Here is a 43815-nt window from a genome sequence, read left to right on the forward strand (position 1 = left end):
GGATCGCCGTAGTCGTACTCGCCGCGGCTGTTGACCGGATACAGGTACGTGTACGAGCGCAGGCGTTCGTGCACCTTGCCGCCCAGCAACTCGTAGACGGGCTTGTTCGCCGCCTTGCCGATGATGTCCCAGCAGGCCATTTCCAGGCCGCTGACGATGCCCATCATGGTGAGGTCCGGGCGCTGCGTGAAACCGCTGGAATACGCGCGGCGGAAGAAGCGCTCGACGTGGTGCGGATCCTGGTCGAGCAGATAGCGCTCGAACACGTCCTCGATGGCCGGCACCATGGCCCTGGGATGGAAGGTGGCCGAGTAGATCTCGCCGACGCCTTCGATACCGTCATCGGTCTTGAGCACCACGAACAGCCAGTACATGCCGCCGAGGTGCGGCGGCGGCACGGCGACGACGTGCGTCTGCAGGGAGACGATCTTCATACGCGGTTCCTTCTGTCGATGCGCTTCTTCAGCGTCAGCGCCGCCAGGACGCCGAACGAGCCGACGGTGAGCACGTAGCCGAAATAGATCTGGTAGCCCAACATGCCGGGGAAGGTCTGGGTGAGCCATCCATTGATGAGCGGCAGCAGCACGTCAGGCGAGTAACCGACCACCGAGATGATGCCGATGGCCAGGCCCGTGATGCGGGCGGGAATGTGGCACTGGTCGAGAATGGCCCAGTACAGCCCGCGGATGGCGTACGTCACCAGGCCGATCAGCACTGCCAACATGGCGACCTGCAGCGTGACGTGCAGCGCGGGCAGGAAGATCAACCCAAGCATGCCCAGCGCCGCCAGCGCCATCGCCCAGGTCAGCACGCGCAGATTGCCGAAGCGATCGCCCAGCCAGCCGCCACCGATGCCGCCGATGGGACGCATCCACAGCTTGATCGTGGTGATCACGCCGGCCATGGTGGCGGACAGGCCAAGCTCGCCTTCGGTGAGGTAGGCGGAGAAGCTGTAGGTCGCCCAGAAGAAGTGATAGCCGCAGAACACGATGGCCGTGACCAGCCACAGTTCCGGCATGCGCGCGAGCTGCATCAGGTCGCGGCGCAGGTTGCCGGGCGGTGCTTCATCCACCGCTGGCGCGCCATCGTTCTGCGGACGCTGCGGATCGCGCAGCACCGCCATGATCGCGCCCAGCACCAGGCAGGTGATGGCATAGAGCCGGATCACCCACTGGAACGCCTGCGCCTGGTGGTCCGCGCCAAATTCGCCGGTGAGGCGGGCGAACATCCAGATGGCGACCGTCGCGAGCAAGGCCTCCACCAGGCCGCGTCCGCCATCGAGCACGCCGAAGAAGCGGCCCTGCTCGTTCTCTCCCGCCAGCCAGCCCACGCGCTTGAGCAGTGCCGCCCAGAAAGTCAGCCCCGTGGTGACGCCGAAACCCGAGAAGATCAGCAGCAACACCGGAAAGCCGGGAAGCGTGGCGTACCACAGCGCCAGCAAGCCGGTGCCGAGCAGCGAGAGGGTGATCAGCAGTCGCGGCGCGACGCGATCAGCCAGCCAGCCGCTGGGCAGGTAGCTCACCATGAAGGCGACGCCGAGGATCGAGTACAGGTATCCCAGGTGCGTGTCGTCCAGGCCCAGCGCAGCCATCATGCTGCCCTGGTACACCTGTCGCAGATACAGCACGGGATAGATGGCGCCGGCCGCCATGACCAGCAGCGCCAGCTGCATGTACCGGTGAAGATGGCCAGTGGAACCGTTGCGGGTTGCCTTCGCGTTTGCGTGCATGTCCATGGCGATCAGTGCTTCATCACCACGAGACGGGTCTGCGTGAACTCCAGCATGCCGTGCTTGCCGTCGTCCCCGCCCAGACCCGAGCGCTTCCAGCCGGCGTGGAACCCCTGGTACGGATCGGCCGGCGTGCGGTTGACGTACAGCTCGCCCGCTTCGATGCGGTTGGCCACGCGCAAAGCCGAGCGGTAGTTCTCGGTGTAGATCACGGAAGACAGGCCGAACTGATGGTCGTTGGCCATGCGCAGCGCATCGTCCAGCGTGTCGTAGCGCAGCACGGGAAGCACGGGGCCGAAGATTTCCTCGCGCACGATCTCCATGTCCTGCCGGCAACCGCTGAGCAGCGTGACCGGATAGAAGTTGCCCGGCCCTTCCGGCATGAAGCCGCCCAGTTCGAGCGTGGCGCCATCGTTCACCGCACGAAGCACCTTGGCGTGGATCGCCGCACGCGCCGACGCGCTGACCAGCGGCCCCATGCATTGGGCGTCCCGCGCGCGATCTCCGCAACGGACGGCGGCAAGCTTCGCCTTCAGCAGCGCCAGGAAGCGATCATGCACGCGGTCCTGCACGTAGACACGCTCGATGGCGGTGCAGAGCTGTCCCGCATGCGTCGTCTTGGAGGCTGCGATGGCCGTGGCGGCCTGTTCCAGGTCGGCATCGGCCTCGATGATGGCCGGCGTCTTGCCGCCTAGTTCCAGCGAGGGCTTGGCGATATTCGCCTTGCAATATTCCAGCACCGCCCTGCCCGCGCCTACGCTGCCGGTCAGCGTGATCATCGCGACTTCCGGTTGCGTGCACAGCTGTTCCGCCAGATCGTGCTGCATGGAGAGCACGTTGACGATGCCGGCCGGCAGGCCGGCGTCCTGCACGGCGCGCGCGATCTCGTAGGCGCACAGCGGCGTGTGGTTGCTGGGACGCACGACGACCGCGTTGCCCGCGATCAATGCCGGAGCGATCTTGCGCAGCAGCGTGTACACCGGATAGTTGAACGGGATAAGGCAGACCACCACGCCCATCGGCTCGCGCTGCAGCAGGATGGTTTCGTCCACGCTGTCGCTGGGAATGACTTCGCCTTCGATGCGTCGCGCCCATTCCGCGTGATAGCGCGTGATCTGCGCGCCGTAAATCGCTTCCGCAACGGCGTCGGCCACGCTCTTGCCCGATTCCAGCGCCAGCACCCGGCCGATGTCCGGCGCGCGGCGATCGATGGCATCGGCAAGACGCCTCAGGCCTTCGCCGCGTTCGATGGATGGAAGGCGTGCCCAGTGTCGCTGCGCGCGGGCCGCGGCCTGCACCGCCTGCTGCACCTGCGTAGCGCCCGCGGTATCGACGCGACCGATGCATTCGCCCGTGGCGGGATTGATCACGTCGATGCCGTCCGCCGACTCCGCGGCGACGAATTGCCCATCGATGAAGTTCTGTTCGCTGCGCATGCGGCTCCTGGCTCTCCGTCATCGACCGCGGAACGCCTGCGGCCAGATTCGAGATTGATTCAGAGCAACAAGACGTCACAAACGATTAATTCGTCCGCCCATCATTCAAAAAAGGAATGGCACTCGCCCCACACGGCGAAGCCGCCGAGATCCCGCGCGACCTGGGCCACCTCGTGGCGCTCGTGCTGCGCGGAAGGAGGCAAACGCAGCTCGGCCTGCAGCCAGGCACGAAACTGCTCCACCACCGGACTGCCCTGGTGCTCCTGCCGCGTGACGAACCAATACGACTGATGGCCCTCCACCTGCGCATCGAGAAACTGCACCAGACGCCCGTCGGCCAGCTCATTGGCCACCATATGCCGGTCGGCGATGGTGATGCCCAGGCCGTCGATGGCGGCGCGTATGGCCATGTCCAGCAGGTCGAATTCGTAGCCGCGGTCGATGTCGACCTTGCCGATGCCGGCCGCGTCGATCCAATGCGTCCAGGTCATGTAGCGCCTGTCGGGACCGGCCAGCACATGCAGCAGCGGAAGCTCGTGCAGTTGCACTGGCGCGGACGGCCGCCCGCGCAGCAGCGACGGCGCGCACACGGCGATGTGCTGCTCGTGCATGAGCAGCGAACTGTCCACGTCGCCCCATTCGCCGTTGCCGAAGCGGATCGCGCAATCGAGCTGACCCGATTCGTTCAAGGTGTCGCGCAGCGCACTGGTAAGCGAAACCTCCAGGTGTGGATGCATCTTCTTGAACCGGCTCATTCGCGGCAGCAGCCAGCGCAGGGCGAACGTCGGCGGCGCATTCACGCGCAGGCGGTTGAGGTGCTGTTTCTGGCGGATGCTGCGCACCGCCAGCTCGATGCGATCGAACGACTGTTGCAGCGCGGTCAGCAGCGACCGCCCCGCGTCCGTCATGTGCAGCTGGTGATGACTGCGAATCAGCAAGGGCTCGCCGAGTTGGTCCTCCAGCTGCCGGACCTGACGGCTGACGGCGCTCTGCGTCACGTTGAGAACGTCAGCCGCGCGCGTGAAATTGCCGAGCGTGGCCGCGACCTCGAACACCTTCAACGCGTTGAGCGTTGGCATTTTGCGCTTCATGCATGCCTTCCTGGGCGCTCGCTGCCGTGGCAGGACTCACGCGGTGAAAGGCAGGGTCGGGCGGCGGCGAAGGGATTGGACGGCGTGATGCTATCGGCGCGATGTCTTTGGCCCTATCGGACAAGTCGCAAATAGGCATTGAAATCGCCGGTGCGTCCCCGGCTCGTCATTCCGGCGCAGGCCGGAGGGGCTTTTCAACAGCCGAAGGGCTGGTCATCCAGTGGCCTCATGGCGCGGTTTTCGCGCAAGAGCCAACGCCTTGACGTCACGCGACAACCGATCACTTTCGCCACTGGATTCCGGCCTGCGCCGGAATGACGGCGAGGGAGTACAAGCGCTCCCGCAAGATTTTTAATCGACGCTTCGAAGTAATAAACGGGCGCCTAGAAGTAATACCCAATGTTCATATAGAACTGCCCCATCCAATGGTCGGTGCCGCCCGCCGCGAGGCTCTGCGTGTAGCTGCTGCCGCCGAAATAGGGGTCGTTGCGGCCGTTGAGCCATTCCACCGCGATCCACAGCTTCTTCAGCGAGAACGAGGTGCCCAGGATGAAGCGCTGGGTATCGTGGAATGAGCGTTCCGATTTCTGGTAGTAGTTGTAGGTGGCGTAGGTCTTCACGCCGGTGACCCAGCCGCCCAGATAGCTGCCGGAGTAGGCATAGCCAAGGCTGCCGACGTAGAGATTGCCACGGCTGGCGACGTTGAAGGTGCCGTCGTAGCCGCCGTAGCTCACCATGCGATCATCGCCGGGATTCCTTGGCGACATCTGCACGCGCGTGTACTGCAGCTTCGCATTCCACGGGCCGTTGGCGGCCGCGTAATGCAGCCCATAGGCCACGCGATGGCCGTTGTTTCCCGTGTCCTTGTTGTAGAGCTGGGAAGCCAGCGCCGATGCGCCGACCTCACCCTTCCAGTCGCCCAGCGTCACGTTGCGCGCCAGTCGCGCCATGAGCATGTTGCGCTCCACGTTGCAGCTGCCGTTCTCGACGTAACTGTCGGCGGGCGTCACCACGATGGAATACGTGGTGCCATTGCTGCTGCCGTGACCGGGCGGCGCGGGCCGGGCGTAATAGCCTCCCTGGAAGTTCCAGGTGTCGCCGGCCTGCACGTACTTGGCGCCGACTTCCCACAGGTCTTCCAGGCCAAGCACGTTGCCCAGCGTTTCGTAGAAGGTATCGCTGTAAAGCGGCTGCAGGCCGAAGGGCACCTTGTTGAGGCCGAGCTGCACCTGCTGCTCGTGGTTGAACTTGTAGCCGATCCACGCGTATTCGACGAACTGCAGGTTGCCGAACTGCTTCATGTACTGGAACGGATAGTGATTGCCGTAGTAGCGGTAACGCGCTGCGCCTTCCCAGCTGTCCGAATCGTAGGTGGCGCTCAGCATGAGCGTGTCGAAGCCGAACTCGTGGATGTCGCGGCTGCCATCGTCGTCGGCGCGCACGCGGATGGCGCCGCCCAGGTCCAGGTGATCGGTCACCTGGACAGCGCAAGCGCTCCCCTGGTAGCCCAGCAGGGCGAACAGAACCAGCGCGGCTAAGCGGCGGGCACGATGCATGGCGAACTTCCTTGCCTGGAAACCGGAGCGGTCGGCCAGTCACGGACAAGGCCAACGAGGGCCTCTGAAACTATTCATCGCCGTTCATGCGCACAAACGAGAAAAAGTCGGGCAAACCCTGACTTTTGGTGCCTGCGGACCAGAGTCTTCCTTAGTGATAACTAGGGATGCTCTGACCTATCCAGCGCGGGTGGCATGATGTCCCCAACGCCCGCAGGGTGTGGGGCGGGACGCAGCCCAGGCTGGTTGCCTGGGCAAGTCGCGCACCGCGGCCTGCGGGCGTTGGGGACATCACCCGCAGGGCCGGCTCTGTTTGTCCGCCGCTGCGCGCCGCGCTGTCTCGACAGGCCACCAGCCTGCCTTCGCCAGCGCAACACGCAGCAACGGACAAACAGAACCGGTGACACCCACGTTGAATAGATCAGAGCATCCCTAGGTAGCGCCTGCGGACTATGGGACTATAGGGCCTGTCTTCCCCCGCCCGGCCGGCAGCGCCCGGAGGGGCCACCTGCCGGGATCCGCATGTTCAAAGGTGTTCTGCTCGGCTTCGCCTGCTACGCGGCCTACGCGATCAGCGATGCCTTCGTGAAGTCGCTGCACGGCACGCTGCCCGCCTACGAGGCGGTGTTCTTCGGCGCGGTGCTGATGCTGAGCGCCCTGCCCTTCATCCGCAACGCCGGGGACCGCTACGTGGACGTGTTCCGCGCGCGCAAGCCGCACCTGTGGTGGATCCGCGCCATCACCGGGGCCATCTGCAATATTTCCGCCGTGATCGCGTTCACTGCCTTGCCCATGGCGGAGGCGTTCGCGCTGATCTTCCTGCTGCCGATCTTCGTGACGCTGTTGTCGGTGATCTTCCTGAAGGAACACGTGGGCTGGCGGCGCTGGTCGGCGGTAATCGTGGGTTTCATCGGCGTGCTGGTGGTGCTGCGGCCGGGTTTCCGCGCGCTGGGCATCGGCCATCTCGCCGCCATGACCTGCGGGCTGTCCGGTGCGGTCTCGGTGGTGGCGCTGCGCATGGCCGGGCCGCACGAGAAGCGCATCAGCCTCTACGGCGCGGGCGTCATCGGCCCGCTGGCCAGCGGTGGTTTGCTGATGCTGCCGCACTTCGTATGGCCCGACCTGCACCAGTGGTGGCTGCTGGCTGGCTACGGCCTGCTGGCCGGCCTGGCCGGCGTGCTGCTGATGCTCGCCACGCATCACGCGCCCGCCAACCGCATCGCGCCCACGCAATACAGCCAGATGCTGTGGGCCATCTTCTTCGGCTACTGGCTGTTCGGCGATCGGCTGGACTGGCCCATGCTGGTCGGCATCGCGCTCATTCTCGGCTCCGGCCTGTTCACCCTGGTGCGCGAAGAAAAAGTCACCGGCTGGTGGAAGCGCACGCGCATGGTGTGATGGCAGTAGCGCGCCGCCTTCACATGAACATTTTTTAATGAAACGCAGCTGACCGGGCGAGCCACGTCGCAGGACATCACTTGTCCGTGACAGCGCTTGTGCCATGAGTTTTCCCGCCATCCGGCCCCGGCGGACAAGGCGTGCCCGCCTTCCGCCAGGGTCAACCTCAAGGACAACGGATCGTTAGAGATCCGTCGACAACTTCCCGACGGCGCACGTTCGCACACCGATGGCAGCGACGGCGATTCGATCCTGTTTGTCTTGTGAACTTGAGTGGCTGGGAGATGGTGCATGAGTGCCGATACTGAGCGAACGTCCGGGCACCCTCGCAGGAAGCGTGGCTTGCTGATCGCCGCCGTGATCGTCGTGCTCCTGGTGGTGTTGATGGTGGTCCACATCCTCACCGGGCAGAAGGCCAAGACCGGCCAGCCACCGCAGGTGGTGAGCGCCGCCACCGCCACGCTGGGCGACATGCCCGAAGTGCTCACGGCGCTGGGCACGGTGACGCCGGTGGCCACGGTGAACGTGCTGCCGCAACTGAGCGGCTACCTCACCGCCGTGGGCTACCAGGAAGGCCAGGACGTCGCGAAGGGCCAGTTCCTCGCGCAGATCGATCCGCGCCAGTACGAGATCAACAAGCAGCAGGCCGAAGCGCAGCTGGCGAAGGACCAGGCCACGCTGGACCAGGCGCGCGCCGACCTTGCGCGCTACACGCAGCTGCACGAGCAGAAATCCATCGCCGAACAGACCTACACCGACCAGAAGTTCACGGTCGCCCAGGCGGAAGCGGCGGTGAAGGCGGACAAGGCCGCCATCGCGCAGGACGAACTGGATCTCGTCTACTGCCACATCACCGCGCCGGTGGCGGGCCGCGTGGGCCTGCGGCTGGTCGATCCCGGCAACTACGTCACGCAGTCGACGTCGCCCGGCATCGTCACCATCACGCAGATGAAGCCCACGACGGTGCAGTTCACCGTGCCGCAGAATTCGCTGGGCCAGGTACTGCAACGCGTGAACTCGGGCGCCAAGCTGCCGGTGACGGCGTACTCCAGCGACAACAGCAAGCAGATCGCCACCGGCACGCTCTACGCGCTGAGCAACCAGATGGCGACGAGCACCGGCACGGTGACGCTGCGCGCCACCTTCCCCAACGATGACGAGTCGCTGTTCCCCAACGAATTCGTCAACGTGCGCATGCTGGTGGATACCTTGCGCAAGGCGGTGCTGGTGCCCGCGCCCGCCGTGCAGAGCGGTGCGCCCGGCGACTACGTCTACCTGGTGAATGCGGACCAGACCGTGTCGGTGCACAAGGTGACGCCCGGCCCCAGCGACGGCAAGTTCACCGCCATCCTGTCCGGCCTCGATGCCGGCCAGCAGGTGGTGACCGACGGCATGGACCGCTTGAGCGACGGCGCCAGGATCCGCATCGCCGGAGCCGCTCCTGCCAGCGCCAGCAGCACGGGCTCGCCCGCCGCGCATGGCGGCAAGCACGCGCACGGCGCGGCCGCCACGTCTCCGTGAACCGCGGGCGCGCGATGCGATGAATATTTCCCGCCTGTTCGTACTCAGGCCGGTGGCCACCTCGCTGCTGATGATCGCCCTCGTGCTGGTGGGCCTGGTGGCGATGCGTTTCCTGCCGGTGTCGTCGCTGCCCAACGTCGATTACCCGACGATCCAGGTGCAGACCTTCTACCCCGGCGCCAGCCCGTCGGTGATGGCGACCACGGTGACCGCGCCGCTGGAAGTGCAGCTGGGCGAGATTCCCGGCCTGCAGCAGATGACGTCCAACAGTTCCGCCGGTGCGTCCATCATCACGCTGCAGTTCGACCTGTCGCTCAACCTCGACGTGGCCGAGCAGAACGTGCAGGAGGCCATCAACGCGGCCAACAGCCTGCTGCCCTCAGGCCTGCCCGCACCGCCGACCTACGCCAAGGTGAACCCGGCCGACCGTCCCATCCTCACGCTGGCGGTGACTTCCAACTCCATGTCGCTGCCGCAGCTGCAGGACGTGGCCAACAACCGGCTGGGTGCGAAGATCTCGCAGGTGCCGGGCGTGGGCTTGGTCACGCCGGCCGGCGGCAACGTGCCGGCCATCCGCATCGAAGCCGACCCCAAGAAACTCGCCGGCTACGGCCTCAACATCGACGACCTGCGCTCGCTGATCGCCAACGTCAACGTGAGCCAGCCCAAGGGCAATTTCGACGGGCCGGACCTCGACTACACCATCAACGGCAACGACCAGATCCAGAATCCGCAGGATTATCTCGACACGGTCATCTCCTACCAGAACGGCGCGCCGGTATATCTGCGCGACGTGGCACGCGTCACGCAGGCCGCGCAGAACACCGAACAGGGCGCGTGGTTCAACAAGACCCAGGCGATCGTTCTGAACGTGCAGCGCCAGCCCGGCGCCAACGTGATCGCCACCGTCGACCAGATCATGAAGCAGTTGCCGCAGCTGGAATCCACGCTGCCGGCCGGCATGAAGGTGGAGGTGGTGAACGACAGCACCGGCGTGATCCGCTCCTCGGTGCGCGACGCCGCGTTTGAGCTGGTGCTGGCCGTGGTGCTGGTGGTGCTGGTGATCTTCGTGTTCCTGCGCAACCTGCCGGCCACCATCATCCCCAGCATTTCCGTGCCGGTGTCCCTGATCGGCACGCTGGCGCTGATGTACGAGCTCAACTACTCCATCGACAACCTGTCGCTGATGGCGTTGATCATCGCCACCGGTTTCGTGGTGGACGACTCGATCGTGATGATCGAGAACATCGTGCGCTACCTGGAAGAAGGCAGGACGCCGCTGGAAGCCGCGCTGGAAGGCGCCGGGCAGATCGGCTTCACCATCGTGTCGCTGACGGTGTCGCTGATCGCGGTGCTGATCCCGCTGCTGTTCATGGGCGGCGTGATCGGCCGCCTGTTCAGCGAGTTCGCGGTGACCTTGGCCGTGACCATCGTGCTCTCCGCCGTGGTCTCGCTCACCCTGGTGCCAATGCTGTGCGCGCGCATTCTCAAGGCGCAGAAGGACCGCCACCCCAGCCGCTTCGAACGCATCAGCGAAGGGCTGTTCGACAAGACGCTGGCCGCGTACAAGCGTGGCCTGGGCTTCGTCATGGCCCACCAGCTGGCCACGCTGCTGGTGTTCTTCGGCACGCTGGCGCTGACCATCGTGCTCTACGTGGTCATCCCCAAGGGCCTGTTCCCGGTGCAGGACGTGGGCGTGCTGCAGGGCATCAGCGTGGCGGACAACTCGGTGTCCTACGGCGCCATGGTGGATCGCCAGAAGCAATTGGCCGACGCGATCCTGCAGGACGAGGACGTCGCCAGCCTCACCTCCTACGTCGGCATCGACGGCACCAACACCACGCTCAACAACGGCCGCTTCCTGATCAACCTGAAGCCGCGCGACGAGCGCTCGTCCACGGCGGACGAAATCGCGCGCCGCATCCGGCAGGAAGTGGCCAAGGTGCCGGGCATCCACCTGTACATGCAGCCCGAGCAGGACCTGACGCTGGACACCACCATCTCGCCGAACCAGTACCAGTTCGTGCTGCGCGGGCCGAGCGAACAGGCATTCCAGCAAGTGGTGCCCGAGCTGGTCAAGCGGATGAAGGACATCAAGTCCATCACCGACGTCACCAGCGACCTCAACAACGATGGCCTCGCGGTGAACGTGCAGGTGAACCGCCAGCTCGCCGCGCGCTACGGCATTACCGCGGCCACCATCGACAACGCGCTGTACGACGCGCTGGGCCAGCGCATCGTCTCCACCATCTTCGAGCAGGCCAGCCAGTACCGCGTCATCCTGGTGGCGAAACCGGAAAGCATTCCCACGGTGGAATCGCTGGGCGACCTGTACCTGCCCAGCCAGACGGCCAGCAGCGGGCAGGTGCCGCTCAAGGGCATCGCCGACATCCAGATCACCAAGTCGCCGCTGGTGATCAGCCATCTGGCGCAGTTCCCGGCCGTCACGGTGTCGTTCAATCTCACCAAGGGCGCCTCGCTCAGCAAGGCGGTGAAGGAAGTGAGCGACGTGGAGCAGGCGCTGCACCTGCCCTCGTCCATCACATCCACCTTCCAGGGCGCCGCGCAGGCCTTCCAGGATTCATTGTCCAGCGAGGTCTACCTGCTCATCGCCGCGCTGGTGGCCGTCTATATCGTGCTGGGCGTGCTGTACGAGAGCTTCATCCATCCGGTGACGATCCTCTCCACCCTGCCCTCGGCGGGTATCGGCGCCTTGCTGGCCTTGATGATCGCCGGCAGCGATCTGGACGTGATCGGCATCATCGGCATCGTGCTGCTGATCGGCATCGTGAAGAAGAACGCGATCATGATCGTGGACTTCGCTCTGGAGGCCGAGCGCGAGCACGGCAAGCCGGCGGACGAGGCGATCTTCGAGGCCTCCCTGCTGCGCTTCCGCCCCATCCTGATGACCACGCTCGCCGCCATGCTGGGCGCCATGCCGATGCTGCTGGGCACGGGCACGGGTTCGGAACTGCGGCGGCCGCTGGGTTTGGCGATCATCGGCGGCCTGCTGCTCAGCCAGCTGCTCACCCTGTTCACCACGCCGGTGATCTACCTGTATTTCGATCGCCTCGCGCAGCGTTTCGGCAGCAAGCGTCCTGAGGCCGCCGCCGGGGAATCGGCGTGAACATCCCGGGCGTCTTCATCAAGCGCCCCGTGGCGACCACGCTGCTGGCCGTCGCCATCCTGCTGTCGGGTGCGCTGGCATATTTCCGCCTGCCGGTGGCGCCGCTGCCCAACATCACCTTTCCGGTGGTGGTGGTGCAGGCGAGCATGGCGGGCGCCAGCCCCAGCACCATGGCCTCCACCGTGGCCGAGCCGCTGGAACGGCGGCTCGGCACCATCGCCGACGTGACCGAGCTGACTTCCACCAGCACCGTGGGAACGTCGCAGATCGTCATCCAGTTCGGCCTCAACCGCGACATCAACGGCGCCGCGCGCGACGTGCAGGCGGCCATCCAGGCCTCGCGCGCCGACCTGCCGACCACGCTGCGCAACAACCCGACCTATCGCGAATACAACCCGGCCGATTCGCCGATCATGGTGCTCGCGCTCACCTCCAAGACACTCACCCGCGCCCAGCTCTACGACTCGGCCGATTCGGTGATCCAGCAGCAGCTGTCGCAAGTCGACGGCGTGGGGCAGATCACGCTGGGCGGCAGCGCCCTGCCCTCCGTGCGCGTGGAACTGCAGCCCGACCAGCTCAACAGCTACGGCATCGGCCTGGAGGACGTGCGCGCCGCCATCAGCGCCGCCAACGCGGACAGCGTGAAAGGCCACATCGACCAGAATGGCCAGCGCTACGAGGTGCTGTCCAACGACCAGATCAGCAAGGCCGCGCCTTATCGTGATCTCGTCATCGCCTATCGCAACGGCTCGCCCGTGCAGTTGCGCGACGTGGCGCAGGTGCTCGATTCCGCCGAGAACATCCGCAACGCCGGCCTCTACAACGGCAAGGATGCGGTGCTGGTCATCGTCTATCCCTTGCCCGGCAGCAACATCGTCAAGACGGTGGCGCAGATCAAGAAGTCGCTGCCATCCATCGAAGCCACCTTGCCACGCAACGTCCATGTCGGCGTGGCGGTGGATCGCTCGCAGTCGGTGAATGCGGCCGTCGGCGATACCGAGCGCACGATGTTCATCGCCATCCTGCTGGTGATCGGCGTGGTGTACGTGTTCCTGCAGTCGCCGCGCGCCGTGCTGGTGCCCGCGGTGGCGTTGCCCTTGTCCATCGTCGGCACGTTCGGCCCGATGTACCTGCTGGGCTACAGCATCGACAACCTGTCGCTGATGGCGCTGACCATCGGCACCGGCTTCGTGGTGGACGACGCGGTGGTGGTGCTGGAGAACATCGTGCGCCACGTGGAGTCGGGCATGGACGTGCATGAGGCCGCCATGGTGGGCAGCGCCGAGGTCAGCTTCACCGTGATCTCGATGAGCCTGTCGCTGATCGCTGTGTTCCTGCCCATCCTGTTGATGCCCGGCATCGTCGGCCTGCTGTTCCACGAATTCGCCGTGACGCTCTCCATCGCGATCCTGCTGTCGCTGGTGATCTCGCTGACGGTGACGCCGACCATGGCGGCCTACGTGCTCAGCCGCAAGACGCTGCACTCCAGGGCGCGCTGGGCCGTGTGGTACGAGCGCCAGTTCGACCGTTTCCGCGAGGCGTATTCGCGCTCGCTGACCCTGGTGCTCGACCACGCCTTCGCGGTGATCCTGACCCTGATCGGCCTGATCGTGCTCAACGTGGTGCTGATCCGCCTGGTGCCGTCCACCTTCTTCCCCGAGCAGGACAACGGCATCCTGATGGGCCAGATCATCGCGGACCAGAGCATCTCGTTCCAGGCGATGGAGAAAAAACTGGCGCAGCTGCAGGACATCGTGCAGAAGGACCCTGCCGTGGCCTCGGTCGCGGGCTTCACCGGCGGCCGCGCGCTGAACACCGCCAATGTCTTCATAGAATTGAAGCCGCTGGCCGAGCGCAAGATTTCCGCCGCCCAGGTGGTGGATCGCCTGCGCCCGAAGCTCAACGCCGTGTCGGGCGCCAAGCTGTTCCTGCAGGCCGCGCAGGATCTGCATATCGGCGGGCGGCAGTCCGCATCGGAGTACCAGTACACGCTGACGAGCGATGATCCCGAGGCGCTCTACACCTGGGTGCCGAAACTGATCACGGCGCTGGGCAAGTACCACGACCGCATCACCGACGTGAACTCCGACCTGCAACAGAACGGCCTGCAGCTCTACGTTACGTACGACCGCGCGACCGCGGCCCGCTACGGTTTCGCGCCCAACCAACTGGACAGCGTGCTGTATGACGCGTTCGGCCAGCGCACGGTGTCCACCGTGTACAACCAGTTGAACCAATACTACGTGGTGATGGAAGTGTCGCCGCAGTACTGGCAGTACCCGCAGGCCATCGAACGCATCCGCTTCAGCACCGCCGCCGGCAATCCCACCGGCACGCAGCAGACGCAGATGTCCAAATCGCTGGTCAGCGGCACCACCTCGACCGCGTCCACCGCAAGCACGAACACCAATGCGCGCAATGCGGACGCCGAGGCCAACCAGCTCACCAATGCCATTTCCAACGCCAAGGGCGGCAGTTCCAGCGGCAGCGCGGACAGCACAGCGGCGGAAACCATGGTCCCGTTCCCCGCGCTCGCCTCTTACGTGAGCAACCACACGGCGACGCAAGTCAACCATCAGGGTGGCCTGGTCGCCGGCACCATCTCCTTCAACCTGCCGCCGGGCGGTTCGCTGAGCAACGCGCTGGCCGCCATCGGCGAAGCCGGGCAGGCGTTGGGCATGCCGGCCTCCATCCATGGCGCGACGGCCGGCGCGGCACAGGTGTATGCGCAATCGATGAGCACCATGCCGCTGCTGATCCTGGCGGCGCTGGCGGCCGTCTATATCGTGCTGGGCATCCTGTACGAGAACACGGTGCATCCCATCACCATTCTCTCCACCCTGCCCTCGGCCGGCATCGGCGCCACGCTGGCCCTGCTGATCTTCGGCACGCCGTTCTCGGTGATCGCGCTGATCGGCATCATCCTGCTGATCGGCATCGTGAAGAAAAACGCGATCATGATGATCGACGTCGCCATCCACCTGCAGCGCGACGGCGGCCTGGAACCGCGCAAGGCCATCCATGACGCCGCCGTGGTGCGACTGCGCCCGATCATGATGACCACCGCCGCCGCCGTGCTCGGCGCCGTACCGCTGGCCATCGGCATCGGCCAGGGCGCATCGCTGCGCCAGCCGCTGGGCATCACGGTGATGGGCGGCCTGATCCTCAGCCAGGTGTTCACCCTCTACACCACGCCGGTGATCTACCTCTATCTCGACCGCCTGCGTGCACGGCTGGCGCGGTGGTCGGAAAGCCTGCCGTGGAACCGATCGGACGCAAGCGCATGAACAGACACCCCACTCTTTTCCGGAACGCGTTCGCGATCTCGCTGGCCGTGGCGCTCAGCGGCTGCATGGTGGGCCCCGACTACCATCGCCCTGAAGTGAGCACGCCACCGCAATACAAGGAGCTGCCCGGCTGGAGCACTGCAACGCCTGCCGATGACGCACCCAAGGGCGAATGGTGGAAGGCGTTCAACGATCCGCTGCTCGACGAACTGGAACCGCAGGTCGCCACCTCCAACCAGACCGTGGCCAAGAGCTACGCCGACTATCAGGCCGCCATGGCCGACGTGCAGGTGGCCCGCAGCGCGCTGTTCCCCACCATCGGCATCAGCGGCGCAGCCAGCAAGCAACGCTCGGCGGCCGGCAACGCCGGCAGCGGCGTGGAACATTTGCGCCCCGTCAGTACCTCCGGCTCGCTGGAAGGCAACGTGAGTTGGGCCCCCGATTTCTGGGGCAAGGTGCGCCGCACCGTCGAGGAGAACAAGGCGACCGCGCAGGCCAGCCAGGCCACGCTCGCCAATGCTGTCCTCACCGAACAGACCGCACTGGCGACTGCCGTGATCGACCTGCGCGTCACCGACGCCAACATCGACCTGCTGCAGAAAACCGTCGACGCGTACAAGGAATACCTGCGCGTGGTGGAAAACCAGGGCAAGGCCGGTACGATCGCGCCCTCCGACGTGATCACGGCGCGCACGCAGCTGGAGAACGCGCAATCCAAGCTCATCGCGCTCGGCGTGTCGCGCGAGCAGTACGTGCATGCCATCGCCGTGCTGGCCGGCAAGAACCCGGAAGAACTCGACGTGCCGCATAACGCGACGCTGCCGAGCTTGCCGCAGGTGCCCACCGGCGTGCCTTCCACCCTGCTGCAGCGCCGGCCCGATATCGCGGTGGCGGAACGCGAAATGGCCTCCGCCAACGCCGCCATCGGCGTCGCGGTGGCCGCGTACTATCCGTCCATCTCGCTGTCGGCAGCCGATGGCTTCTCGCAATCGCCACTGGCCGGCCTGCTGCACGTCGCCAACCACGTATGGTCGCTGGGCGCCGACGTAAGCGAAACCATTTTCGACGCCGGCGCCCGCCACGGCCAGGTCGCCGCCGCACGCGCCAACTACGAATCCGCCGTCGCCAACTACCGCGGCACCGTGCTCGCCGCCTTCCAGAACGTGGAAGACGACCTCTCAGGCGTGAGAATCCTGGCGCAACAGGCGCAAGTACTCGACGCGGCCGTGAAAGACGCCACGCGCGGCGCCGAGATCGCCTTCAACGAATACAACGCCGGCACCGTCGACTACACCACCGCCGCCACCGCGCAAACCACGCAGCTCAGCACCGAGCAGGATGCGCTGAGCGTGCAGCAGCAGCGCTTGCTGGATGCGGTGTCGTTGATTGGCGATCTAGGGGGCGGTTGGTCGGCGGACGAGTTGGCGCATGCGCCGACGGCACCGGTGACGAAGGTTGCGAAGTGAGTTGTGTTTGGTGTTGTTGCTTGTTGATGTGCGCTGGCGGGCTGATTCTTTTCGCCGTCGTTCGCGCGAAAGCGGGGATGACGGTGAGGGAACCGATGTTGCTTCGGAGATTTTGAAGAGGCTCTAAGGTTTTGAAGGGCCTCCAAGACAGGCGCTCCGCGCCAATCACGACGCGATGTGCCGCGCAGCGGCACGAGCCGTCGGCTTTGAGCTCTGGGCTCTTGATCTTCCGGGTCCCCGTATGAGGCGGCGGGCGGGTGGAGGAATAGCCCGCAGGGTGGCCGGCATGGATGCCGGCCAGTTTGTCGTCAGGGCAGGATGCCCTGTCGACAAACCCCGTAACCCGTCCGCGCACCTATCGGGCTTTGCCCGATAGGCGCCGATTCCGGGGGGCCCTTCTCTTTGGTTACTTTCTCTTGGGCAAGCAAGAGAAAGTGACCCGGCCTCCGGCAGGAGGTCGGAACGCCCGCCGCGTAGGCGGCTAGGTCGCGGCGGCGTTGGTAAAGAGCCGATCAACCTTTACGCGACAACCCAACCAAAAGTCGCTGGATCCCGGCCTACGCCGGGATGACGGCTAAAGAATGGAACGGTAAGGCGAGCACCTGACCGCGGCCCCTACCTCAGCCCCAATAGCAAAGAAACACACTCACCAAGCGCTGGCACACCACCCCTACCCTTGGCAAACTCCCCGCTCCCTCCAACACACCCGCCCATCATGCCCAGCCCACCACCCCTCACCCTCTCCCCCATCGTCGCCGGCCTCTGGCGCATCGTCAGCTGGCAACTCGGCGTGCAGGAGCGCGTGCGCTGGATCGAGCAGGCGCTGGACATGGGCATCACCTCGTTCGACCACGCCGACATCTACGGCGACTACCAGGCGGAAGCACAGTTCGGCGAAGCGTTGAAGGCCGCGCCAGCGCTTCGCGACCGCATGCAGCTGGTCACCAAGTGTGGCATTCGCCTGCGCTCCGCACAGCGTCCCTATCGCATCAACTACTACGACACCTCGGCCGCCTACGTGCGGGCACAGGTGGAGCAATCACTGCGCAACCTGCACACCGATCACCTGGATCTGGTACTGATCCATCGGCCGGACTACCTGATGGATGCCGCCGCGCTGGCCGACACCTTCGCCACCCTCACGCGCGAGGGCAAGGTGGCGCACTGGGGCGTTTCCAACCACACGACCAGCCAGTTCGCGCTGCTGCATCAGCGCCATCCGCTGCTGACCAACCAGGTCGAGCTTTCGCCGCTGCAGATGGGTGCGCTGGACGACGGCACGCTGGACCAAGCCCAGCAGTTGGGCCTGCGTCCGATGATCTGGTCGCCGCTGGGCGGTGGACGCCTGTTCACCGGCGAGGACGAACAGGCCGTGCGCGTGCGCGCCGAGATGGAACGCATCGCCGAGCGTTACGGCATCAACCTCACCACGCTGGCCTTTGCCTGGGCGCTGCGCCACCCCTCGCGCCCGTACGTGATCACCGGCACGGGTCGCATGGATGGCCTGCGCGATGCCGTGGCGGCACTCGATGTTCAGCTCGACGCCGAGGACTGGTACGCCATCTGGACGGCCAGCAAGGGGCACTCGGTGCCCTAGTCGCCACGCTCAGCGATTGGACACGCCATGCGGTACGTGCCCGGTCGCCACATGCTTGCGCGCCGATTCCACGTTGGCCGGTGAGTCGTCGAAGAAGATGTCCGCGCCGAACGCGTCGAGGAACGGGCCCTTGTCGCGCCCGCCCAGGAACAGCGCCTCATCGATGCGCACGCCCCAGCGGCGCAAGGTGAGAATTACGCGCTTGTGCGCCGGCGCCGAACGCGCGGTGACCAACGCGGTGCGGATGGGCGAATCCTCCGCCGGGAAGGCCGCCTGCAGGCGGTGCACGGCGGTGAGAAAGCCACGGAAGGGTCCCACCGACAGCGGCTCGTTGACCAGTTCGCGTTCGCTGCGATGGAAGGCTTCCAGGCCTTCCTCGCGCGACACGCGTTCGCCCTCGTCGCCGAAGATCACGGCGTCGCCGTCGAAGGCGATGCGCAACTGCTCGGTGGCGCGCGGCGGCGCCGTCGAGGGAAGAATGGTGGCCGCCGCGACGCCCGCGGCGAGCGCGCGGCCCACGTCCTCGGCATTGGCGGAAAGGAACAGGTCGGCCTTGAACGGCGCGATGTAATCAGAGGTCGGCGCCCCGCTGGTGAACGCGGCGCGGCTGATCTCCAGCCCGTAATGCTGGATCGCGTTGAAGATGCGCAACCCCGTGTCGCCCGAATTGCGCGACAGCAGGATCACCTCCACCGGCGGCACGTCGCCCGCCAGCTTGTTCAGGCCCAGCAGCTTCTGCACCAGCGGAAACGCCACGCCGGGCTTGAGTATCTCGTTCTCGTGCTCGATCTGGAACGCGCGATACGCATCCAGCCCCTGATGCTCGAACAGCTCGTGGCTGTCGCCCAGGTCGAACAGGGCACGCGAGGAAATGGCCACCACCAGGCGATTGTCGCCGGCGGAGGCGGGATCGTGGACGTCGGTCTTGGGGCGGCTCATGGTGGGGAATCTAGCGCAAAAGGCGAGGAGTGAGTTAAGAGGAGTGAGAAACGAGAGAAAGGCCGGCGGCCCAAGCTCTTCTCTCACTTCTCGCTACTATTTTCTCACTCCTGCCCTTAAGGCGAGGAGTGAGTCAAGAGGAGCGAGGAACGAGAGAAAAGCCGGCTACTTCAAGCCTTCGCTCTTCGCCCTTCTCTCACTTCTCACTACTATTTTCTCGCTCCTGCTCTTCAGTCTTGAGCGAATTGCTCATCCAGAATGCGCTGTTCCAGATTGTGCTCCGGGTCGAACAGCAGGCGCACGCCCTGCCCTTGCGACTGGCGGATCTCGACTTCGCGGATGTCGCGCACCTCGTGATAATCCGCCGTGGCGCTCACCGGGCGCTTGCCGGGATCGAGCACGCGCAGCGTCACCAGGGTGCGGTGCGGCAGGATGGCGCCGCGCCAGCGACGCGGACGGAACGGGCTGATGGGGGTGAGCGCCAGCACGTTGGCGTCCAGCGGCAGGATCGGGCCGTGCGCGGAAAGGTTGTACGCGGTGGAGCCGGCCGGCGTGGAGACCAGGATGCCGTCGCACACGAGGTTCTGCAGCTTCACCGTGTCGTTGAGTTTGACCTCCAGGTGGGCGGCCTGGTTGCTCTGGCGCAGCAGGGAGACTTCGTTGAAGGCGAGCGCATGATGCACTTCGCCGTGCGCGTCAACGGTGCGCATCTCCAGTGGGTACAGCACGGCGGCATGGGCGCGGGAGATGCGTTCCTCCAGTTCGTCCAGCCGGTGCTTGTTCATCAGGAAGCCGACGCGCCCCAGCTTCATGCCATACACCGGCGCCGGCAGGGCGCGATAGGCGTGCAGCGTGCGCAGCATGAAGCCGTCGCCGCCCAGGGCCACGATGACGTCGGCCTCCTCCGGCGGCATGTCGCCATAGCGATCGACAAACTTGCGGCGAGCCTGCTGGGCCACGTTGGTCTCGCTGGCGACAAAAGCAAAGCGCATAGGGCAGAGCCATCACCTGACAGGGGCCCTGAGCATAACAGCTACGGTTTGCGCTCCGGGACAGGGCCCGGCATGGCCGGGCGCCCCGCGAGGGGTAGGCCCGCCGGTCCCCGCCGAAGGAATCATCGGTGCACGCAAAAAAATATCGAAGGGACTAATACCTAGAGGCACCGCGCACATATACCCAGCGCCGATAGGAAAACGTACGCGGCACGGTTGGCCGCGTTCTCAAACATCGCAGGCACTGGACGAATAAACACTCCAGGTAAATCCGCAACAAAGCGCCGGCTCTTAAACAGCGCCATTCGAATCGAGCCGTTTTTCGCGAGGAAAACATCGGCATTCGCTTTGCTCTTTTTCTCCGGACACGGAGCTTATTTTTCACGGTTTCACAAGGAGCGATTTTTAAAATCGCCACCGAATCGCTCCCAGGCCATGGCGTGGCGCACAGCATGATGTGCGCCACTCGTCATCGCGCGTATCCGCAAAAACCTGGGCGATTCGCGGGCAAACCCATCCAAGCATGCAAACCGTTGAGGAGTACGCTTATGCAACGCACTAGCTCATCCGTGAAGCTTCTGGCTGCTCTTGCTTCCGTTTTCCTGGCAGGCATAGCGGCAACGATGCCGGCCAGCGCACAGACATGTTCGCCGGCGCTGGTGGCCGGCAGTTATGCGGCGTCCGACGACGGATCGATCATTCCCGCCCTCGGCGGTGTCATCAACCGGGCGTCGGTGGGACAAATCAATCTGGATGCGGCGGGTAATGTGTCCGGCACCAGCACGGCCAGCCTGGCCGGCACGATCAATACCAACAATTTCACCGGTACCTATGTCGTCAATCCTGATTGCACCGGTACATTGAATCTGCAGCAACCCGGAGCCACGGCGACTTTCGCGGCGGTATGGGACAGCAACGGAAGCCATTTCCGTTTCATATTCACCTCCTTCGGAACGCCGCTGCTTTCCACGCCCACGGTCATCCATGGCGACGCTACCAAGAAATTCCCGTGATTCGATACTTGCAAGCGATGTCCAGGACACCGCTTGATTGACCAAAAAAAGGGGCGGCGCCATGCGCCACCCCTTTGCCGATACCCGCAAACGCAGCGCGTTTACTGGTTCACCGGCACCTGCGCCAGCTGGGCCAGGCGACGGACTGCGACTGAGGCGATCGGGTAGTCCGCGTTCTGGGTCAGGATTTCCGCCAGCATGTTGCGGGTGTACTTCAGCGTGGCGTCGTCGCGCTGCAGCCATGCCTGCACTGGCGAGATGTCCTTCGATGCGCCCGTGAGCGAGAGCACCTGCAGGGCCAGCGCGCGATGCTGGTGGTTGAGCTCGTCCAGCAGCGAACCGCGTGCCTGCGCGTGCCATGCACCCTCGACCGGCAGCGCTTCGATCTGGCTGCGCAGCCATTCCAGGTCCAGCGCCTCGCCCAGTTCGTAGAACACGCTGGCCACCTTGGCGATCGGCTGGCCGCTCTGCTGGGCCACCTCGACGATGTCGAGCATGGCGCGCAGTTCCGGCAGGCGCGCCAGGCGCAGGGCGAGTTCGCCCGGCATGCCGAGGCCCTCCCACTTCTCCTGGCTGGTGGCGAATTCCTGCTTGCCCGTCTCGGTGAGCACGTTGGGCAGGGCCGCACGCAGCTCGGTGACGCCGGCCTGGTAGCGCTCCACGTTGGCGGCGATTTCCAGCGTGCCGCCCGGACGGTTCAGCAGCCAGCGCGTGGTGTGGCGCAGCAGCGACCAGATCTGCAGGATGGCGTCGATCTGGGTGGCTTCCGCCACCTTGCCGTCCAGTGCTTCGATCTGCGCCCACAGTTCGCGTGCGTCGAGGATTTCACGCGCGGCGGTGTACGCCTTGGCGATGGCCGCCGGCCCCTGCCCCGTGTCTTCCTGCATGCGCATCATGAAGGTGGCGCCCATGCGGTTGATGGTGGAGTTGGTCACGGCCGTGGCGATGATTTCGCGCTTCAGGCGGTGGCGCTGCATGTGCTCGGCGTACTTGGCGTGCAGCGGCTCGGGGAAATAGCGCACCAGTTCCTTGGACAGGTACGGGTCTTCCGGCACGTCCGAGTCGAGCAGCTGCTGGAACAGCTTGATCTTGTCGTACGACAGCAGCACGGAAAGCTCCGGACGCGTCATGCCGATCCCGCGCGTCTTGCGCTCGGTCAGCTCCGCTTCGCTGGGCAGGTTTTCCACCTGCCGGTCGAGCAGGCCTTCCGATTCCAGCTGGCGGATGAAGTGCGCCATGGAGCCGATGCGGTGCACCGACTGGTGCTCCATCAGGGTGATGGCCTGGTTCTGGCGGTAGTTGTCCCACAGCACCAGCTGGCCGACTTCGTCGGTCATGCTGGCGAGCAGCGTGTTGCGCTGGTCGAGCGTGAGCTCGTTGCGCTGCACGGCGTCGCCGAGCAGGATCTTGATGTTCACCTCATGGTCGGAGGTGTCCACGCCGGCCGAGTTGTCGATGAAGTCGGTGTTGAGCAGCACGCCATGCTGCGCGGCTTCGATGCGGCCCTTCTGGGTGAAGCCCAGGTTGCCGCCCTCGCCCACCACCTTGCAGCGTAGCTCCGCGCCGTTCACGCGCAGCGCGTTGTTGGCGCGGTCGCCCACGTCGGCATGGGTTTCGGCGCTGGACTTCACGTAGGTGCCGATGCCGCCGTTCCACAGCAGGTCCACCGGCGCCTTCAGGATGGCGCTGAGCAGTTCGTTCGGAGCCAGCTGGGTAACGTCCGGCTTGATGCCGAGCACGGCGCGCACTTCCGGCGAGATCGGGATCGACTTCAAGGTGCGCGGATACACGCCGCCGCCGGCGGAGATCAGCGACTTGTTGTAGTCGTCCCAGCTCGAGCGCGGCAGCTTGAACATGCGCTCGCGCTCCGCGAACGAACGCTCCACGTCCGGCGTCGGGTCGAGGAAGATGTGGCGATGGTCGAACGCGGCGACCAGCTTGATGTGGCGCGACAGCAGCATGCCGTTGCCGAACACGTCGCCGGACATATCGCCGATGCCCACGCAGGTGAAGTCCTGCGACTGGCTGTCGCGGCCCAGCGCGCGGAAGTGGCGCTTGACCGACTCCCACGCACCCTTGGCGGTGATGCCCATGCCCTTGTGGTCGTAGCCGTTGGAACCGCCCGAGGCGAAGGCGTCGCCCAGCCAGAAGCCGTGCTCGACCGAGATGGCGTTGGCGATGTCGGAGAACGTGGCCGTGCCCTTGTCGGCCGCCACCACCAGGTACGGATCGTCGTTGTCATGGCGCACCACGTCGTGCGGCGGCACCACCTTGCCTTCGAGCAGGTTGTCGGTGATGTCGAGCAGGCCGCTAATGAACATGCGGTAGCAGGCGATGCCCTCGGCCAGCTGCGCGTCGCGGTCGCCGTTGACGGGCGGGCGCTTGACGTAGAAACCGCCCTTGGAGCCCACCGGCACGATCACGGTGTTCTTCACCATCTGCGCCTTCACCAGGCCCAGCACTTCCGTGCGGAAGTCCTCGCGGCGGTCGGACCAGCGCAGGCCGCCACGCGCCACCGGGCCGAAGCGCAGGTGGATGCCTTCCACGCGCGGCGCGCACACGAAGATCTCGCGGTACGGCACCGGCTTGGGCAGCTCTGGCACGCGGTGCGAGTCGAACTTGAAGCTGATGTAGCTGCGGTACTGGCCGTTCCACTGCTGGAAGAAGCTGGTGCGCAGCGTGCCGCGGATCAGCGCCACGAAGCTGCGCAAGATGCGGTCGTCGTCCAGGCTGGACACGGTTTCCAGCAGCGTGCCGATGGCCTCCTCGATCACCGTGATCTGCTCGTCGCGCGGCTTGGAGAGCGCGCCCACCAGGCCGTCGATGAGGGCCGGATGCGCATGGCGCAGCGACTCGGGGATCAGCACCTGCATCTCGCCGCGCAGCATGTCGCCGGCGCGCTTGAGCTCGTCGGCCGACAGCGTCTCGCGGCGCGGATCGAACTTGGCCAGGAACATTTCCACCAGCAGGCCGGCGATGGCCGGGTAGCGGTTGAACGCGTCTTCCATGTACGACTGCGAGAAGGCCACGCCGGTCTGCAGCAGGTACTTGCAGTAGCTGCGCAGCATGGCGACCTGGCGCCAGCTCAGCTTGGCGCCCAGCACGAGGCGGTTGAAGCCGTCGTTCTCGGCATTGCCGCGCCAGATCTGCTCGAAGGCGTCCTCGAACAGCGTGCCCACCTGCTCCACGCTGAAAGCGAGGCTGCCGGCGGTCTGCACTTCGAAGTCCTGAATGTAGAGCTGGGCGTCGCCGACGCGGATGTCGTACAGGTGCTCGGTGAGCACGCGCAGGCCCAGGTTCTCCAGCTGCGGCAGCACTTCGGACAGGGCGATGTCGCCGCCGCTGCGGTAGATCTTGAAGCGCAGTTCTTCCGGACGGGAGGCCGGATGGTAGAACGACATGCGCACCGCGTCGTCGCCCTTGAGCAGCGACAGCTGGTGCACGTCCTGCGCGGCCACGACCGGGGACACGTCCTCCATGTAGCCGGCGGGCATGGCCTTGGCATAGCGGTTGGCCAGCACCACGCCGTCATGGTCGCCCAGCGTGCGCACCAGCTCGTCGCGCACGTCGTCGTGCCAGTTGCGCACGATGGCGGCCACGCCCTTCTCAAGCTCCGCGGTGTCGTACTGCACCTGGTCGCCGATCTTCGGGCGCACCACCACGTGCAGGCGCACCAGCGCGGCCTCGCCCATCAGCACGGACGAATCCAGGCTCTCGCCGCGCATCGACTCCTTCAGCATCGCCTCGATGCGCTCGCGCACCGTGGTGTTGAAGCGTTCGCGCGGGACGTACACCAAGCAGGTCACGAAGCGGCCGTAGCGGTCGCGGCGCACGAAGATGCGCGTGCGTGCGCGCTGGCGCAGTTCCAGCGTGCCCATCGCGGTGTTGAACAGTTCCTCGTCGCTGCTCTGGAACAGCTCGTCGCGCGGCAGCGTTTCCAGGATGTGGCGCAGCGCCTTGCCCGAATGCGAGTCGCGCTTGAGGCCGGAGCGCTCCATCACGTACTCGACCTTCTGGCGCACCAGCGGCACGTCCTGCGGGCGCGCCATGTATGCATTGGAGGAGAACAGGCCCAGGAAGCGCTGCTCGGCCACCGGCTTGCCGTTGGCGTCGAACTTGAGCACGCCCACGTAATCCATGTAGCCCGGACGGTGCGCGTGCGAGCGCGCATTGGTCTTGGTGAGGATGATGGCGTCGGTGGAGCCGGACTGCGGCAGGTCGCTGGCCACCAGCGAACGCAGCGAGCGCGGCGCCAGCGAGCGCTCGCTCTTGTGCAGGATGCCGGCGCCGGAGGTTTCGTTGGCGCGCAGCACTTCCTCGCCGTCGGCTTCGGTGACTTCGTATTCGCGGTAGCCGAGGAAGGTGAAGTTGTCGTCGGCGAGCCAGCGCAGGAATTCCGAGGCTTCCTTCACCGAGGCAGCGTCGATCGGCAACTGGCGCGAAGGCAGGTCGGCGGCGATGGCCAGAGCTTGGTCGCGCATCTTCTTCCAGTCGGCCACGGCGACGCGCACGTCTTCCAGCGCGCCTTCGAGGCGGGCCTTGAGCCTGGCCAGCTCCTCGTCGTTCGCCACGCGGTCCACTTCGAAATGCATCACCGATTCGGGCTGGCCGTCGGCGGCGCCGATCTTCAGCAGCTTGCCGGAGGCGTCGCGCGACACCTCCACCACCGGATGGATCACCGCGTGGATCTGCAGGTTCTCGGCCGCGACCATGCTGACGGTGTCGACCAGGAAGGGCATGTCGTCGGTGACGACCTCGATGTAGCTGCGGCCCGCGTGGCCGGTTTCCGGGTTGACCACGCGTACGGCGGCGTGGCCGGGCTTGCGCTGCTGCATGAACTGGAGCAGGTCGGCGATCAGCGCGGCCCACTCGCGGGCGGTGTGCAGCTCGAGGTCGCCGTCGGCGATGCGCGAGAAGAAAGCGCTGATAAAAAATTGCGCCTCATCAAGGCGCACCGTGGGAAATCCGCTTTTCAGTTCTTCGAGAACAACAGTGGGGAAAGAGCTGTTGCTGGCCGCACGAATCGCGTTCATGGCATCTACTGTTTTGGGGAGACGGAATGAGGCTAAAAAAGCCTCAAAAGGATACGCCTCGCGTCATGCCTAATCCACCTTTGTGAACGGCGAACTTCAGCCAGCGGCAGGACATGACGCCTGTGCAGCAAAGGCCATGCGAGGGTGTTTTCGCGACAACGGCGTGACAGCCGGCACGCAGCGGAAACACCCGCCTTCCATCGAAACACTTGCGGCGCTCGTGTGTTGCCTGCGCATCGGCGGACGCGACCTTCATCACCGGCCCATGCAGTACCTGGGCGTATGTCACGACGTTGCCGTCATCAAAACGTTGCGCTGCAGCAGATGAAATCGGTTCATCGCCAAGCACGGGCGACCAATGGAAACACGCGCATACCGGTGACGGGGCGTTGCAAGCAAGCGAGCAGGACGCGCAACCGGACGATCGGCACAGGCCATCGCCGCCGTGGGCTGGCACCATCCCCGCCGCACCACTTCCGGGGCGTCATGAACACCGACACCCTTCCTTCACGGAATTCAGCCAAAATTAGTACCCGGCGATCCACCAAGGGGTACAGCAATCGGATCTCAGCTCATCCCGAGAAACGCGCCAGGGCGGCCCGGAGTGCCCGCCCAGCGTGGCGAGGGTGGCTCTACAAATTGTAAACTGTACGGTATAGTCCAAGCTCGCCTTGCCTGAACGAGCCACGGCTTCCGGGCCCCGCCCGTCCTGATTTCTCCCGGTTTCCCGGGGAATGCGGACCTGCGGGGCCGCTGTGTGTTCGTCGCAAGCCATTGATTTGTCGTTGCCCGGAGAGGCCACGACGTGCTGCATCCCCGACCACATTAAAGAAAAGAATGGAGCCCACATGAAGTCCACGTCATTGCGCACACCCCTGCTGTGCCTTGGCCTGCTCTCACTGGCCGCCTGTGGCAAAGGCAAGGAACAAGGCCCGCCGCAGATGCCGCCGCCGGAAGTCGGCGTGGTGAAGGTCCAGGCCCAGAGCACGCCGCTGACCAAGGACCTGGTGGGCCGCGTGTCGGCCTTCCGCAGCGCGGACGTGCGCGCCCGCGTCTCGGGCGTGCTGCTCAAGCGCGTCTACCAGGAAGGCACGGACGTCAAGCAGGGCCAGGTGCTGTTCGAGATCGACCCGGCCGTGTACCAGGCCGCGGTGAACTCGGCCCAGGCCAACCTGGCCGCCGGCCAGGCCACCTATGTGAACTATCACAACCTGGCCGAGCGCTACCGCAAGCTGCGTCCGCAGAACTTCATCTCGCAGTCCGACTTGGACGCCGCCGAAGCCAACGAGCGCAGCAGCGCCGCCTCGGTGAAGCAGCTGCAGGCCGCGGTGGAAAACGCCAAGATCAACCTGAGCTACACCCGCGTGACCTCGCCCATCGACGGCCGCGCCGGCCAGCAGCAGGTCACCGAGGGTGCCATCGTCGGCAACGGCGCCGCCGACGCGGGCTCCAGCTCCACCCTGCTGACCACGGTGGACCAGCTCGATCCACTCTATGTGAACTTCACCGTCAGCTCCGCCGACCTCGATCGCCTGCGCGCCGCGCAGTCGGCGGGCAATGTGTCGCTGTCGGACCAGAACAAGACCACCGTGCAGGTCACCCTGCCCGACGGCAGCAAGTACGACCAGGCCGGCACGCTTGACTTCTCCGGCGCCACGGTCGACCCGACCACGGGTGCGGTGAACCTGCGCGCCCAGCTGCCCAACCCGCAGCGCCGGCTGCTGCCGGGCGCCTACGTCACCATCACCGCCAACCTGGGCGAGCAGCACAACGTGTTCCTGGTGCCGCAGGCGGCCGTGCTGCGCGACGTGGTGGGCGCGTACGCGCTGGTGGTCGAGTCCAATGGCAACGTGGCGCGCAAGAACGTCAAGGCCGACAACATGGCCAACGGCAACTGGATCGTCACCAGCGGCCTGAGCGCCGGCGACCAGGTGATCGTGTCCGGCCTGCAGGCTGTGCAGCCCGGCAAGCCGGCCAAGGCCACGCCCTACCAGCCCGACCAGAAGAAGGGCGCGCAGGCGGGCCAGGCTGGCGCGGCTGCCGGTAAGCAGTAAGGGAGCCCACCGACATGCCGAGTTTCTTTATTGACCGTCCCATCTTCGCGTGGGTGGTGGCCATCCTGATCACACTGGTGGGCACCATTTCCGTGTTGAACATGGGTATCGAGTCGTACCCGAACATCGCGCCGCCGCAGGTGGTGGTGTCGGCGACCTACCCGGGCGCCAACGCCGATACGATGGAGAAGAACGTCACCCAGGTGATCGAGCAGCAGCTCACGGGCATCGACCATCTGCTGTACTTCAGCTCCTCGTCCAACTCCAACGGCACCTCCACCATCACCCTGAGCTTCGAAACGGGCACCGACCCGGACATCGCCCAGGTGCAGGTGCAGAACAAGGTGCAGCTGGCCCAGCCGCGCTTGCCGACCGCCGTGACCCAGCAGGGCGTGGTGGTGGCCAAGAGCAACCCTGACTTCCTGATGTTCGTGTCCCTGGTGTCCAGCAACCCGGACATCGACGGCAACCGCCTGGCCGACATCATCGCCTCGCAGGTGGCCGACCAGGTGGGCCGCATCCCGGGCGTGGGCAACACCCGCCTGATCGGCGCCGAGTACGGCGTGCGCATCTGGCTGAACCCGGACAAGCTGCAGGGCTACGGCCTGGCCGCCAGCCAGGTCTACTCGGCCGTGGCCGCGCAGAACGTGCAGTTCGCCGCCGGTTCGCTGGGCGCCGACCCGTCGCCGAAGGACCAGGGCTTCACCGCCACGGTGTCGGCCGAGGGCCGTTTCTCCTCGCCCGAGGAGTTCGGCAACATCATCCTGCGCGCCAACAGCGACGGCACGGTGGTCAAGCTGAGCGACGTGGCCCGCATCGACTTCGGCCCGCAGAGCTACGGCCTGGCCGCGACGTGGAACGGCCAGCAGGTGGGCGGTCTCGGCGTGCAGCTGCTGCCGGGCGCCAACGCGCTGGACGTGGCCGACGCGGTGAAGGCCAAGATGGCCGAACTGTCCAGGGACTTCCCCGAAGGCGTCACCTGGTTCGCACCGTACGACACCACCCCGTTCGTGAAGATCTCGATCGAGGAAGTGGTGCACACGCTGGTGGAGGCCATCATCCTGGTCTTCCTGGTGATGCTGATCTTCCTGCAGAACTTCCGTGCCACGGTGATCCCCACCCTGGTGATTCCGGTGGCGCTGCTGGGCACCTTCATCGGCCTGGTGGCCCTGGGCTTCACCGTCAACCAGCTGACCCTGTTCGGCATGGTGCTGGCCATCGGCATCGTGGTGGACGACGCGATCGTGGTGATCGAGAACGTCGAACGCATCATGACCGAGGAGCACCTCTCCCCCAAGGAAGCCACGCGCAAGGCGATGGGCCAGATCACCGGCGCGGTGGTGGCCATCACCGTGGTGCTTGCGGCGGTGTTCGTGCCCTCGGCCCTGCAGCCGGGCGCGTCGGGCGTGATCTACAAGCAGTTCGCGCTGACCATCGCCGTGTCGATGGGCTTCTCGGCGTTCCTCGCGCTGTCGTTCACGCCGGCGCTGTGCGCCACCATCCTCAAGCCGGTGCACGACCACAAGAAGAACATCGTCTACCGCAAGTTCAACGATCTCTTCGATCGCGTCACGCACACCTACAGCGGCCACATCGGCAGTGCGGCGCGCCATGCACCGCGCTGGATGATGGTGTTCGTGGTGGTCGCGGCGCTGGCTGGCTTCCTGTACACCAAGCTGCCCACCAGCTTCGTGCCCAATGAAGACCAGGGCTTCGCCCTCGCCATCGTCAACCTGCCGCCGGGCGCCACCCTGCACCGCACGGAAGAGGTGATGGCCGAAATGCGCGAGCGCGTGAAGCAGAGCCCGCTGCAGGACGACATCGTCGGCATGTACCAGATCAGCGGCTTCAGCTTCATCGGCCAGAGCGAAAGCACCGGCATGGCCTTCATCAAGTTGAAGGACTGGAAGGAGCGCTCGATCACGGCCGACGACTGGATCCTGAAGGCGAACGGCGTGCTGCACGGCATCCGCGACGCGCAGATCTTCGTGGTCAACCTGCCCACCATCCGCGGCCTCAGCCAGTTCGGCGGCATCGACATGTACCTGCAGGCGCGTGCCGGCCAGTCGCATGGCGAGCTGATGCAGGCCATGGGCACCGTGGTCGGCAAGGCCAAGGACAACCACGCGCTGTTCGGCGTTCGCCCCAACTCGCTGCCCGATGCCCCGCAGTGGGACATGAAGGTGGACCGCGTGCAGGCGCAGGCCATGGGCCTGTCGGTGAGCGACGTGTACACCGCCATCCAGATGATGCTGGCGCCGGTGTATGTGAACGACTTCGTCTACGGCGGCCGCGTGAAGCGCGTGTACCTGCAGGCGGACCAGGCCTACCGCATGGGCCCGGAAGCGCTGCAGCACATCTACACGCCCAGCAGCCTGTCGCCGGGTTCGAGCAGTTCGTCCACCTACGCGGCCACGGTCAACCCGTACAACATGATCCCGATCTCCAGCGTGGTGAAGACCAACTGGGACATGGGCTCGCCGGCGCTGACCCGCTACAACGGCTACGCCGCGGTGGAAATCGTGGGTAACGAAGCCCCGGGCTTCTCCACCGGCCAGGCCATGGCCGCGCTGCAGGGCATCGTGGACAACGACCTGCCCAAGGGCTTCGGCGCGGACTGGACGGGTCAGTCGTACCAGGAAATCCTGGCCGGCAACTCGGCCACGCTGCTGATGGTGCTGTCCATCGTCATCGTGTTCCTCTGCCTTGCCGCGCTGTACGAGAGCTGGTCGATCCCGGTCGCCGTGCTGCTGGTGGTGCCGCTGGGCCTGCTGGGTACGGTGGTGTTCTCCATGTTGCGCGGCTTGCCGAACGACATGTACTTCAAGATCGGCCTGATCACGGTGATCGGTCTGGCGGCGAAGAACGCGATCCTGATCGTGGAATTCGCGGTGGAGCAGCAGCAGGCTGGCCAGTCGCTGTTCCAGGCAGTGGTCACGGCTTCGCGCCTGCGACTGCGCCCCATCCTGATGACGTCGATGGCGTTCATCCTGGGTGTGTTCCCGCTGGCCATCTCCACTGGTGCGGGCGCCAACTCGCGTCACTCCATCGGCACGGGCGTGATCGGCGGCATGATGTTCGCCACCTTCCTCGGCCTGCTGCTGATCCCGGTGTTCTACGTCACGGTGCGTCGCCTGCTGGGCGACAAGCTGGACGAGGCATCGCACACGATCCGCCAGGCCCACGGCGGCGCAGCCACCGACGCAAGCGGCGGCGGCACGCAGGGCCCGATGCAGCCGTTCGATTCGGATCCGCGCCGCGGCGCGTGATCCGGGTCCACCGGTCGTTCAACGAAAAGCCCCGGTCGAAAGACCGGGGCTTTTTCTTTGGCTCCGTGCGCCGCAACGGCGCGGCGAAGCGGGCTCACTGTTCGCCGCTCACCGTGGTGTTGCGCCCGCGCAGCTTTGCCGAATACAGCCGCCGGTCCACCAGTTCGAGAAAAGCCTGCCGCTCGTCCAGCGCCATGGGCACCACCGTGCCCGCGCCGATGCTCAGGGTCAGCGCCATGCCGGCCAACGAGCGCTCGTGCGGAATCCACTCGGTGCGGATCAGCTCGTGGCAACGCTCGGCCACCTGCGCGGCGGTGGCGGCATCAGTGTCGGGCAGCACGAGCACGAACTCCTCGCCGCCGAAGCGCGCGAGAAAATCGCGCGGGCCGCGTATCGCCTTCTCCAGCGTCTTGGCCACCACCTTCAGGCAGTAATCGCCCTGCACGTGGCCGTAGTGATCGTTGTACTGCTTGAAGTAGTCGATATCGAGCACGAGCAGCGACAGCGGCCGTCCGCTGCGCCGCGCGCCGTCCCACTCTTCCTGGAACACCGTGTCGAAGCGGCGGCGATTGGCGATGCCGGTGAGGCCATCCTTGAAGGACAACGTCTCCAGCTCGCGTTGCAGCTCCAGCAGCCGTTGCTCCGTGCGCTTGCGCTCGCTGATGTCGAACATGAAGCCGACCAGCGCATCCACGCTGCCATCGGCCTTGCGCACCACGTGGACCACGTCGCGGATCCACACGTAGCCGCCGTCCTTGCACAGCGCGCGGTAGTCGGCCTCGTGGTCCACGCCGGCCTTGGACTGCGCCACGCAGAAATTCACCGCCCAGTCGCGGTCTTCCGGATGGATGCGGTCGGCCCAGTCCTGCACGCTGACCCAGCTGTCGGGCGCCCAGCCCAGCAGTTCTTCGATCTGCGGGCCGATGTAGGAAAACGACAAGGTGTCCCACTGGATGCGCCAGGGAATGGCCTTGGTGGACTCGAGCAGGGTCTTGTAGACCATGCCCTCTTCTTCCAGCTTCTCGATGGTTTCTGACATGGGCGGCTCGCGGCGCGTGGCTTGGTATTCCCAGCCCGAAGCAACCATCGTGCCGTGCTGTGGGGCGGTGTGCGCCAGCGCGGAAGAACGCCTGTTGCCAGCGTTTTGCGGCCTCCGATCTCGTTCCGGGAACGGGCGCGGATGAAGTGGACGTCGCCGTGTTCGGTCAGTTCCCGACGTGGCGGGACGAAGCCGCGCGAGAGTCAGGGGCCGTCCTTGGCCGGAGGGGGTACCGAATCCCTGGTTGATCGCAAGTATTTGCGATTGTTCCGAAAGGCGTCAACCGCCTTCGTCCGCTCCGGCAAGCGGGAACGCAAAGAAAAACCCCCGGCGCGGGCCGGGGGCTGGGTCGGGCTCACTCAGCGCAGGCCGGTTTCGGCGCGCGCGATCACGATGCGCTGGATCTCGCTGGTGCCTTCGTAGATCTCGGTGATCTTGGCATCGCGGAAGTAGCGCTCCAGCGGCATTTCGCGGGAATAACCCATGCCGCCGTGGATCTGCACGGCCTGGTGGGAAATCCACATGGCCGCTTCCGACGCGGTGAGCTTGGCGATGGAAGCCTCGGTGCCGAAGCGGCCGCCGTTCTTCTCCGCCTCCCCCTTGGTCCAGGCGGCGCGCAGCGTCAGCAGCATGGCGGCGTCCAGCTTGCACTTCATGTCGGCAATCTTCGCCTGGGTCATCTGGAAGCTGCCGATGGGCTGGCCGAAGGCCTTGCGGTCGCGCGACCACTGCACCGACGCGTCGTAGGCCGCGCGTGCAATGCCCACCGCCTGCGAAGCGATGCCGATGCGGCCCGCGTCGAGCAGGCTCATGCCCATGGCGAAGCCCTTGCCTTCCTCGCCCAGCAGGTTTTCCTTCGGGCACACGTAATCGGTGAATTCGATTTCGCAGGTGGCCGAGGCGCGGATGCCCAACTTCGGCTCGCTCTTGCCCGCATGGAAACCGGGCAGCTGGGTATCGATGATGAAGGCCGACACGCCCTTGGCGCCGATGCCCGGCGTGGTGATGGCGAACAGGATGATGTAGCGCGCGACCATGCCGGAGGTGATCCAGCTCTTCTTGCCGTTGATCACCCAGTCGCCGTTGGCGTTCCTGGTGGCGCGCGTGTGCATGGCGGAGGCATCCGAACCGGACTGCGGCTCGGTGAGCGCATACGCGCCGATGGCCTCGCCCTGGGCGATGGCGCGCACATACTTCTGCTTCTGCTCCTCCGTGCCGTGCTTGAGGATGCCGGTGCAGAACAGCGAATTGTTCACCGACATGATGGTGGCGGTGGCCGCGTCGGCCGAGGCGATCTCGATCATCGCCAGCACATAGGCAATCGGGTCCATGCCCGCGCCGCCGTACTCCGTGGGCACCTCGATGCCCATCAGGCCCAATTGGCCCATCTCGCGGATGTTGTCCAACGGGAACTCCCCCTTCTCGTCCAGCTCCGCCGCCACCGGCACGATGCGCTTCTGCGCGAAATCGCGGGCAATGGCCTGGATGGACAACTGGTCGTCGGTAAAACGGAAATCCATGAAAGACTCCAAGGGGGATCAGGGAAGCCCTCCATTTTAGCCCGTGCGATGCGGATACCTCTGTGCGGATGCAGCAAGGAGCGAGGAGTGAGTAAAGAGGAGTGAGAAGTGAGAGAGAGCCAACCTCTGTTTTCTCACTCCTCTTCACTCACTCCTAGCTTCTTGACTAGGAACCCAGCCGGTCCTAGCCTTAAGTATCTCTGCATCGCGATACAAGGATACCCATGGACCTGGCTACCGCCTCCAGCGTGCTGCGCCTGCTGGCGGACCCCACCCGGGTGCGCCTGCTCGCCCTGCTCGAACGCGAGGAACTGACCGTGGCGGAGCTGGCCGCGGTGCTGCACCTGGCGCAGCCGCGCGTGTCCACCCATCTGGCCAAGCTGAAGGAAGCGGAGCTGGTACGCGACCGCCGGGCCGGCGTGTCCGCCTATTACCGCGCCAACGCCGAAACCGACGAGCACCTGCAGGTGCTGCTCAAATCCCTGCGCGACAACATCGACGACGCCCTGCTGCGCGAGGACGCCGAACGCCTGCCCGGCGTGCTCGCCCAGCGTGCCAGCGAGGAAGGCTGGGCCGACACCGTCGCCGGCGACATGGAGCGCCATTACTCGCCAGGCCGCACCTGGGAAACCCTCGCCCGCTCGCTGCTGCAGCTGCTGGAAACCGGCGACGTGCTCGACATCGCCTCCGGCGACGGCATCACCGCCGAACTGCTGGCCCCGCACGCCCATTCCATCGTCTGCGTGGACAGCAGCGAGCGCGTGGTGGAAGCGGCGGCGCAGCGCTTGAAACCCTTCGGCAATGTCGAAGTGCTCAAGGGCGACATGCATGCGCTCGAGCTGGGCGAACGCCGTTTCGACCTTGTGCTGATGCTGCACGCCCTTACCTACGCCGAACACCCGGCCAAGGCCGTTGCCGAGGCCGCGCGTGTGCTGCGCAGCGGCGGCCGCCTGCTGACCGTGACGCTGGGCAAGCACGACCACCGCGCCGTGGTGGAGCCGTTCGATCACCGCAACCTCGGCTTCTCCCACGACGAACTGACCGGCTTCGCCAAGAAGGCTGGCCTGGAAGCCCTGAGCTGTACGCGCCTGAGCCGCGAGCGCAAGGCGCCCCATTTCGAAGTGATCAGCCTGCTCGCCCGCAAGAAGTAAGGAGAACGCCATGAGTACCCTGCCCTGGCTCCATCCCGAACGGGTCGCCCTGCTGGAAAAAGGGCTGCGCGAACGCATCCTCGTCATCGACGGCGGCATGGGCACCATGCTGCAGGGCCATCAACTCGACGAAACCGCCTTCCGCGGCGAGCGCTTCGCCGATGGCCACGACAGCACGCATGCGCACGACCATCCCGGCGGCTGTGACCTCAAGGGCAACAACGACCTGCTCACGCTGACCACGCCGGACATCATCCGTGGCGTGCACGAGGCCTACCTCGAAGCCGGCGCGGACCTGATCGAAACCAACACCTTCAACTCCACGCGCATCAGTCAGGCCGATTACCACCTGGAACACCTCGCGTATGAGTTGAACCGCGAAGGCGCCCGCCTCGCCCGCGCCGCCTGCGATGCGTTCGAGGCGAAGACGCCGGACAAGCCGCGCTTCGTCATCGGCGTGCTCGGCCCCACCAGCCGCACCGCCTCGCTGTCGCCGGATGTCAATGATCCGGGCTTCCGCAACGTCACCTTCGAAGAACTGGTGACCAATTACACCGAGTCCGCCGCCGGCCTGATCGATGGCGGCGCCGACCTCCTCATGGTCGAGACCATCTTCGACACGCTCAACGCCAAGGCGGCACTGTTCGCCATCAGCGAGCTGTTCCGCGAGCGCGGTGCGCGCCTGCCGGTGATGATCTCCGGCACCATCACCGACCGCTCCGGCCGCACGCTCTCCGGCCAGACGGCGGAAGCCTTCTACTACTCCGTGCAGCACGCGCGGCCGATCTCCGTGGGCCTCAACTGCGCGCTGGGCGCGGCAGACCTGCGCCCGCACGTGCAGGTGCTGGCCAACACCGCCACCTGCTTCGTCAGCACGCACCCGAACGCCGGCCTGCCCAATGCCTTCGGCGAATACGACGAAACACCCGAACAGATGGCCGCCGTGATCGGCGGCTTCGCCCGCGACGGCCTGCTCAACATGGTCGGCGGCTGCTGCGGCACCACGCCCGCGCATATCAAGGCGATTGCGGAGGCGGTGCGCGATGTCGCGCCGCGCACTTTGCCTGCCCAAGCGAAGGAGGCCGCATGACGCTCCCTCTCCCCTCCGGGGAGAGGGCCGGGGTGAGGGGCCAATCTTGCCTCACCCTCGCACTACTCAGCCTTGCCGCCCGCCCCACGCCCCCACATCAATCCTCTCCCCTCCACGGAGAGGAGGACAACGCATGATGCCCCGCTACACCCGACTCTCCGGCCTTGAACCGCTGGTCATCACGCCGGGCCTGCTGTTCGTCAACGTCGGCGAACGCACCAACGTCACCGGCTCCGCGCAGTTCCGCAAGCTCATCAAGGAAGAGCGCTACGAGGAAGCCGTGGACGTCGCGCGCCAGCAGGTCGCCAGCGGCGCGCAGATCATCGACGTCAACATGGACGAGGGCCTGATCGATTCGGAAGCCGCCATGACGCGCTTCCTCAACCTGATCGCCGCCGAGCCCGACATCGCCCGCGTGCCGGTGATGGTGGATTCCTCCAAATGGAGCGTGATCGAAGCCGGCCTGCGCTGCCTGCAGGGCAAGGGCATCGTCAACTCCATCTCGATGAAGGAAGGCGAAGAACTCTTCCTCGAGCACGCGCGCAAGGTCCAGCAATACGGCGCCGCCGTGGTGGTGATGGCCTTCGACGAACAGGGCCAGGCCGACACCTGCGAGCGCAAGGTGGAAATCTGCGCCCGCGCCTTCGAGCTGCTCACCACCCGGCTCGATTTCCCACCCGAAGACATCATCTTCGACCCCAACATCTTCGCCATCGCCACCGGCATCGAGGAACACAACAACTACGCGGTGGATTTCATCGAAGCCACCCGCGAACTCAAGCGCCGCTTCCCCGACTCGCACGTGTCGGGCGGCGTGTCGAACGTGTCGTTCTCGTTCCGCGGCAACAACGTGGTGCGCGAGGCGATCCACTCCGTGTTCCTCTATCACGCCATCAGGGCGGGCATGGATATGGGCATCGTCAACGCCGGCGCGTTGATGATCTACGACGACCTGCCCGAGGAACTGCGCGAGCGCGTCGAGGACGTGGTGCTCAACCGCCGCGCCGACGCCACCGAGCGCCTGCTGGAAATCGCCGACAACTACAAAGCGAAGAAAGGCGAAGCCGTCGCCGAGAACCTCGCCTGGCGCGACAAGCCGGTGCGCGAACGCCTCAGCCACGCACTGGTGCACGGCATCGACCAGTACGTGGTGGAAGACACCGAAACCGCGCGCCTGGAATCCGCTCGCCCGCTCGACGTCATCGAAGGCCCGCTGATGGACGGCATGAACGTGGTCGGCGACCTGTTCGGCGCCGGCAAGATGTTCCTGCCGCAGGTGGTGAAATCCGCCCGCGTGATGAAAAAGGCCGTGGCGCACCTCATCCCCTTCATCGAGGAGGAAAAGGCGCGCACCGGCGATGCCGGCAAATCTAACGGCAAGATCGTCATGGCCACCGTGAAGGGCGACGTGCACGACATCGGCAAGAACATCGTCGGCGTGGTGCTCCGCTGCAACAACTTCGACGTGATCGATCTGGGCGTGATGGTGCCCACGCAGAAAATCCTGGAGACGGCCATCGCCGAGAACGCCGACATCATCGGCCTCTCCGGCCTCATCACCCCGTCGCTGGAGGAAATGAGCCAGGTCGCGCGCGAAATGCAGCGCCAGAACTTCACCATTCCGCTGATGATCGGCGGCGCCACCACCTCGCGCGCGCACACCGCGCTGAAGATCGAGCCGCACTACAAGTCTCCCACCGTATGGGTGAAGGACGCCTCGCGCGCCGTGGGCGTGGCGCAGTCGCTGGTGAGCAAGGAGCTGGTCGACAACTTCATCGCCAAGGTCAAGGCCGACTACGCCGAAGTGCGCGAACGCCATCGCAATCGCAGCGGCGGCAAGCCGCTGGTTCCGCTGGACAAGGCGCGCGCGCAGCGCTTCACCACCGATTGGGCCGGCTACGAACCGCCGCAGCCCAAGCAGCCCGGCATCACCGTGTTCGACGACTACGATCTCGCCGAACTGCGCGGGTACATCGACTGGTCGCCCTTCTTCAACGCCTGGGAACTGGCCGGCCATTTCCCCGCCATCCTCACCGACGAAATCGTCGGCAAGCAGGCCACCGAGCTGTACAAGGACGCGCAGGCGATGCTGGACCAGCTCATCACCGAAAAATGGCTGACCGCGCGCGGCGTGATCGGTTTCTGGCCGGCTGCGTCCACGGGGGACGATGTCGTCGTGCCGCTGGACGGCGGCAAGACGGTCACGCTCCACCACCTGCGTCAGCAGGTCGACAAACCAACGGACCGCCCCGATTTCTGCCTTAGCGACTTCATCGCCCCAAAACCCGCCAACAAGCAGGACTGGATCGGCGGCTTCGCCGTCACCGCCGGCATCGGCATCGACGAACACGTGGCCCGCTTCGAAGCGGCGCACGACGACTATTCTGCCATCCTGCTGAAGGCCCTGGCCGATCGCCTGGCCGAAGCCTTCGCCGAGCGCATGCACGAACGCGTGCGCCGCGAGTTCTGGGGCTACGCGCCGGACGAATCGCTGGACAACGCATCGCTGATCGACGAGAAATACCGCGGCATCCGCCCTGCCCCGGGCTATCCGGCCTGCCCGGACCACACCGAAAAAGGCACGCTGTTCCAGCTGCTCGACGCCACCCGCCACACCGGCATCGAACTCACCGACAGCTTCGCCATGTTTCCCACCGCCGCCGTGTCCGGCTGGTACTTCTCCCACCCGGACAGCCAGTACTTCGTGGTGGGCCGCCTCACCCGCGAACAGGTGGACGACTACGCCAAGCGCAAGGGCTGGACGCGCGAGGAAGCGGAACGCTGGCTGGCACCCAATCTGGATTACGATCCGGATTGAGGCGCTCAAGCCGCGCTTGCATGGTTACTGCACTATGCCTGCACCCGGTGGTCTGGGACCGCACTCCGGCCCAAACCTCGCGCAAACGCCTGTATCCCTCACCGTCATTCCCGCGAAAGCGGGAATCCAGTGCCTTTTGGCCTTCCCGCACTACGTAAAGACGCTGGATGACTCGCTTCGCTCGCCCCTTCGGGGCCGCCCTACGGGCGTTCTGCGCGCGTTGCGCTTGTCCCGCCTTCGCGGGAATGACGGTAAGGAAGTTGAGCGTCCGCGCGAGATATCGAACAGCCCCTCAAACCTCACTCTCCACCAGCGACCGCCGCTTCATCTCGCGCATATGCACGACCAGGTTGTACACCGAGACAAAGGACGGGAAGAAATTCGACAGGATGCCCACCGAGTCGTTCTTGCCGAAGATGAAGTAGGACAGCAGCAGCGCGCTGCCGATCACCGACAGCCACCAGAACGACAAGGGCATCACCACGCGCTTGAGCTTGCGCGTGTAGTACAGCTGCACGAACCAGCGGCTGGTGAACATCACCGAGCCGAGGAAGCCCACCATCTTCCAGGGCGTCAACTCGAACCGGTGCAGGGACCCGAGGATGTGGTCGAGCTGGTGGGTCAGAAAGTCCATGGACGGAGGGCCGATAGCTGAAAAGCCGAGCATTGTACCGGTTCACCTTTCAATCAACTGCCATCCCTGGGACTTTTTTTGGCCCGGAGGCTTGACCCACCCCCCCCACACCCCGTATATTTGCGCGCTCGGCGGGCGATTAGCTCAGCGGTAGAGCACTGCCTTCACACGGCAGGTGTCGCAAGTTCGATCCTTGCATCGCCCACCATAAGAATTAACGACTTAGGCCACCTACCAAGGTGGCCTATTTCTTTGTACGGATATCGGTACGGAAATTCATCCCGAAACGGTCTCCCCTCGATGGGTGCCGTGTTCCGTCGCCCCTCCCCTATCGGTAGAGTTTCCCTGACCATCCAGGGGAACCACCATGCAGCCCAATCTCCTTGCTGTCGTCGCCGCAGATGTGGGTGCTGTACCCACCGTCTCTGATAGCCGATTCGCTTGGTGGTCATCCGAAGATGCATGCGGTGTGCAGCCATCAACGCTTGCCGACCATGTGGCCCAACTTCTGGCAAATGGCCGCCCCGTTGCGCTAGGCTCTGTGTGCCCCCTGTTTGTACCACTTCGTAAAAACGAACACGCCTTAACCAACGCACGCCCAGAGAATGTCCGCCAGGACGATGGGCTGCGCCTAGGAGTGGCAGCGGCGGTGCAGGCTCGTTCACCGTGGGACCGGCGCAAGTTCCCTGAGTGCTACATCGCGTTCGGCAGAGCACGCCCGCTAACACCCCTGCCTTTCTCGATTGGCAAGCCTTCCGCGATCACGGGCGGGGCCTGTTCTTATGAGAAGCGTTCGTCACGGGGCCCAATAAAGTCGGCTCCCATACGCTCAATAGCGACGCCATTGCCTAAGCTGCACCCGTGGCTAGGCTGCGAGGATGACTTCCAAAGCCCACCGGGAAAGCCGACCAAAGAACACACGAGGGAAAGCATGGAATGACCGAGCCACTCATGGATAATGCAAAGAAATGCTTGGACATGCTGCACAAGCTACTCGGCGTGTGGTTCGTTCTTATCGTGGCCAGCGCCTATCTGCCACCATCGGCACGGATCAAGCTCCCGTTTACAGATATCACCGCCCCTGGTGATTCAGTTCGATGGGCATGCTTGTTCGCCATCTTCTTCATTGGCCTTATCGCTCACGCCATCGTTAGCATGCTCGTTCGCCTCTGCATCACCATTGAAAAAACCGAAGAAATTGAAGCCGCTTTCACATATCCGTCGGTAGCCACGCTCGGCTCACCACCAGCGCGAGCGATGTTCGGAATTGGCCTAGCATTTGTACAACACATGGTTGCTGCAACAGTGCTGCCTCAATGGAAGTTTTGGGGTGGTGACATATGGCTAGGTGTCGCTTTCGCATTCTCTACACCAATGATCTTTTTTGGCTCGAAGCTCGCCAGTTGGCAGCACACCGTCATAAAAGGTATCGAAGAAAAGGCCTCGAAGGAAAACCCATTACCTGATAGCGCGTGAGGCACCTATGGGTGAAGCAAGGAGACAACGCGAACGCGGACAACAAGGAACAACGGTCGGCGCACACCATGTCGTTATCATCGAATGGTTGTCGGTAGAAGAACGCCAAACCGGCTCGGAATTGGCAAACCGTATCCGTCCGTGGAACAAGTGCCCAGTCGTCCTTTACACCTGTAAATCCGCAGCTGACGTGATTGCAGCACTTAATGACGCGCTAGAAGATCTAAAAACGACGGGGCATGTACCCATAGTCCACTTCGAAGCGCACGGGCTCGCACCCGACGTCCATGATAACGATGGAATCGCAGGCCCTAATGGTAATGGTGGAACTGAGTGCCTGTATTGGAAGCGCCTCGCGCCTCTGCTAGGAGAAATCAACCTGCACTCCCGCTTTCGCATGTTGCTCCTAGGGGCCGCTTGCCACGGAATTAACGCGCTGGACGCCATCGAAATCACGTCTCGTCCCGCGCCGTTTACGGCGCTCATTGGCTTTAATGGCATCGTGCATCCTAGGCGTCTACTCGAAGCCATGGTGGCCCTGTACGGGGAATTGCTCGACGGTGGACACAAGATCTTGCCCAAGGCCATTGAAGTCGCAAATCGCGAGTTAAGTACTTCCCTTGGAGAAGAACTAACGCTCACTACTTGCCGCCATTTCTTCCTCGCTGCCGTAGCAACCTATGTCCAAAAGGAAATGCAGCCGGGCTACCGGGCCCAAGAGAATGAGCGTCTTCGCTTGAAGTTGATTTCGGAGCGAAAGATATTCACTACGGCAAAAGTTGATCAAATGTTTCGCACTGTTTTGCGCAACCGATTAACCGAGATAGTTGCAACCTTTTTTGCCTATGAAGCGTTACCATCCAATCGGCGGCGTTTCCCCATTAACATTGGCCGCATCATTCGCGAGCAAGAACAACTACATAACTCGTAAGCCGACCGCCCTACTTAAATCGCGCCAGCATTGGCTACGTCCTCCGGCAGCGGCTTGTAGCCGCCATTACGCCATCACCACGTTGCCAGCCCACCAGCGTGGCCACCTTGCGCCACACTTGTTCTGGAGGCGGCCAGCCGCGCCCGTGGATGCACTGACCACAACCATGCTCGCATTTGCGGCGCAAGTATGCGCGAGTCGCCCGATGGTTCCGCCTCGGCAAGCCTGTCAGCCGCCGCATACACTACTTCACCCTCGTGAAGTAGTGCGTACGCATCGCCGGCAGGCCGTTGTCGCCGGTAAAGGCCGACATCTCGACCATGGATTTGCCGTCCTTTGCCACGGTAAAGATGCGCGTGGAAGCCGGGCCGCCGTTCCTGCCGAGCGCCATGACCAGCACGTTGGGCGCGGGCATGCTCATGGCGGCGCTGTCGGCCTCGATGTTGTCCTTGACGGGTACCGGGGTGCCGTCGAGCGGATTGGTTCCCACGCTATGCGTCTTGGCGCCGCCCGCGTCCACGATGTCGACCTGCGTGGTGAGCTTGCCGGGGCCGGCGTCGCTGAAAGTGAGGGTGACGCTCTTGGGCCGCGCCTGTGGCGGCATGGGCAGGCGCGAAACGTCGACAGCCCATTGCCCCCACAAGGGCGATGGCGTCGCCGCCTCCGCGCGCGCCGATGAAGCCTGCACGGAAGCCGCGAACAACAGCATGGCCATAAGCGCTTTCATGGAACCTCCTTTGTTGCCAGGGATGCATCGGCACCGCCACGGATCATCGACCCGCATGCGGCCAACACCACGCACTACGGAAACAGCGAAAGCTCGCCTTCGATCTCCACCGGGATATTGAACGGCAACGCCGCCACGCCGACGGCACTGCGCGTATGCCCGCCCCGCTCCGGCCCGTACAGCGCGATGATCAGGTCGGAGAAACCGTTGATCACCTTTGGCTGCTCGATGAACCCGGGCGCGGAGTTGACCATGCCGAAGACGCGATGCCAGCGCCGCACCCGGTTCAAGTCACCAATGCTGCGCTGAAGGCTCGCCAGCACGGACAGCGCCACCAGGCGCGCGGACGCGTAACCCTCGGCCACCGAAAGCTCGGCGCCCAGCTTGCCGAATGGCGGCGCCATCTGGCCATCCGCGCCCTGCGGCCCGTGCCCGGAGAAGAACACGCGCGTACCGTCCACCTGCACCAGATCGAACGGCAGGCGCAGCCCGGCCGGCACCGTGAACGGCGGCGGCAGCGTCAAACCCATCTCGGCAAGGCGTGCGTCGATCTCGCTCACAGGCGCTCCGTGGTGCGGAAGGCTGGTTGAAGTGGGGTAACAGGTGTCCCGCCGAAGCCCATCGTTTCAGATGGCCTCTTTCGCGTCAAAGAGGCTGGACCAATGCCCTGGCCCCGCCCATGAAACGCTGCGTTTTCGCGGCGACCAACGTGTCCTTCTGACCTGCCCCCAGGTTTCCGTGCCAATCTGATCTAAGTAGAGTCCGTCATAACGACGAGGACGGACATGAAGAAGCGTTTTACCGACGAACAGATCATCGGCTTCCTGAAACAGGCGGCAGCCGGCGCACCGATCAAGGAGCTGTGCCGCAAGCACGGTTTCAGTGATGCCTCCTTCTACCTGTGGCGCAAACGATTTGGCG

Annotated in this window: 29 protein-coding genes and 1 tRNA gene (1 of these 30 running past the window's edge); 16 read left to right on the plus strand and 14 right to left on the minus strand. The window is 64.9% G+C overall.

From position 1 onward, the window contains the following. The 5 genes from BDW41_RS02720 to BDW41_RS02740 all read right to left on the minus strand — a co-directional run. Nucleotides 1-434, minus strand: the 5' portion of a protein-coding gene (locus BDW41_RS02720) for a mandelate racemase/muconate lactonizing enzyme family protein (RefSeq protein WP_074547014.1). 784 nt of this gene lie to the left of the window's left edge; only the first 434 of its 1218 coding nucleotides appear in the window; the start codon lies at nt 432-434; its stop codon lies beyond the left edge, outside the window. Next, nucleotides 431-1735 (minus strand): MFS transporter, encoded by a 1305-nt coding sequence (locus BDW41_RS02725; RefSeq protein ID WP_074547013.1) that lies wholly within the window; start codon nt 1733-1735, stop codon nt 431-433. The genes BDW41_RS02720 and BDW41_RS02725 overlap by 4 nt, the downstream gene beginning before the upstream one ends. Before the next feature lie 5 nt (nt 1736-1740). Beyond that, a complete protein-coding gene (aldA, locus tag BDW41_RS02730; RefSeq protein ID WP_074547012.1) occupies nt 1741-3165 on the minus strand; it encodes an aldehyde dehydrogenase in 1425 nt (474 codons plus the stop codon). A gap of 101 nt (nt 3166-3266) precedes the next feature. Beyond that, nucleotides 3267-4256 carry a transcriptional regulator GcvA gene (gene gcvA, locus BDW41_RS02735; RefSeq protein WP_199535253.1) on the minus strand — a complete coding sequence of 330 codons (990 nt, stop codon included), beginning with the start codon at nt 4254-4256 and terminating at the stop codon, nt 3267-3269. A 383-nt stretch (nt 4257-4639) separates the two neighbouring features. Beyond that, on the minus strand, nt 4640-5812 hold the full coding sequence (locus BDW41_RS02740) for a hypothetical protein (protein ID WP_074547011.1): 1173 nt from the start codon (nt 5810-5812) through the stop codon (nt 4640-4642). Nucleotides 5813-6334: 522 nt separating this feature from the next. Here BDW41_RS02740 and BDW41_RS02745 point away from each other — a divergent pair. The 6 genes from BDW41_RS02745 to BDW41_RS02770 all read left to right on the plus strand — a co-directional run bounded on the left by BDW41_RS02745 (nt 6335) and on the right by BDW41_RS02770 (nt 18208). Then, entirely contained in the window at nt 6335-7210 is an 876-nt protein-coding gene (locus BDW41_RS02745; RefSeq protein WP_074547010.1) for a DMT family transporter, read from the plus strand. Between the two features lie 342 nt (nt 7211-7552). Next, nucleotides 7553-8731 carry an efflux RND transporter periplasmic adaptor subunit gene (locus BDW41_RS02750; protein WP_233496745.1) on the plus strand — a complete coding sequence of 393 codons (1179 nt, stop codon included), beginning with the start codon at nt 7553-7555 and terminating at the stop codon, nt 8729-8731. A 19-nt stretch (nt 8732-8750) separates the two neighbouring features. Then, complete coding sequence (locus BDW41_RS02755; protein ID WP_074547008.1) at nt 8751-11858, plus strand: efflux RND transporter permease subunit; 3108 nt, start codon at nt 8751-8753, stop codon at nt 11856-11858. After that, nucleotides 11855-15145, plus strand: a complete 3291-nt coding sequence (locus BDW41_RS02760; protein ID WP_074547007.1) for an efflux RND transporter permease subunit — start codon at nt 11855-11857, stop codon at nt 15143-15145. The genes BDW41_RS02755 and BDW41_RS02760 overlap by 4 nt, the downstream gene beginning before the upstream one ends. Continuing rightward, a complete protein-coding gene (locus BDW41_RS02765; protein WP_074547314.1) occupies nt 15142-16611 on the plus strand; it encodes an efflux transporter outer membrane subunit in 1470 nt (489 codons plus the stop codon). Before BDW41_RS02760 ends, BDW41_RS02765 begins: the two co-directional genes overlap by 4 nt. Nucleotides 16612-17326: 715 nt before the next feature. Next, entirely contained in the window at nt 17327-18208 is an 882-nt protein-coding gene (locus tag BDW41_RS02770) for an aldo/keto reductase (RefSeq protein ID WP_074547006.1), read from the plus strand. A 9-nt stretch (nt 18209-18217) separates the two neighbouring features. Here BDW41_RS02770 and BDW41_RS02775 read toward each other — a convergent pair whose 3' ends face one another. Further along, nucleotides 18218-19147 carry a 5'-nucleotidase gene (locus BDW41_RS02775; protein ID WP_074547005.1) on the minus strand — a complete coding sequence of 310 codons (930 nt, stop codon included), beginning with the start codon at nt 19145-19147 and terminating at the stop codon, nt 18218-18220. Between the two features lie 230 nt (nt 19148-19377). Continuing rightward, entirely contained in the window at nt 19378-20139 is a 762-nt protein-coding gene (locus BDW41_RS02780; protein WP_074547004.1) for an NAD kinase, read from the minus strand. A 548-nt stretch (nt 20140-20687) separates the two neighbouring features. On the opposite strand from BDW41_RS02780, the gene BDW41_RS02785 reads away from it, so the two are divergent. Continuing rightward, complete coding sequence (locus tag BDW41_RS02785; protein WP_146217288.1) at nt 20688-21152, plus strand: hypothetical protein; 465 nt, start codon at nt 20688-20690, stop codon at nt 21150-21152. A gap of 101 nt (nt 21153-21253) precedes the next feature. Here BDW41_RS02785 and BDW41_RS02790 read toward each other — a convergent pair whose 3' ends face one another. Both BDW41_RS02790 and BDW41_RS22895 read right to left on the minus strand, forming a co-directional pair. Next, entirely contained in the window at nt 21254-26185 is a 4932-nt protein-coding gene (locus tag BDW41_RS02790) for an NAD-glutamate dehydrogenase domain-containing protein (protein ID WP_074547002.1), read from the minus strand. Nucleotides 26186-26228: 43 nt separating this feature from the next. Beyond that, nucleotides 26229-26534 carry a hypothetical protein gene (locus BDW41_RS22895; RefSeq protein ID WP_146217289.1) on the minus strand — a complete coding sequence of 102 codons (306 nt, stop codon included), beginning with the start codon at nt 26532-26534 and terminating at the stop codon, nt 26229-26231. Nucleotides 26535-27033: 499 nt separating this feature from the next. Between BDW41_RS22895 and BDW41_RS02795 the strand changes: the two genes are divergently transcribed. Then, nucleotides 27034-28239, plus strand: a complete 1206-nt coding sequence (locus BDW41_RS02795; RefSeq protein ID WP_074547001.1) for an efflux RND transporter periplasmic adaptor subunit — start codon at nt 27034-27036, stop codon at nt 28237-28239. 14 nt (nt 28240-28253) lie between these two features. Continuing rightward, nucleotides 28254-31508: a multidrug efflux RND transporter permease subunit gene (locus BDW41_RS02800; RefSeq protein ID WP_074547000.1), complete on the plus strand. Its 3255-nt coding sequence runs from the start codon at nt 28254-28256 to the stop codon at nt 31506-31508. Between the two features lie 94 nt (nt 31509-31602). Here the strand turns inward: BDW41_RS02800 and BDW41_RS02805 are convergent, their stop codons facing one another. Both BDW41_RS02805 and BDW41_RS02810 read right to left on the minus strand, forming a co-directional pair. Further along, entirely contained in the window at nt 31603-32547 is a 945-nt protein-coding gene (locus tag BDW41_RS02805; protein WP_074547313.1) for a sensor domain-containing diguanylate cyclase, read from the minus strand. Between the two features lie 359 nt (nt 32548-32906). Continuing rightward, a complete protein-coding gene (locus tag BDW41_RS02810; RefSeq protein ID WP_074546999.1) occupies nt 32907-34067 on the minus strand; it encodes an acyl-CoA dehydrogenase family protein in 1161 nt (386 codons plus the stop codon). A 224-nt stretch (nt 34068-34291) separates the two neighbouring features. Between BDW41_RS02810 and BDW41_RS02815 the strand changes: the two genes are divergently transcribed. The 3 genes from BDW41_RS02815 (at nt 34292) to metH (ending at nt 39126) form a co-directional block, all read left to right on the plus strand. Then, nucleotides 34292-35218, plus strand: a complete 927-nt coding sequence (locus tag BDW41_RS02815) for a metalloregulator ArsR/SmtB family transcription factor (protein WP_074546998.1) — start codon at nt 34292-34294, stop codon at nt 35216-35218. A 10-nt stretch (nt 35219-35228) separates the two neighbouring features. Further along, nucleotides 35229-36308 carry a homocysteine S-methyltransferase family protein gene (locus BDW41_RS02820; protein ID WP_074546997.1) on the plus strand — a complete coding sequence of 360 codons (1080 nt, stop codon included), beginning with the start codon at nt 35229-35231 and terminating at the stop codon, nt 36306-36308. Between the two features lie 133 nt (nt 36309-36441). Next, a complete protein-coding gene (gene metH, locus BDW41_RS02825) occupies nt 36442-39126 on the plus strand; it encodes a methionine synthase (RefSeq protein ID WP_074546996.1) in 2685 nt (894 codons plus the stop codon). 292 nt (nt 39127-39418) lie between these two features. Here the strand turns inward: metH and BDW41_RS02830 are convergent, their stop codons facing one another. Continuing rightward, a complete protein-coding gene (locus tag BDW41_RS02830; protein ID WP_074546995.1) occupies nt 39419-39760 on the minus strand; it encodes a lipid-A-disaccharide synthase N-terminal domain-containing protein in 342 nt (113 codons plus the stop codon). A 133-nt stretch (nt 39761-39893) separates the two neighbouring features. On the opposite strand from BDW41_RS02830, the gene BDW41_RS02835 reads away from it, so the two are divergent. The 3 genes from BDW41_RS02835 to BDW41_RS22900 all read left to right on the plus strand — a co-directional run bounded on the left by BDW41_RS02835 (nt 39894) and on the right by BDW41_RS22900 (nt 42167). Beyond that, nucleotides 39894-39968, plus strand: a tRNA-Val gene (locus BDW41_RS02835). Between the two features lie 728 nt (nt 39969-40696). Continuing rightward, nucleotides 40697-41236: a hypothetical protein gene (locus tag BDW41_RS02840; protein ID WP_074546994.1), complete on the plus strand. Its 540-nt coding sequence runs from the start codon at nt 40697-40699 to the stop codon at nt 41234-41236. Between the two features lie 7 nt (nt 41237-41243). Further along, complete coding sequence (locus BDW41_RS22900; RefSeq protein ID WP_146217290.1) at nt 41244-42167, plus strand: hypothetical protein; 924 nt, start codon at nt 41244-41246, stop codon at nt 42165-42167. A 244-nt stretch (nt 42168-42411) separates the two neighbouring features. Here BDW41_RS22900 and BDW41_RS02850 read toward each other — a convergent pair whose 3' ends face one another. Together BDW41_RS02850 and BDW41_RS02855 are read right to left on the minus strand one after the other, a co-directional pair. Then, the gene (locus BDW41_RS02850; protein ID WP_074546992.1) at nt 42412-42894 is read right to left on the minus strand and encodes a hypothetical protein; all 483 of its coding nucleotides are present in this window, start codon (nt 42892-42894) and stop codon (nt 42412-42414) included. A 74-nt stretch (nt 42895-42968) separates the two neighbouring features. Beyond that, the gene (locus BDW41_RS02855) at nt 42969-43454 is read right to left on the minus strand and encodes a RidA family protein (RefSeq protein ID WP_074546991.1); all 486 of its coding nucleotides are present in this window, start codon (nt 43452-43454) and stop codon (nt 42969-42971) included. Nucleotides 43455-43679: 225 nt separating this feature from the next. On the opposite strand from BDW41_RS02855, the gene BDW41_RS02860 reads away from it, so the two are divergent. Beyond that, nucleotides 43680-43815: transposase (locus BDW41_RS02860; RefSeq protein WP_146217291.1), on the plus strand; the 136-nt coding region annotated here is incomplete at its 3' end.

The organism is Dyella sp. AtDHG13 (genome assembly GCF_003201105.1).
Classification (GTDB): domain Bacteria; phylum Pseudomonadota; class Gammaproteobacteria; order Xanthomonadales; family Rhodanobacteraceae; genus Dyella; species Dyella jiangningensis_B.

What these genes read in the sequence shown, in the direction of transcription:
- BDW41_RS02725 (WP_074547013.1), bottom strand. Translation starts at nt 1,735, where the DNA reads ATGGACATGCACGCAAACGCGAAGGCAACCCGCAACGGTTCCACTGGC.
- aldA (WP_074547012.1), bottom strand. Translation starts at nt 3,165, where the DNA reads ATGCGCAGCGAACAGAACTTCATCGATGGGCAATTCGTCGCCGCGGAG.
- gcvA (WP_199535253.1), bottom strand. Translation starts at nt 4,256, where the DNA reads ATGAAGCGCAAAATGCCAACGCTCAACGCGTTGAAGGTGTTCGAGGTC.
- BDW41_RS02740 (WP_074547011.1), bottom strand. Translation starts at nt 5,812, where the DNA reads ATGCATCGTGCCCGCCGCTTAGCCGCGCTGGTTCTGTTCGCCCTGCTG.
- BDW41_RS02745 (WP_074547010.1), top strand. Translation starts at nt 6,335, where the DNA reads ATGTTCAAAGGTGTTCTGCTCGGCTTCGCCTGCTACGCGGCCTACGCG.
- BDW41_RS02755 (WP_074547008.1), top strand. Translation starts at nt 8,751, where the DNA reads ATGAATATTTCCCGCCTGTTCGTACTCAGGCCGGTGGCCACCTCGCTG.
- BDW41_RS02765 (WP_074547314.1), top strand. Translation starts at nt 15,142, where the DNA reads ATGAACAGACACCCCACTCTTTTCCGGAACGCGTTCGCGATCTCGCTG.
- BDW41_RS02770 (WP_074547006.1), top strand. Translation starts at nt 17,327, where the DNA reads ATGCCCAGCCCACCACCCCTCACCCTCTCCCCCATCGTCGCCGGCCTC.
- BDW41_RS02775 (WP_074547005.1), bottom strand. Translation starts at nt 19,147, where the DNA reads ATGAGCCGCCCCAAGACCGACGTCCACGATCCCGCCTCCGCCGGCGAC.
- BDW41_RS02780 (WP_074547004.1), bottom strand. Translation starts at nt 20,139, where the DNA reads ATGCGCTTTGCTTTTGTCGCCAGCGAGACCAACGTGGCCCAGCAGGCT.
- BDW41_RS02785 (WP_146217288.1), top strand. Translation starts at nt 20,688, where the DNA reads ATGCAACGCACTAGCTCATCCGTGAAGCTTCTGGCTGCTCTTGCTTCC.
- BDW41_RS02790 (WP_074547002.1), bottom strand. Translation starts at nt 26,185, where the DNA reads ATGAACGCGATTCGTGCGGCCAGCAACAGCTCTTTCCCCACTGTTGTT.
- BDW41_RS02795 (WP_074547001.1), top strand. Translation starts at nt 27,034, where the DNA reads ATGAAGTCCACGTCATTGCGCACACCCCTGCTGTGCCTTGGCCTGCTC.
- BDW41_RS02800 (WP_074547000.1), top strand. Translation starts at nt 28,254, where the DNA reads ATGCCGAGTTTCTTTATTGACCGTCCCATCTTCGCGTGGGTGGTGGCC.
- BDW41_RS02805 (WP_074547313.1), bottom strand. Translation starts at nt 32,547, where the DNA reads ATGTCAGAAACCATCGAGAAGCTGGAAGAAGAGGGCATGGTCTACAAG.
- BDW41_RS02810 (WP_074546999.1), bottom strand. Translation starts at nt 34,067, where the DNA reads ATGGATTTCCGTTTTACCGACGACCAGTTGTCCATCCAGGCCATTGCC.
- BDW41_RS02815 (WP_074546998.1), top strand. Translation starts at nt 34,292, where the DNA reads ATGGACCTGGCTACCGCCTCCAGCGTGCTGCGCCTGCTGGCGGACCCC.
- BDW41_RS02820 (WP_074546997.1), top strand. Translation starts at nt 35,229, where the DNA reads ATGAGTACCCTGCCCTGGCTCCATCCCGAACGGGTCGCCCTGCTGGAA.
- metH (WP_074546996.1), top strand. Translation starts at nt 36,442, where the DNA reads ATGATGCCCCGCTACACCCGACTCTCCGGCCTTGAACCGCTGGTCATC.
- BDW41_RS02830 (WP_074546995.1), bottom strand. Translation starts at nt 39,760, where the DNA reads ATGGACTTTCTGACCCACCAGCTCGACCACATCCTCGGGTCCCTGCAC.
- BDW41_RS02840 (WP_074546994.1), top strand. Translation starts at nt 40,697, where the DNA reads ATGACCGAGCCACTCATGGATAATGCAAAGAAATGCTTGGACATGCTG.
- BDW41_RS22900 (WP_146217290.1), top strand. Translation starts at nt 41,244, where the DNA reads ATGGGTGAAGCAAGGAGACAACGCGAACGCGGACAACAAGGAACAACG.
- BDW41_RS02850 (WP_074546992.1), bottom strand. Translation starts at nt 42,894, where the DNA reads ATGAAAGCGCTTATGGCCATGCTGTTGTTCGCGGCTTCCGTGCAGGCT.